This is a genomic window from Erwinia rhapontici (assembly GCF_012271765.1).
GTDB classification, from domain to species: domain Bacteria; phylum Pseudomonadota; class Gammaproteobacteria; order Enterobacterales; family Enterobacteriaceae; genus Erwinia; species Erwinia rhapontici.
Genome location: NZ_VRKO01000014.1, coordinates 288,358 through 346,028, shown reverse-complemented (window position 1 = coordinate 346,028; position 57,671 = coordinate 288,358). Strand labels below are relative to the sequence as shown.

Genomic DNA, 57,671 nt, shown 5'->3' with positions numbered 1-57,671 from the left:
AGCTCCACCAGCGGGCGGTTCTGGATACGTATAAACAGCCAGGCTCCACCGATCGCCAGCAACATAATCGCCAGCGTGTAGCGGAACAATGGAGAGAAATCGCCCTGATGGATCTCGGTCAGGGGGACGCGCACCCAGATATCCGGCGACAACCAGGTTTTCAGCCACACCACCGGGGAGTTCTTATTGACCTCCACACGGACATCGGTCGGGCCACCCAACTGCTGCGCCATCTGTTGGCTGAGAAACTGATAGTGCTGCGCCCAGCGTAATCCGCTCTCTTCCGCCGCTGCATTGGTATACAGCGAGATGCCGAGTTCACGGTAGATTTCACGGCGAAATGCCGGAGGCACTTCCAGCTGCGTGCCATCTTCCAACTGCAAACGGTCGGTCATCAACATACGAACTTCATAGGCCAGCACTTTGTTGAACTGTTGCAGACTGGGCAAAATTGCAAAGTTCAGCACCACCAGATAAGTCGTTACCAGGCTGACGAACAGCAGGGTAACGATCAATAACAGTGTGCGGGCAAATGAACTACGGGGAGAGAAGCGGAATCGCCTCATGCTTTACTGCCGTCCGGCACGAAGACATAGCCCAGGCCCCAAACGGTCTGGATGTAGCGTGGATGAGCCGGATCTTCTTCCACCATACGGCGCAAACGGGAGATCTGTACGTCGATAGAACGCTCCATCGCACTGTACTCACGACCACGGGCCAGGTTCATCAGTTTATCGCGCGACAGCGGCTCACGCGGGTGGCTTACCAGCGCTTTCAGCACGGCGAACTCGCCGCTGGTCAGTGGCATCGGCTCATCTTCACGGAACATCTCGCGGGTACCGAGGTTCAACTTGAATTTACCGAAAGCAATCACCGCTTCTTCCTGAGAAGGCGCACCCGGTAGTTCATTCGCCTGACGACGCAGCACCGCACGGATACGGGCCAGCAGTTCACGTGGGTTGAACGGTTTTGGAATATAGTCATCCGCACCGATTTCGAGGCCCACGATACGATCCACTTCCTCGCCTTTGGCGGTGACCATAATAATCGGCATGGGGTTGCTCTGGCTGCGCAGACGGCGGCAAATCGACAAGCCATCTTCGCCAGGTAACATCAGGTCCAGCACCATCAGGTGGAATGATTCACGCGTCAGCAGGCGATCCATCTGCTCAGCATTGGCCACACTACGCACCTGGAAGCCCTGCTCGGTCAGATAACGCTCCAGCAGTGCACGCAAACGCATGTCATCATCTACCACCAGGATTTTGTAATTTTCTTGCATTTCGTTACTCCCAAAGGCGCTATTGCCTGAGCCTGTATTTTTAAAAAAGATGCCTGAATGTAACAGTCAATAATGGTTTATATTGTAGCCGAAATTGTTACAAAGCATATTAAACAGCAGCTTATCTGTAATCTGGGTCAAAAAAACCAGGGGATGAACGGTTTTTTCCAGCGTATTTATCATGACAAACAAGCAGTAACGTTGCGGCATAATTCGGAACAATGAATTTGCATCCCGTCACACAGCACAACAAAATAGTCTGCATATCACGATGACGATGGCTGAATGATGAAAACCAAACTGATTACCCGCGAAGGCTACAACCTGCTGAAGCAGGAGCTGGACTTCCTGTGGCGTGAAGAGCGCCCGGAAGTGACGAAGAAGGTCACCTGGGCGGCCAGCCTTGGCGATCGCAGTGAAAATGCCGACTATCAGTACAACAAAAAACGCCTGCGTGAAATTGACCGCCGGATACGCTATCTGACCAAGTGCCTGGAACAGTTGCGTATTGTCGACTATTCCCCACAGCAGGATGGCAAAGTGTTTTTCGGTGCCTGGGTTGAGGTGGAAAACGATGATGGCGATCTGAAGCATTTCCGCATTGTCGGCTATGACGAGATCTTCGGTCGCAATGACTATATCTCTATCGACTCGCCGATGGCGCGTGCATTGCTGAAGAAAGAGATCGGGGATGCCGCCATCGTCCACACCCCAGTGGGTGAAGCACTGTGGTACGTCAATGCGATCAGCTACGTCAAAGAATCCTAAACTCGCCGTTGCAGCCATGCTGACAGTCTGATGACTGGCATTATGCTGCTGCAATCCGTATAACTGTTGCCAATTTCTTAAGCTAAAAAGTGTCCCAACAATGATGAATAATTCACTGAGCCGCCTGATTGCAAGTGAGCTAAAGGCCAGACCAGAACAGGTTGAAGCCGCTGTTCGCCTGCTGGACGAAGGAAATACCGTGCCGTTTATCGCACGTTATCGTAAGGAAGTGACCGGCGGGTTAGATGATACCCAACTGCGTCAGCTGGAGACCCGACTGGGTTACCTGCGCGAGCTTGCCGACCGCCGCCAGTCCATTCTGAAATCCATTGCCGACCAGGGAAAACTGACCGATGAGCTGGCAGCGGCAATCAACGCCACCCTGAGTAAAACCGAGCTCGAAGACCTCTATCTGCCTTACAAACAGAAGCGCCGCACGCGCGGTCAGATCGCGATAGAAGCCGGTCTGCAACCCCTGGCAGACACGTTATGGCAGGAGCCGTCTCACGATCCTGAACAACTGGCCGCTGGCTACATTGATGCCGACAAAGGTGTTGCTGACACCAAAGCGGCGCTGGATGGTGCACGCTACATCCTGATGGAACGTTTCGCAGAAGATGCCGGACTGCTGGCAAAAGTGCGTGACTACCTGTGGAAAAATGCACACCTGGTCGCACGTGTGATCGATGGAAAAGAAGAGGAAGGCGCAAAATTCCGTGACTACTTCGATCATCATGAAGCGTTATCCACCGTACCTTCCCACCGTGCGCTGGCCATGTTCCGTGGGCGTAACGAAGGTATCTTACAGCTGGCGCTGAATGCTGATCCGCAGTTTGATGAACCACCGCGCGAAAGCCACGGTGAGCAGATCATCACAGACCATCTGAATCTGCGCCTGAACAATGCGCCAGCGGATACCTGGCGTAAAGCCGTAGTCAGCTGGACCTGGCGCATCAAGGTGCTGCTGCACCTCGAAACCGAACTGATGGGCACCGTGCGTGAACGCGCGGAAGACGAAGCGATTAATGTCTTCGCCCGCAATCTGCACGATCTGTTGATGGCGGCGCCGGCGGGGATGCGCGCCACGATGGGTCTCGATCCTGGCCTGCGTACCGGGGTCAAAGTCGCCGTAGTGGATGCGACCGGGAAGCTGGTCGCGACAGACACCATCTATCCTCACACCGGGCAGACTGCGAAAGCCGCAGCGGCCGTCGCAGCACTCTGTACCAAACATCAGGTTGAACTGGTCGCCATCGGCAACGGTACGGCATCTCGTGAAACCGAGCGTTTCTACCTTGAGGTGCAAAAGCAGTTCCCGCAGGTCCAGGGCGAGAAAGTCATCGTCAGCGAAGCGGGAGCCTCGGTCTATTCCGCTTCCGAACTGGCGGCACTGGAGTTCCCTGGCCTGGATGTCTCGCTGCGTGGCGCGGTTTCCATCGCCCGTCGCTTACAGGATCCGCTCTCCGAACTGGTAAAAATCGACCCGAAATCCATTGGTGTCGGCCAGTACCAGCATGACGTCAGCCAGAGCCAGTTAGCGAGAAAACTGGATGCGGTGGTGGAAGACTGCGTGAACGGCGTGGGTGTCGATCTGAATACCGCCTCTGTGCCGCTGCTAACGCGCGTGGCAGGGCTGAGCAAGATGATCGCCCAGAACATTGTCACCTGGCGTGATGAGAACGGCCGTTTCCAGAACCGTCAGCAGTTACTGAAAGTCGGTCGTCTGGGGCCGAAAGCCTTTGAACAGTGCGCCGGATTCCTTCGCATCACTCAGGGCGATAACCCACTGGATGCCTCTACCGTGCACCCGGAAGCTTATCCGGTCGTGCAGCGTATTCTCGCCGCCACCGAGCAGGCTCTTAACGACCTGATGGGTAACCCGACTGAGCTGCGTAATCTGAAAGCCGTTGATTTTACCGATGAGCGTTTCGGCGTGCCGACCGTGAGTGACATCATCAAAGAACTGGAAAAACCGGGTCGCGATCCACGTCCTGAGTTTAAAACCGCACAGTTCGCTGACGGCGTCGACACCATGAATGACCTGCTCCCGGGGATGGTGCTTGAAGGCTCGGTGACTAACGTCACCAACTTCGGCGCCTTCGTCGATATCGGCGTCCATCAGGATGGTCTGGTGCATATCTCCTCACTGGCCGATAAATTTGTCGATGACCCACACAAAGTGGTGAAAGCCGGTGATGTGGTCAAGGTGAAGGTGATGGAAGTGGATTTACAGCGTAAGCGTATTGCGCTGACCATGCGCCTTGACGAGCAGCCAGGCGAAACCAACGCGCGACGCGGTGGCGGCAACAAATCGCCGGACCGTGACAACGCGCGCCCGGCAAAAGCCAACAACAAGCGCCCTGCCGCCCAGCCTGCGGGCAACAGCGCGATGGGCGATGCGCTGGCTGCCGCCTTTGGCAAAAAAAGCTAATCCCCCCGGCGGGCCTGATGGCCCGCTCTTTTTTCCTAACCTCCGCGTCTGCCCTGCGATTAAGTTGCTCCATATCAATGTGAGCAAGAATCACTCTCATTAAAATTATCAGTGTCTATTTAAGCAGGCACCGCCAATGCAAATGATCCCACAGCACGCCTACCGAATCGTCGGTTTTTCGTCATCCATCAATCCGGTATTTCGCCAGAAACTCATGGCGCTGGGCCTGTTGCCCGGCATCACCTTTCGGCTGATCCGTATCGCTCCACTGGGCGATCCCCTGCATATTGAAACCCGCCACGTCAGCCTAATGTTGCGCAAAAAGGATCTTGCATTACTCCAACTGGAAGCCATGCAGTCAGCCGGAGAGGTCGCATGAAAACCACGACTATCGCACTGACCGGGAACCCTAACGTAGGCAAAACTACCTTGTTTAACCAGCTCACCGGATCGCGCCAGCGGGTCGGTAACTGGGCCGGTGTGACCGTCGAGCGCAAAGAAGGGCAGTTCACCACAGAAGAGCATCAGGTGCAGTTGGTTGATCTGCCAGGCTGCTACTCACTCACCACGCTCTCGGCACAGGCATCGCTGGATGAACAGATTGCCTGTCAGTATCTCCTGAGCGGTGATGCCGACCTGGTGGTTAACGTGGTGGATGCCAGCAACCTTGAACGCAATCTTTATCTGACCTTGCAGCTGCTGGAGATGGGGCAGCCCTGCATCGTGGCATTGAACATGCTGGATATTGTTGAAAGCCAGCAAACAGAGTTAGACCTCCCGGCGCTGGAAGAGGCGCTGGGCTGTCCGGTGATACCGCTGGTTTCCACTCGCGGGCGCGGCATTAATCGCCTGAAAGAGACCATCGACCGTTATTCACGCCAGCCCACCCCGCTTGCTGTCCCCTATTCGCAGCCGCTGCAACAAGCGTTGCGTGAACTGGTCGCTGCCATGCCCGCCACCACGCCAGAAGGGCAGAAACGCTGGCTGGCCCTGCATATGCTGGAAGGGGATATCTGGAGCCAGCAGCAGATGCCCGCAGCCCAGGCGTTACTGCCAGGCATCCATGAACGTCTGGGGGAGGATGCCGCTCAGTCCATTGCCAGTAGCCGTTATCAGACTCTCGAATCACTCTGCCACAAGGTCATCCGTGCCGCCGGAAGCCGTAGCCTGTTCAGCCAGCGCCTGGATCGCCTGACCATGAACCGCTGGCTGGGCCTGCCGTTGTTTCTGCTGGTGATGTATATGATGTTCTTCCTCGCCATCAACCTTGGTGGCGCACTACAACCGCTTTTCGACCTCGGATCAGCGGCGATATTTATTCAGGGTACGCAGTGGCTGGGCGCTACGCTGCACCTACCGTTATGGCTGACGCTTTTCCTGGCGCAGGGCATCGGCGGTGGGATCAATACCGTCATGCCGCTGATACCGCAGATCGGCATGATGTACCTGTTCCTCTCTCTGCTGGAAGATTCCGGTTATATGGCGCGTGCCGCCTTTGTGATGGATCGGTTGATGCAGGCGCTTGGTCTGCCCGGTAAATCCTTTGTGCCGCTGATTGTTGGCTTTGGCTGCAATGTGCCCTCGGTAATGGGAGCACGCACGCTGGACGCCCCACGGGAGCGGTTGATCACCGTACTGATGGCGCCGTTTATCTCCTGCGGAGCGCGGCTGGCGATTTTCGCGGTCTTTGCGGCGGCCTTTTTCGGTCAGCGTGGTGCACTGGTCGTTTTCAGCCTCTATCTGTTGGGGATTTGCGCGGCCATCGTCACTGGCCTGCTGCTTAAGCATACGCTGATGCGCGGTAACGCCAGTCCCTTTGTAATGGAGCTACCACTGTGGCACGTTCCTCACGCCAAAAGTCTGCTGTTGCAAACCTGGCAGCGTCTGCGGGGGTTTGTCCTGCGGGCCGGGAAAGTGATTGTGCTGGTCAGTATGCTTATCGGTGCGCTAAACAGTTTTTCGTTTAGCGGCAAGCCGGTGAGTCATCTGAACGACTCCGCGCTGGCCAGCGTCAGCCAGACATTGACACCACTGCTGGCACCGATCGGTGTTCACGATGATAACTGGCAGGCTACCGTCGGTCTGCTGACCGGAGCGATGGCAAAAGAAGTGGTGGTCGGCACGCTGAATACCCTCTACACCGCCGAAGCGCTGCAACAGCAGGCATTCGACCCTGAGCAGTTCAGTCTTCGCACGCAGCTGAGTGACGCGCTGATTGAGACATGGCAAGGCATCAAAGCCACTTTCAGCCTCAGCGTTCTCGCCAACCCCATTGAGGCCAGTAAAGGCGATGCGGAAATGGCCAGCGGCGCAATGGGTACGATGCACAGCAAGTTCGCCAGCGATGCTGCCGCCTACAGCTACCTGATTTTTGTGCTGCTGTACGTGCCCTGCGTTTCAGTAATGGGTGCCATTGCCCGTGAAAGCAGTAACCGCTGGATGCTGTTCTCGATCCTGTGGGGGCTGGATCTGGCTTACTCGCTGGCCACCCTGTTTTATCAGGTTGCCAGTTTCCACCAGCATCCAGGCAGCAGCAGTCTGATTATTGCCACTGTCCTGCTGTTCAATGCCCTGCTGCTGGGCGCGCTACGCCGCGTGCGCATCACCCCGGCCCAGATCCCGGTTAAACAGGTCAGTACCGGCTGCCAGAACTGCGCCAAAAACGGTCGTTGCCACTGATGCAGGTTGCGATTTTGTGACCAGCGTCTACAGTGAAAAATAACGTCTGAATTTTTCACCCGCGGTGGCAATTCGAATAATAATGGATATTATCAATAACTTAATAGATAAGATCTACGATTACACTTTCCCGCCATCCTGCTTACAGCGGCTGCATACGCTGATTGCTGATGCGCGGGAGCGTATTCAACAGTCGCGTAAACCACACTGGGATGAAAAAGACGTGGTGCTGATCACCTACGCCGATCAGTTTCATGAAGAGAACACGCCCACCCTGACGACCTTCTCTCGTTTCTGGCAACAGCACCTGCAATCCAGCTTTAATCTGGTTCATCTGCTGCCTTTTTTCCCCTGGTCCTCCGACGATGGTTTCTCCGTCATTGACTATCACCAGGTGGACCCCAAATGTGGCGACTGGCAGGACGTCACCGCCCTGCGCCAGCATACCCGGCTGATGTTTGATTTTGTCTGCAACCACATGTCATCTGAAAGCGCCTGGTTTCGCCACTATCTGGCGCAGGACCCCGGCTGGGACGATTTCTTTATCAGCATGCCGCCCACCACCGATTTAAGCGCAGTCACCCGCCCGCGCACCTCACCCCTTCTCACGCCTTTTGCGATGGCCGACGGTGAAACCCGTTTTATCTGGACCACCTTCAGCGCCGATCAGATCGACCTGAACTTCACTAACCCGGAAGTGCTGATCGCGATGGTGAACGTGGTACTGGATTATCTGCAAAAAGGTGCCGATTACCTGCGCCTGGATGCGGTGGGCTATATGTGGAAAACGCCGGGAACGTCCTGTATTCATCTGGAAAAAACCCACCAGCTGGTCAAGCTGTTTCGCGCTATTGCCAACGAAGTGGCACCAGGCACGGTGGTGTTAACGGAAACCAACGTTCCGCACAAAGATAACATCAGCTATTTTGGTAATGGTCGTGATGAGGCGCAGATGGTGTATCAGTTTTCACTGCCGCCGCTGGTGCTGCACGCAATCCATTATGGATCGTCACGTGCCCTTCGCCAGTGGGCCGCCTCCCTCGATGGCGGCAGCGGCAGCACCACATTCTTCAATTTCCTCGCGTCACATGACGGCATCGGCCTGAACCCCTTACGCGGCATTCTGCCGGAAACCGAGATCGTCTCGCTGGTACGCGATCTGGCGATGGAAGGAGCGCTGATCTCCTATAAAAATAACCCTGATGGCAGCACCAGCCCGTATGAAATCAATGTCACCTACATGGATGCCCTGAATCAGAAAGCGGATGATGACGATACGCGCCTGCGACGTTTCCTGCTGGCCCATGCGCTGCTGCTGGCCTTTCCTGGCGTACCGGCCATCTACGTGCAAAGTATTCTCGGCTCACGTAACGATGTTGAAGGCGTAAAAACTGCCGGGTACAACCGGGCAATCAACCGCCAGAAATATGCCGTCAGCGATATCGAACAGGCGTTAATGGAAAAGGATTCACTGCGACAACGAGTCTACTATGCCCTCAGCCAGCTCATTCAGCTGCGTATCCAGCAGACGGCCTTCCATCCGGATAATCCCATGAGCATCATCGACAGTGACAATTCACTGCTGGTGATGAAACGCCAGGCAAGAGAAGAACAGGAATCCCTGTGGTGCGTGTTTAACCTGAGCAATAAAGCGGTGAGTATGATGCTGCCAGAGGCGCGCTGGTATCGGGATATTGCCAGTGGCGATCGTATTGATGGTGCGCAGGCGATGCTGCTGGAAGCGTGGGAATTCCGCTGGCTGAAAGCCTGAAACTGCCCACCGATGGCGGGCAGGGACTATCGCTTACTTATAGACGTCAGCCAATGCGTGATCGCGGTTCCCCTGCTGGGCTGCGATGATCACATAGTATTTACCGCCTTTCTCATCGGCTTTTTTCGATAAGCGGGCGTTGGCATCCATCGGATCGGTGGTGGAGTTTGTCGTCACCGTACCGATTTTTTCCAGCTTCATCTCCTGCGCTTTTTCGCGGGTGATCTGCTCGGCTGCACTGGCATTAAATGCCGCCAGGGTCGTCAACATCAGGGCAGAGATAGTGATCAGCTTTTTCATACAATTTCCTCTCCTTAGGTCAATATTTCCAGTTATCAATGGCAGTAAAAAATCGTGCCGTGACCATTATCGACCGCGATGTGCAAACCGACAACGCAGTGAATTGTTGCAATACGTAACGCCACTCTGCCTCCCCCGCTCAGTTGCCCAGAGATGGCGCTCCTCAGGGCCTGACGTTCTCACTGAAATCGATAATCTGCTGACAAAAATCGGCCGGATGCGAGATAAAAGGCGCATGGGCCGCTTTCTCAATAATATGGCTGGTACTGGCTGGCCAGGCATCATCAAGCAGCGGGACAATTTTTCGTGGTACTAAGCCATCCAGCGCCCCATACAGGCGTAAAAATGGTATGGACAGCGCGGCGAGCGCCTGGCGCACGTCTGCCGTCTTGAGAATTTCCAGCCCGCCGTTCAGGACCTCAACCGCAGGTACCGGTCGCTCAAACACCACGCTTTTCAATGCCCGGGCATCCTGGCGAGCGCTGTCCGTCCCCAGGGTTTGTAACGCGAGAAACCGCTCCACGGTGCGCTGGAAATCCTCACTCAACTGGTGCTGAAATGAGGTCAGCGTTTCCGGTTTTATGCCGGGCCAATCGGTTTCCGCACTGAAACGCGGTGAGGATGCCACGCTGACCAGACCACGCACCCGCTGCGGCGCATTCAGCGCCACCTGGCTGGCAACCAGGCCACCCAGCGACCAGCCCAGCCAGATGGCCTGCTCAGGGGCCTGCGCCAGCACAGCTGCCGCCATCTCATCGAGCGTCATTGCCGGGAATCCCTGGCTGTGACCATAACCGGGAAGATCCACCAGATGCAGACAAAAATGTGCGCTGAGCCGCTCGCTAATGCAATGCCACACCCCGGCGTTCAACCCCCATCCGTGCAGCAGCACAAGATGGCGATCGCCCTGTCCAATAGTCTCCCAGTGAAGCACCGTCATCGGTTATCGTCCTGTATTTAAATTACGAGGTCGCCATGCTACCAATGCCAGCAGGCTGTTGGCTATGTCTGATGCCGCTCAGCCTTGCACAGCACGGCTTGTGCACCGTTTGTTTACGCCACCTTCTGGCGATGCGCGGTGGTTGCCCACGCTGTGGACTGCCCAGCGGCGAAACAACCCGTGAATGCGGCCGCTGCCTGCACAGCCCACCTCCCTGGCAGTGGCTGGTGTTCGTCACGCCCTGGCAACCACCGCTCAGCCAGCTCGTAAACCGGCTAAAGTTTTATCGCACCACCGCACTTGCGGTAATGCTGGCCCGGTTGATACTGCTATGCTGGTTAATGCAACGGCGTGAAAGCGGGCTGCATCGTCCGGATGTATTGCTGACGGTCCCACTGCATCATCGCCGGGCGTGGCAACGCGGCTATAATCAGTTAGAGGATATGGCTCACTGTCTGGCACGCTGGACGCAATGTCGTTATTTACCCCGAGCCATCACACGTATACGTGCGGGGCGTATTCAGCACCGTCTGGGCGCTCTGGCGCGGCGTAAAAACTTACGCGGCGCGTTTACACTTGAAATTGATGTGCGCGGGCTGCATATCACCTTATTAGATGATGTGGTCACCACGGGCAGTACCGTCGCAGAGATAAGCCGCATTCTGCTGGCCAGGGGTGCTGCCAGCGTACAGATCTGGTGCCTGTGCCGAACCTTGTAGAGCGTCGGTGATGGGCGTATTATAACCAATGAAATTAGTTAACTATTGAGCAATCGCCATGATCCTAATTACCGACTCTGCACAAGAGCACTTCGCAAAACTGCTGTCAAAGCAGGAAGATGGCACCCAAATTCGTGTATTCGTGATTAATCCGGGTACACCGACTGCCGAGTGCGGTGTTTCCTACTGCCCACCCGATGCAGTAGAAGCAACGGATACTGAACTGAAGTTTCCCCTGCTGTCAGCCTATGTTGATGCCCTCAGCGCACCCTATCTGGAAGACGCTGAAATCGACTTTGTGACCGATAACCTGGGTTCACAGCTGACGCTGAAAGCACCGAACGCCAAAATGCGTAAAGTTAACGAAGATGCCCCGTTAATTGAGCGTGTTGAGTACCTGTTGCAGGCCCAGATCAACCCACAGCTGGCGAGCCACGGCGGTAAAGTTTCCCTGATGGAAATCACCGACGAAGGTTTCGCTATTCTGCAATTTGGCGGCGGCTGTAACGGCTGTTCCATGGTCGATGTGACCCTGAAAGAAGGCATCGAGAAAGAGATGCTGGCGGCGTTCCCTGAACTGAAAGGCGTACGCGACCTGACAGAACACGAACGCGGTGAGCATTCGTTCTACTGATGACCTGGGGCCGGATATCCGGCCCCTTCTCTTTTCTTTCCCCGCGATTTCACGCCCCCGGTTTAATTTTCCCCCGACTGCCTGTTTAATTTTCCCTGGCGTGATTGACGCTGGATTTTTCAGCTTACACGTGTACACTGAAACCTGTTTTCGCAACCTACAGGTCATCATGTTGAACAATATTGGCAGAAGAGTCGTGATCACAGGTATGGGCTTAATCAGCCCGCTCGGTAATGGCGTAGACGGTAGCTGGCAACGGCTGATCGCCGGTCAGTCCGGGATTCGTCATCTTCCTGAAGAGGCCTATGGCGATACGGCCATCCGCGTGGGTGGGCAGGTTCCCTCCATCGAACAAGACCCGCAGCACGGTTTTGATATTGCTGCGCTTATTCCGGTGAAAGAGCAGCGTAAAGCGGACCGCTTTATTCATCTGGCGCTGGCAGCGGCCGAAGAAGCCATCACGCAGGCCGGCTTACATAATCTATCGGAAACCGCACGTCTGCGCACCGCCACCATTATTGCCACCGGCATTGGCGGTTTTCATGCCATCAGCAATGCGGTCAAAACCGTGGCAGAAAAAGGCAGCCGTAAACTGTCCCCGTTTACCATTCCGTCGTTTATCGCCAATCTCGCGGCGTCACACGTGGCGATCAAATATGGCTTCAAGGGCATGCTGGGAACACCCGTTTCCGCTTGCGCGGCCAGCATTCAAAGTATCGGTGACGGTTTCCGCGCCATCCGTTTTGATGATGCGGATATCGCCGTGGTGGGTGGCTGTGAATCTTGCATCAATCCGGTTTCACTCGGGGGCTTCCAGGCTGCCCGCGCGCTCTCAACAGCCTTTAACGACCATCCTGAGCAGGCTTCGCGCCCGTTCGACCAGGCACGTGATGGTTTTGTGATGGGAGAAGGTGCCGGGATGCTGGTACTGGAGGAATTGACCCGTGCTCAGGCGCGTGGCGCCACAATCCTTGGTGAAGTGGTCGGTTATGGCACCACCTCGGATGCTTACCACATCACTTCCGGGCCGGAAGATGGCGAAGGCGCTGCGCGTGCGATGACCATTGCGCTCCAGCAGGCAGGGATAACAGGGCGCGATATCGATTATATCAACGCGCACTCTACCTCGACGCCGGTCGGCGATCTTGCCGAAATCAATGCGCTGCGTCGGGTACTGGGTGAAGGCGCTCACACGGCGATCTCCTCAACCAAATCCGCCACCGGGCATCTGCTGGGCGCCGCCGGGGCTGTGGGGGCGATCTTCTCACTGATGGCAATGCGTCAGCAGATTGCGCCACCTTCGCTGAATATCACACAGCTGGACAGTGCTGCTGAAGGGCTGAACATCGTTAAAAACAGTGCGCAGCAGATGACCATCCGCAGCGTGCTGGTTAACGGTTTCGGTTTTGGTGGTGTAAACGGTTCGGTGATTTTTAAAGCCTTTACGCCGTAAGCGCCGGGCGGACCGCAAGAGAAACGGGTCGGGCATGCCCGACCCCTACGTGATGCGGCAATAGTTGATACGGCGAGGCATGCCTCGCACGATTATTACGGGGCTTTACGTCGTTTATCGATATCCTTAATTAAGCGATTAACGCGATCATCGGCAAACATGGCCTCCAGCGTGACGCTCAGTTTACGCCGCCAGTTGGGATACTGATCGGTGGTGCCCGGTACATTCACCGGATCGGCCATATTCAGCCAGTCCTCTGGTTGCAGCCCCAGCAGTGCGCTGTTGCTGTCGGCAATAAAACGCTGTAATCCACGATTGAGCACCGTTGTCATCGCCAGCCTGTCCGCCCGTTTACCACAGCTTTTTGGCACACAGTGATGACGATGCAATGCCTCCAGCAATGCCTGTTTCTGGCGGACGCGATGCTCAAACAACCCTTTGAGGACCAGCTTGTCAGGATAAATACCCAGCGTTTCACCCAGAGTCAGATCCCCGGCACTCCAGAAGCCACGCAGCGTCGGCAGGTCATGGGTCGTCGCACTCGCCATAGACTGGCGTGGCCAAACGGAGGGTGCCCGGTAACGATCCCCACTCTCCTGCTCGAAGTAGAGAACCTTCCACGAATAGATACCACTGTCGCGCAGTTTACTGACAATTTCCGTCGGTACAGTACCAAGATCCTCACCGATCACCATGCACTGATGGCGCTGACTTTCCAACGCGAGGATTGCCATTAAGTCATCCACCGGATAGTGGACATAGGCACCGAAGTTGGCCGTTTCACCGTAAGGGATCCACCACAGGCGCAACAGCGACATCACATGATCGATGCGCAGTGCGCCGCAGCTCGCCATATTCGCCCGCAGCAGGTCGATAAACGGTTGGTAGCCACGCGCCGCCATCACGTGCGGGTCCATCGGCGGCAATCCCCAGTTTTGCCCCAGCGGGCCGAGGATATCCGGCGGCGCGCCAACGGAAGCTTTCAACCGGTAGAGTTCACGATCGCACCAGGTTTCGGCGCCGCCTTCCGCCACGCCCACGGCTAAATCCCGGTAAAGCCCCACTGGCATCTGGTGCTGCTGGCAACACTGCCAGCACGCATCAAACTGACGATTCGCCAGCCATTGCAGCCATGACCAGAAACGCACTTCATCCTGCTGCTCACGGCAAAACTGCTGCACCGCCTCGCTATCGCCCTGCTGTACATTTTCAGGCCATACCGGCCAGCCCCAGCGAGCAGGATCGTCCTTCAGCATAGCGCAGTACAGGGCATCAAAGGCGGCCTGGTTTAACAGGCTTTCTCCCCCGGCGTTGATAAAGGCCTCAAAGTGCTGCACGCTGGCGTCCTGCGCATCACGTGCGGTGAACTGCGACCAGGCATGACGTAGCCCCTGAATTTTTAATGCCCCCACCCGCGCATAATCCACCCAGTCAGCATCGCGTGCAGTGTGTAACGCCGTCTGGGTGCTCTTTTTCTGCCACCAGCGCTGAGCGGCCTTGCTGTGCTGGAAATCCGGCACGGCAGCCACATCGATATACATCACGTTGAGCCAGCGCCGTGACGACGGGCTGTACGGACTGGCATTTTCAGGCAGGGAAGGATAAAGCGCGTGAATCGGATTGAGACCAATAAATGCACCGCCGCGTGTGGCGATTTCGCTGACCATGTGCTTCAAATCGCCGAAGTCACCGATGCCCCAGTTCTGGGCCGATCGCAGCGTATAGAGCTGCACGCAGGCGCCCCACAGTTTGTCGCCGCGCTTTAACTCTGCAGGCTCATAGCAGCGTTTTGGTGCCACAATAATCCGGCACGGCCACTGTTTTTTCCCCTGCGTGAGCAACAGATGATGATAACCTTCTGGCAGATTCGCCGGCAGCGTCAGCACCTCTCCACCAGACACAGACCCCTGGTGGGTTTTCCCCTGCTCACTGTCAAATTGCCACTGATAATTCCCTTTTCCCCCCACCTGAAGCTGTTGAGTCCGTTTTTTCAGCAGCACACGACAGGGTGGCAATGGTGCATTTCCCCTATCAGGAACGGCGGCCATTGCCTCAAGCAGCTTTTCGCGCGTCCCGGCGCTCACCGCTTCCGGCTGCCCGCGTGCATTAATATATTTCGAAGCAATACCCGCCGCCGTAGCGGCCTGCTCACGCTTTTTTAAGTCCATCGCCTCTCCCGGGCCGTTTTGCCTGCCAGATACGCTGCTGGTAATCCCGAATCGAACGATCGGAGCTGAACATCCCGGTGCGGGCCGTATTCAGAATAGCCGCTTTCGTCCAGGCCTCCTGGTCACGGTACAGCGCTTCCACCTTCAGCTGTGCTTCGCAGTAACTGGCGAAGTCGGCCAGCACCAGCCACGGATCGCCCCCTTTGCCCAGGCTGTGCAGCATCATGTCGAACGCGTGTTTATCGCCATCACTGAAAAATCCTTTCTCCAGCTCTTTCAACAGGCTATCAAGATGTTTATCTTTTTTGCGTAACTTCAGCGGCTGATAGCCACTGGCTTTCAGCGCCTTGACCTGGTCCACCGTATTGCCAAAGATAAAGATATTCTCTTCACCCACCTGTTCAGCGATTTCAACGTTGGCCCCGTCGAGCGTACCTACGGTCAGCGCACCATTCAGCGCCAGCTTCATATTGCCTGTACCGGAGGCTTCATATCCGGCAGTGGAGATCTGTTCTGACAGATCGGCTGCCGGGATCATCAACTCAGCCGCCGTAATGCGATAATCCGGAATGAACACCACCTTCAGCTTGTCGCCCACCAGCGGATCGTTGTTGATCTTCTCCGCCACCTTATTAATGGCATAAATAATATTCTTCGCCAGGTAGTAACCCGGTGCGGCTTTGGCGCCAAACAGGAACACACGCGGCACCACATCCAGTTTCGGGTCGTCGCGCAGCCGTTTATAGAGAGAGAGGATATGCATCAGGCCAAGATGCTGGCGTTTGTACTCATGCAGGCGTTTGATCTGTACATCGAACAAGGCATCCGGGTTCACCACAATGCCAGTGCGCTGCACAATGTACTCAGCCAGGCGCAGCTTGTTGGCGCGTTTAATCTGTCGATACTGTTTGCGGAATGCTTTATTGTCGGCAAAGGCTTCCAGCCCTTTCAGCGCCTCCAGATTGTTCGCCCACTCAACGTTAAGCGTGTCATCGATCAACGCCGCCAGCGCCGGATTACACTGCTTCAGCCAGCGACGCGGCGTGATGCCATTGGTAACGTTATGGAATTTCTCCGGCCACAGCAGGTGATATTCCGGGAACAGGTCTTTCACCACCAGTTCAGAGTGCAGCGCAGCCACACCATTCACAGCAAAACCGCTGACCACGCAAAGATTGGCCATGCGCACCTGTTTATCGTGCACCACCGCCAGTTTCGCCCAAACGGCTTCATCCCCTGGCCACTGTTTCTCGACCACCTTTTTAAAGCGTCGGTTGATCTCTTTAATCAACGTGAAATGGCGTGGCAGCAGGCTGCGTACCAGCCGTTCATCCCAGCGCTCCAGCGCTTCCGGCATCAGGGTGTGGTTAGTGTAGGCGAAGGTCTGACGGGTGATGGCCCAGGCATCGTCCCAGCTTAACTGGTGCTCATCCAGCAGCACACGCAGCATCTCGGGAATGGCGATGGTCGGGTGGGTATCATTAAGCTGAATCACCTCATAGTCCGGCAACGTATGCACGCTGCGCCCGGCAAGGTGATGGCGACGCAGAATGTCGGCCACCGAACAGGCACACTGGAAGTATTGCTGCATCAGGCGCAGGCGCTTTCCTTCCTGATGGTTATCGTTGGGGTACAGCACTTTGGTCAGCTTCGCCGCATCAATACCCTGCTGCTCGGCCGCGAGAAACTTACCGTCATTAAACAGCGTGAGGTCGAACGGATGAGCATGGGAGGCCTGCCACAGACGCAGTGGCTGTACAACGCCGTTACGGTAGCCGGTCACCGGCAGATCCCAGGCTTCGCCGCGCAGAGTAAACGCCGGATGCCACGCCAGCTGGCCATCGGCATTTTTGATTACCGTCCCGCCGATGCCGACATTCACATCCAGCGCCGCATTGTGGCGAAACCATGGATAACGCTCACGCTGCCAGTCATCCGGTGCTTCAATCTGCTGACCGTCGTCAAACGACTGGCGGAATAAACCGTATTGATAATTTAGCCCATAACCCGTAGCCGGCTGCCCCACCGTGGCCATCGAATCCAGATAGCAGGCGGCCAGCCGCCCCAGCCCACCATTACCCAGAGCAGGATCAACTTCTTCTTCCAGCAGTTCACTGAGATCGCGCTGATGCTCTGCCAGTGCCGCTTTAACCTCGTCATACCAGCCCAGATTCAGCAGATTATTCCCGGTCAGGCGGCCAATCAGAAACTCCATGGAAATATAGTTAACGTGGCGCTGCTTTTTCACGGATTTCGTCACCGGCTTTGCCGCCAGCAGTTCTGCCAGCGCACCGCTGATCGCCTGCCACCACTGGTGGGCAGTCATGTCTGCGGCACGTGTATAACCAAGATGCTGCCACTGACGCGTCAACGCCGCATTAAAGCGCGCCTTATTGAATTTCTGTTGCGACATATAATCCCTCTTAAACAGGTGGGCAAAATGTGACTGAAGGCACCTTACAGTTAAGACGGCAAAACGAAAAAAAGCTCACCGCAGAATGCGATGAGCGAAAAAAAAGCAAGTAAACAACTAGAGGGAGACAACTAACCGGGCTGGGCTGCCCGGATAAAGCGCGCGGCAATAGGGTGCAGAACAGGCTGCACGCCCAGAATGGGAATAAGAGGTGAAAAAAAGAGACTGATCTGAGTATGAGTGAATTCGTTAAACGTGCCAGTAGCGGGCGACCTTTTTTTAGATCGCCCCGGCCGGGCTAGCAGAGTTCCAGATGAACTTCGTGCTGTTCGATCGTTTTCATGACACTCGGTGGCGGTGCCTGGTCGGTAAACAGGTAATCGATCAACCCCATATTGCCCAGGTTAACCATCGCGTTGCGGCCAAATTTAGAGTGGTCTGCCACCAGCATCACACAGCGGGAATTCTCGATTATCGCGCGCTTGGTGCGCACTTCATGGTAGTCGAAGTCCAGCAGGGAGCCGTCCATATCGATACCGCTAATCCCCAGAATGCCGTAATCGAGGCGGAACTGAGAAATATAATCGAGCGTCGCTTCGCCCATAATGCCGCCATCACGGGTACGCACTTCGCCCCCGGCCAGGATCAGGCGAAAATCGGGTTTCGCCATCAGCAACACCGCAACGTTCAGGTTATTAGTGACGATACGCAGATTACTGTGGTTCATGAGCGCATGCGCCACCGCTTCCGGAGTGGTGCCGATATCAATAAACAGCGAGGCGCCATCGGGGATCTGGCTGGCAACACGCTGAGCAATACGCGCTTTCTCTGCCGACCACATCATCTTACGGTCTTGCCAGGCGGTGTTTTCCGAACTGGAGGGTAACGCGGCACCGCCGTGATGGCGCTGAATTTTGTTTTGCTCGGCCAGATCGTTTAAGTCGCGACGAATGGTCTGCGGGCTGACATCAAAGTGCTCTACCAGCTCTTCGGTACTGACATATCCCTGACGGCGCACCAGCTCAATGATGGCGTCATGTCGTTGTGTCTGCTTCACGCTGTTCTCCTTTTAGCTTTTTTTATGACGCGTATCGACAAAGGCCATCGCCAGCCCAACCAGCAGCCCGGTAACGTGCGCTGCATTGGCAATCGACAAACCAAACCAACCGAAATACCCCACCAGCAGCCACAAAACCGCAAAGGCCATCAATCCGCGTTGCAGAAAGATCCCGCGCTCAGGGCTGCGCTCACCGCTCAGCCAGGAATAGCCCATCAGGGCGTAGACCACACCGGAAAGCCCACCAAACAGCACACCGCTGAACTTCGCCTGCATCCAGCCGCTGAGCAGCGCGGATATCAGCATAATCACGAACAGCTTGCCGCTGCCGAGCCGCTTTTCCAGCGTGCCGCCAAGATACCAAAACCACATCAGGTTAAACAGAATATGCAGCAGCGAGAAATGCAGTAAGGCATGTGAGAACCAGCGCCACAGTTCAAAGTGCTGGTCTGCATCAGGCCAGGAGAGCAGGCGCATCACGGCGCCATCACCGAGCACCTGCATCAGGATAAAGACCAGCACGCAGGCTGCCATCACCGTCAGCGTGAGGACGCCAGCACGTTCACGCAGATTATCCAGCAGTGAAACATGCTGATAGTGAATGCCGCTGTCTGTCGTGCCCGAGGTCCAGCTGGCCGCCTGATAGCGCGCGTGGTTAGGGTCACGAATAAACTGGTTGAGTTCGTTTTCGACCACTGTCAGCTGCGATTCATCATCCAGCCACAGGGTGTAACCATTATCGTGCTCAACGCGCAACGTCACGCCGCGCGTCGCCATGTAATCGACAAACGCCTGCGCCGGGCGCAGATGAGTAAAATGGGTGATGCGCATAGAGAAGCGACTTCCTTTCAGTCAGACCAGACAAACCGAGAGTATAACGATTTCCCCTTACCGGTTGCAGGGGAAAGCGCGAGCGGTGACAAGAGAGGCGTCAGAGTGCGTCGACCTGCTGCGGGAAAGCGGCACGCCAGGCGTCAAATCCGCCATCAATACTGTAAGCCGCCGTGAACCCCTGACTGAGCAGGAATTGCGCTGCACCTTTACTGCTGTTGCCGTGGTAGCACATCACCAGCACCGGGGTCGTTAACGCCGCCTGGGAGATAAAAGCAGGCAGTGAATCGTTAGTCAGATGAAAAGCGCCGCTGGCATGGGCAGCAGCAAAACTCTGAGGGTCGCGAATATCAACCAGCAACGCATTCTCTTCAGAGAGTTTCTGCTGCGCCTGCTGTACGTTGATGCACTCAAATTGTTCCATGGTGGGTTCTCGTCAAAAGCTAAAAAAGTGACCAAATTACCCCCATTGTAGCCTGAAGGCGGCGCACAATAACCCGGGAGTTAGCAGGGAGATAAACTTTTTCTTGCAGCAAATATGTTACCTGCATCACGCATAATTGTTTTTATTAGGTTAACGCTAGCATCAATGTTGGTTTCCGATTAGTATAATGCTCGAAAACGAACATTAGTGAAAGATTCCGAACATCGGAGGAGATGACGTGGAAACCAAAGACCTGATCGTAATCGGCGGCGGTATTAACGGTGCTGGCATTGCGGCTGATGCTGCCGGGCGCGGCCTGTCAGTATTGATGCTGGAGGCGCAAGATCTCGCCTGCGCCACCTCTTCTGCCAGTTCAAAACTTATCCACGGTGGCCTGCGTTACCTGGAGCACTATGAATTCCGCCTGGTAAGTGAAGCGCTTGCCGAACGTGAAGTGCTGCTGAAAATGGCACCACACATCGCTTTCCCTATGCGTTTCCGTCTGCCGCACCGCCCGCACCTGCGTCCAGCCTGGATGATCCGCGTGGGTCTGTTTATGTACGACCACCTGGGTAAACGTACCAGCCTGCCGGGCAGTAAGGGTTTGCGTTTTGGCTCAGACTCGGTGCTGAAGCCGGAAATCGTGCGCGGTTTCGAATATTCTGACTGCTGGGTGGATGATGCCCGCCTGGTGGTACTTAACGCGCAGGAAATTGAGAAGCGTGGCGGTGAAGTTCGCACCCGTACTCGCGTGACGTGCGCCTGGCGTGAAAACGGCCTGTGGATCGTGGAAGCTGAAGATATCGACAGTGGCAAAACCTTTACCTGGCGCGCCAAAGGCCTGGTGAATGCTGCCGGTCCGTGGGTTAAACAGCTGTTTGATGACAGCCTGAAGCTGAAGTCGCCGTATGGCATCCGCCTGATCAAAGGCAGCCATATCGTGGTACCACGTGTACACACCCAGAAGCAGGCTTATATTCTGCAAAACGAAGATAACCGTATTGTCTTCGTCATTCCGTGGATGGATGAATTCTCAATTATCGGCACCACCGACGTTGAGTACAAAGGCGATCCGCAGAATGTGAAAATCGACGATAACGAAATCGACTACCTGCTGAAAGTGTTTAATGCCCACTTCAAGAAAGATCTGGGCCGTGACGATATCGTCTGGACTTACTCCGGCGTGCGTCCGCTGTGTGACGACGAGTCAGATTCTCCGCAGGCGATTACCCGCGATTACACGCTGGATGTGCATGATGATGCCGGCCAGGCACCGCTGCTTTCCGTGTTCGGCGGTAAGCTGACCACCTATCGTAAGCTGGCAGAGCACGCGATGGAGAAACTGAGCAAGTACTACCCAAGTATCGGTGCGGCATGGACCAAAAGCTGTGTACTACCGGGTGGCAACTTTGCCGGAACACGTGAAGATTATGCCGCGACCCTGCGTCGCCGCTTCCCGTTTATTACCGAGGCGATGGCACGCCACTACGCGCGAACTTACGGCAGTAATACAGAACTGCTGCTGAAAGACGCGACCTCTCTTGAGGATCTGGGTGAGCTGTTTGGTCACCACTTCTATGAAGCGGAACTGCGTTACCTGGTTGAGCACGAATGGGTACGCGTGACCGACGATGCTATCTGGCGTCGTACCAAAGAAGGGATGTGGTTGAACGATGAGCAGCAGGCGCGAGTGACCGCGTGGCTGACCGAACACGGTAAGAAACCGGCCGCGCTGTCGCTGGCATCGTAATATCAGCGGGTCGGGCATGCCCGACCCCTACGTTATGGCGGGGCGAAGCGGGTTGGCATGCCCGGCCCGTACATGATTCGTAGGGGCGAGGCATGCCTCGCCCTTTCCGGCTCTGATTACAATCTTATCGGTTTAATCCCCCAGATCTCATCCGCATACTCCTGAATGGTCCTGTCCGACGAGAAATACCCCATATTGGCAATGTTGTGTACCGCACAGCGCGTCCACTCTTCCTGATTACGATACAGCTTATCGACCTTATCCTGAGTATCCACGTAGCTGCGATAATCGGCCAGCAGCTGGTAGTGGTCCCCAAGATTAACCAGTGAATCAAAGATATTGCGATAACGCCCAGGCTCCTGAGGGCTGAATACTCCGGTGGCGATCTGTATCAGGACCTGATGCAGTTCGGCATCCTCCTCATAGAAAGTGTGGGAGTTATAGCCACTGTTGCGCAGCGCTTCGACCTGCGGTGTGGTGTTACCGAAGATAAAGATATTCTCTTCACCCACGTGATCCAACATCTCGACGTTTGCTCCGTCCAGCGTACCAATCGTCAGTGCGCCGTTGAGTGCAAATTTCATATTACTGGTGCCGGACGCTTCGGTGCCCGCCAGTGAAATCTGCTCGGAGAGATCGGCCGCCGGAATAATGATCTGCGCCAGACTCACGCCGTAGTTAGGAATAAACACCACCTTCAGTTTATTTTTCACCTGCGGATCGTTGTTGATCACCTTCGCCACATCGTTGATCAAATGAATGATGTGTTTTGCGGTGTAATACGCTGAGGCGGCTTTCCCGGCGAAGATATTGACCCTGGGCACCCAATCGGCCGTCGGATCGGCTTTGATGCGGTTATAGCGGGTGATGACGTGCAAAACATTCAGCAACTGGCGTTTGTACTCGTGGATACGCTTAATCTGCACATCAAACATCGCACGCGGATCGATCACCACATCCATTTTTTGGCTGATGTAAGCCGCCAGACGTTTTTTATTTTTCAGTTTGGCATTCGCCACCTGCTCAATAAAGTTCGGATAGTCAATATGCTGTTTCAGCTCATCCAACTGGCTCAGTTCGGTACGCCAGGTACGACCAATCGTCTCATCCAGCACATCGGAGAGCGCCGGGTTCGCCAGTGCCAGCCAGCGACGCGGCGTCACGCCGTTAGTTTTGTTGCAAAAACGGCCAGGGAACAGTTTGGCAAAGTCAGCAAACAACGACTGAACCATCAGATTCGAGTGCAGCTCAGAGACGCCATTCACTTTATGACTGACCACCACCGCCAGCCAGGCCATACGAATACGGCGACCGTTGTTCTCATCAATAATGGAAATACGCGACAGCAGCTCCCAGTCATCCGGGTAATATTCCTGGATGGTTTTCAGGAAGTAGTCATTGATGTCGAAGATAATTTGCAGATGACGCGGCAAAATTTTACCGATCATATCCACCGGCCAGGTCTCCAGCGCTTCCTGCATCAGCGTGTGGTTGGTGTAGGAGAACACCTGGCAGGTGACTTCAAACGCGTCATCCCAGGTAAATTTGTTCTCATCGATCAGCACGCGCATCAGTTCCGGGATCGCCAGCACCGGGTGGGTATCATTAAGATGCAGGGCAATTTTATCGGCCAGGTTATCAAAGGTCTGGTGCATCGCCCAGTGACGATGAAGGATATCCTGAACCGTGGCTGACACCAGGAAGTACTCCTGCCGCAGACGCAATTCACGCCCGGAATAGGTCGAGTCATCGGGATAGAGCACGCGCGACACATTTTCCGAATGGTTTTTATCTTCCACCGCCGCAAAGTAATCGCCCTGGTTAAACTTCCCGAGATTGATTTCATTACTGGCCTGCGCGCCCCATAGCCGCAGGGTATTGGTGGCATCCGTATCGTAACCCGGGATAATTTGATCGTAGGCGGTGGCCAGCACCTCTTCGGTCTCTACCCAGCGTGCGCGGCTGCCTTCCTGCTGAATACGGCCACCGAAACGCACCTTGTAGCGGGTGTTAAAACGCTGGAATTCCCAGGGATTCCCATATTCCAGCCAGTAATCCGGTGACTCCGCCTGGCGACCATCAACGATATTCTGTTTGAACATGCCGTACTCGTAGCGGATGCCGTAGCCGCGTCCCGGCAGACCGAGCGTGGCAAGGGAATCCAGAAAACAGGCAGCAAGACGACCGAGGCCGCCGTTACCCAACCCCGGATCGCTCTCTTCTTCAATCAGCTCCTCAAGGTCGAAGCCCATCTCTTCCAGCGCCGATTTTGCATCGTCGTAGATGCCCATCGCCAGCAGCGCATTGGACAGCGTGCGCCCCACCAGAAACTCCATCGACAGGTAATACACCTGACGCACATCCTGAGACAACTGGGCACGGTTCGATCGCAGCCAGCGCTCGACCATACGATCGCGCACGGCCAGCAAGGTGGCGTTCAGCCACTCGTGCTTATTAGCAATAGACGGGTCTTTGCCAATGGTGAACATCAGCTTATAGGCAATTGAGTGCTTGAGTGCATCGACACTGAGCGTCGGTGAGGCATAGGAGAACGGTGCGTTCATATCAAATTTCCCATTTTCTGGTTACAACAAACGTTGATAGAGATCGCGGTAGGCCACTGCAGCCACCTGCCAGCTAAAATCCATCCCCATTGCCTGACGCTGAACATAGCGCCACAACGAAGGACGGGACCAGAGAACAAAAGCACGTCGAATTGCACGTAATAACGACCAGGCATTACTGTCTTCAAAACTAAAACCGCTGGCGATACCGTCAGCCAGATTTTCCAGTGAGCTGTCATTCACCGTATCTGCCAGCCCTCCGGTACGCCGCACCAGCGGCAGCGTGCCGTATTTCAATCCGTAGAGCTGTGTCAGACCACAGGGCTCAAAACGGCTCGGCACCATAATCACATCAGCGCCACCAATAATGCGGTGCGAGAAGGCTTCGTGATAGCCGATTTGCACGCCCACCTGGCCTGGATACTCGGCAGCCGCAGCAAGGAACCCCTGTTGCAGTTCTGCATCCCCTGCACCCAGTAACACCAGCTGACCGCCCTGCTCCAGCAGCCCCGGCAGAGCTTCCAGCACCAGATCCAGCCCTTTCTGCTTCGTTAAACGGCTGACCACAGCAAAGACCGGCGCTTTGTCGTCGATCTTTAATCCCATGGTGATCTGCAACTGCCGTTTGTTCTCCAGCTTGGCATCCAGCACATCACGGTTATAGCGCGCATTCAGTAGCAGATCCTGCTCCGGATCCCAGATAGCCGGATCAACACCGTTGAGTATCCCGGTCAGCCGCCCTTCCAGCTGGCGCTGTTTCAGCAAGTCTTCCATACCGTAACCAAACTCAGGCAGCGTGATTTCACGTGCGTAAGTCGGGCTGACGGCCGTGATATGATCGGCATAGAACAGCCCGGCCTTAAGGAATGAGATCTGCCCGTAGAACTCCAGCCCGTGCATATTGAAGAAGGAAGGCGGAAGCTGAAGCAGATCCAGATGCCGCGCTTCAAACAACCCCTGATACGCCAGATTGTGGACCGTAAACACCGATTTTGCCGGGCGACCACGCGCCGCAAGATAGGCACAGGCCAGCCCCGCGTGCCAGTCATGGGCATGCACCACATCCGGTCGCCACCAGTTATCCAGCCCACACGCCAGCTCACAGCCAATCCATCCCAGCAGCGCAAAGCGCAGATGGTTATCGGCGTAGGCGTACTGCGACTCATCGTGATACGGACTGCCGGGCCGATCGTACAGGCCGGGAGCATCGATCAGATAAATGCCGACGCCATCAAAATGACCAAAGTGTAGCTCCACATCACCGGCAAATGTTTGCAGCTTCGCCACCACCTGAGTCGGTGTAATGGCTTTCTTCAGCGCCGGAAAGGCCGGCAACAACACCCTTGTATCCGTGCCTTCTGCGATTTGCGCCGCCGGTAATGCCCCAATAACATCAGCAAGTCCGCCGGTTTTCAGCAGCGGGAAAATTTCTGAACAGACGTGTAGCACCTGCATTATCGGCTCCTTTTTATCCTTCATACTTGAAGCTGCCTCTGTGTTGGCTGCGTTCACTCACCCGAATCACTTACCTGAGTAAGCTCATCGGGACTCGTTCTCTTGCCGCCTGGATGCAACTTCAATTATTTTGGATTACGTGTGTGCTATCGCCAGCCAAGCTTCGCCAGCATGGTCCTGGTGACAAGAACGATCCCTTCTTCCGATCGGTGGAAACGCCGGGCATCATCATCCGGATTTTCGCCAATCACCGTTCCTTCTGGCAGTACGCAGGCACGGTCTATCACACAACGTCGCAGACGGCAGGAACGTCCCACCTCTACATCCGGCAGTAATACCGATGACTCAATATTGCAGAAGGAGTTAATTCGAACCCGGGAGAACAGCACCGAGTTCACTACCACTGAACCAGAGATAATGCAGCCCCCTGACACCAGCGAATTCATTGTCATCCCGTGACTACCGGAGCGATCCTGCACAAACTTCGCCGGCGGCAACGGTTCCATATGGGTGCGGATCGGCCAGGTACTGTCATACATATCCAGTTCTGGCATCACAGAAGCGAGGTCAAGATTGGCTTTCCAGTAGGCTTCCAGCGTGCCGACATCGCGCCAGTAAGGTTCTGCCGTCTCATCATGCTGAACGCAGGAGAGACTGAAAGAGTGCGCCAGAGCTTCACCACTGGCGACAATTTTCGGCAGCAAATCTTTACCGAAATCATGGCTCGACTCCGGTAACGCCTGATCGACTTCCAGCAGGCCGAAAAGATATTCGGCATCAAAAACATAGATACCCATGCTGGCTAACGCCCGGCTGCTGTCGCCAGGCATTGAGGGTGGGTTCTCCGGTTTCTCAAGGAACTCAACCACCTTGTTATCATCATCCACCTTCATCACGCCGAAGGAACTGGCTTCCTCCAGCGGCACCGGCAGACAGGCAATGGTGCAGCGCGCACCGTTTTCTACGTGATCGATCAGCATGCGCGAGTAGTCCATCTTGTAGATGTGGTCCCCGGCCAGGATCACGATGTACTGCGCACGGTAGCGACGAATGATATCGAGGTTCTGCGTTACCGCATCGGCGGTGCCGCGATACCAGTGGTCGGTGGAAAGGCGTTGCTGCGCAGGCAGCAGATCGACGAACTCGTTCATCTCTTCATTGAGGAAGGACCAGCCGCGCTGGATATGCTGTACCAACGTGTGCGACTGATACTGGGTGATCACCGCAATACGTCGAATGCCGGAGTTCAGACAGTTGGAAAGCGCAAAATCGATAATGCGAAACTTGCCGCCGAAGTGAACGGCCGGTTTCGCACGCTTGGCGGTCAGGTCTTTCAGACGCGTACCGCGTCCACCCGCAAGGATCAGCGCAACAGTTTGTGTAGGGAGTTGCCTTGCCAGCATTACAGGGTCGTTCTTATCTAATTTGACCATGTCTGATTCCTATTATGATTGTTCCTGGAACACGCACACACCGTGGGCGGCTCCATGCCAGACCGTTGACAGAATCGGGTTATCATCCCCGGCAAAGGGAGGAATGGCATGCCATTTCCCTTCAGGTAACACCAGGTCATACACTTCTTCGGTGGCGTTGATCGTCAGTAACCAGTGCTGTGAAAGCCTGATCTGCAAACGATGCGCCCCCTGCTCCCACTGCTCAGTGGTCAACGGCTGTCCCTGGTCGTTCAGCCACTCCACATTGCCATCACCGTCCTGCCACCAGCGATCCTGCTGCAACGCCGGAATACGGCGGCGCAGATGGATCAGTGCGGCAGTGAAAGCAAACAGTCCGCGATCGTGCTGCTGCCAGTTGAACCATGTCAGCGGATTGTCCTGGCAGTAAGCATTATTGTTGCCGTGCTGGCTGTGCCCGTGTTCGTCCCCGGCCAGTAACATCGGCGTCCCCTGCGCCAGCAGCAGCGTGGCCAACAGGGCATGCACGCTACGACGGCGGTGTTCCATAATCAGTAACGGCGCCTGTAATCCTTCCACGCCGTGGTTATGGCTGAAGTTATTGTTGCTGCCATCACGGTTATCTTCGCCGTTCGCTTCGTTATGTTTATGTTCATAACTGACCACATCTCGCAGGGTAAAACCGTCGTGGGCAGTGATAAGGTTGATACTGCTGGAGGGCCGTCGGCCGCCACGATCGAAGATATCGCTCGACCCGGCAAAACGCCGTGCAAAGTCGCCGTTGGACAACTCGCCATGCAGCCAGTAACGCCGCGTAGCATCGCGAAAATGGTCATTCCATTCGGCGAACGGTGGAGGAAAATTGCCGACCTGATAACCCCCGATGCCGATATCCCAGGGTTCGGCAATCAGCTTGCAGCCTGACAGCACAGGATCGGCTGCAATCGCCTGAAACAATGGCGCATCCTGATGATAGTCCGGCGTGCGCCCCAGTACGGTGGCCAGGTCAAAGCGGAAGCCATCGACATGGCACTCTTCTACCCAGTAGCGCAGGCAGTCGAGCATCCACGCCATCACCTGCGGGTGGCTGAGATTCTGCGTGTTGCCACAGCCGGTCCAGTTCTGATATTCCCCCTGCCCGTCCAGCCAGTAGTAGCTCTGATTATCGACGCCGCGCATCGACAGCGTGGGGCCAGTCTCCTCCAGCTCTGCGCTGTGGTTAAACACCACATCAAGAATCACTTCTATGCCAGCCTGATGCAGCGCCTTCACAGCCTGCTGGAACTCCTGACGCGGATGCAGCTGGTGCTGGCCGGAGGCGTAGCGCGCTTCCAGCGCGTAGCAGGCCAGCGGGTTGTAGCCCCAGTAATTACTCAATCCCATCCGCAGTAAGCGCGGTTCACTGGCGAAGCAGGCCACTGGCAACAGCTCCAGACTGGTGATCCCCAGTCGCTGAAAGTAGTCGATCATCACCGGATGCCCCAGCGCCGCGTAAGTGCCGCGTATCGCTTCCGGGATATCCGGATGCAGCTTTGTCAGACCACGTACGTGGGCCTCATAAATCACGGTACTGCCCCAGGGCACGCGCGGTGGCGCATCCTCGTCCCAGTCAAAATCATCGGCCAGCACCACACTTTTCGGTGCCAGCGGCCCGCTATCAAGGGGATCCGGCTGCTGCACCCCACACTGGAAACAAGGGTCGTCCGTGACTTCACCCAGCACTTCGTGTGCGCAGGGGTCGAGCAACAGCTTCGCCGGATTAAAACGTTGCCCCTGCTGCGGCTGCCACGGACCATGCACGCGATAACCATAACGCTGGCCCGGTTTACCGCCGGGGAGGTAGCCGTGCCAGATGTCGCCACTCCGTGAAGGAAGATCCACACGCGTCTCCGTGCCACTGGCATCAAACAGACAAAGCTCCACGCGTTCAGCATGCTGCGAGAACAGGGTAAAGTTCACCCCTTTGCCGTCATAGTGGGCACCGCGCGGTGCTGGAAGTCCCTCACGGAGTGATGTCATTCTGCCTCCCGTACCAGCCACAGCGTCGAGAGCGCAGGCAGCGTCAGACTGAGAGAGTGACTGCGGTTATGGCTGCCCCAGTCATCGGTGCTGACCGTTCCCAGGTTGCCGTTGTTACCGCCGTGATAATGGCCGGAGTCGGTGTTTAGCACTTCGCGCCAGCGCCCGGCACCCGACACGCCAAAGCGATAGCTTTCACGCTGCACCGGGGTAAAGTTACTGGCGACGATTAGTTCATTGCCATCGCGATCGCGGCGCACAAAGACAAACACCGAGTTATCAAAGTCATCCACCACCAGCCATTCAAACCCGGCCGGGTCGAAATCGAGTTGATGCAGCGGCGTCTGTGCCTGGTAGGTATGATTCAGGTCGCGCACCAGACGCTGCACGCCGTTATGCCAGTTGTCTTCCCCTTCCAGCAGATGCCAGTCCAGGCTGGTATCGTGGTTCCACTCTTTGCCCTGAGCGAACTCATTACCCATAAACAACAGCTTTTTACCCGGGAAGCCAAACATCCAGCCGTAATAGGCACGCAGGTTGGCGAACTTCTGCCAGGTGTCACCCGGCATGCGGTCCAGAATCGACTTCTTGCCGTGAACCACTTCATCGTGGGACAGCGGCAGCACGAAGTTTTCGGTGTAGTTGTAAAGCATACCGAACGTCATCAGATTGTGATGATGGCGGCGGTAGATCGGATCGAGCTTCATGTAGTCGAGGGTGTCGTGCATCCAGCCAAGGTTCCATTTAAACCAAAAGCCCAGACCGCCCATTTCCGGCGGTCGTGACACGCCATCAAAGTCCGTTGACTCCTCCGCCACGGTAATCGAACCGGGGGCAGCATGGCCCAGCGTTCGGTTGGTGTAGCGCAGGAAAGAGATCGCCTCGAAATTCTCACGCCCGCCAACATGATTCGGCACCCATTCGCCTTCGGCGCGGCTGTAGTCGCGGTAAATCATGGATGCCACCGCATCCACCCGCAGGCCATCAATGCCGAAACGCTCGATCCAGTACAGTGCATTCCCCGCCAGATAATTACTCACCTCACGGCGACCAAAGTTATAGATCAGCGTGTTCCAGTCCTGGTGAAAGCCTTCGCGCGGGTCGCCATGTTCATACAGCTCCGTGCCATCAAACTTCACCAGACCAAAATCATCCGATGGAAAGTGGCCGGGAACCCAGTCCAGCAGCACGTTCAGCCCGGCATTGTGGGCCGCCGTAATAAAGGCACGGAAATCATCGCGAGTGCCGAAACGGCGCGTTGGGGCATACATTCCCAGTGGCTGATAACCCCAGCTCCCGTCGAATGGATGCTCATTGATGGGCAATAGCTCCAGATGGGTAAAGCCCATCTCTTTGGCATAAGGCACCAGTTGTTCTGCCAGCTCTTTGTAACTCAACCAGAAGTGGTTATCCGTGTGGCGGCGCCAGGAGCCGAGGTGCACTTCATAAATCGAGATCGGTGCGTCAAAACCGTTCGCACGCTGGCGCTCCGGTGACAGAGTGGTTTTCTCTGGAATACCGCAAATCATAGAGGCCGTTTGCGGACGCATCTGCGCCTCAAACGCGTAAGGGTCGGCTTTCAGGCGCAGTTGTCCCTGATGGTCGATAATCTCGAACTTATAAAGCTGCCCCTGCGTGGCGCCCGGGATAAACAACTCCCAGATACCAATTTCACGCCGCAGGCGCATCGGATGCCGACGTCCATCCCAAAAGTTAAATTCACCGACCACAGAGATGCGCTGAGCATTCGGCGCCCAGACGGCAAAGCGGGTGCCAATCACACCGTCAATCACATCGCCATGCGCACCCAGGGTTTCATAAGGCCGCAGATGGGTCCCTTCCGCCAGCAGCCAGCTGTCCATTTCCGGCAGCAGTGGACCAAAGCGGTAAGCATCGTCGATTAAATTTTGCTGGCCGTGCCAGGTGACGGCCAGTTGATAGCGAAACGGAGTTTTACGTTTGGGGATCACCCCCTGAAAAAAACCGCGAGAATCGAGGCACACCAGCTGCACACATTTATTGCCCGTACTGGTTTCAATCACCCAGACTTCGCTGGCGTCCGGTAACAGAGCACGCACTTCAAGACCCTTGTCGGTCTTGTGCATGCCCAGTAAAGAAAAGGGGTCAGCAAAATGACCAGAGACTAAAGCGTTAATCACACGACGATCCATAAGCTCTGACATGACTTTCTTCCCGTGATGATCGGCAGTCGACTGGCGGAATCCCCGATTCGGGTATCGCCAATGCACTGCTCTTCATTGAGCCCAAAACACACTGACCGGCAGAGGTAACCTTCCACTGGGTAAAAACCGCCGCAGCGTGCAATAAAATAACGAAGTGAAAAAAAATAATGTTTTAGGAACTGTGGCTTTTTAAGCATAGCCAGGGGAAAACAATAGCCATGGATGAAAGCGTAAAAATATTTCTTTCAGATCAAAGTTTATTGCTTTAAAGGCGTGAGACAGGAACGTCAGACCCTTCTTAGACCTGCCAGGGTTCAAGCCCCGGGCAAGGGGAAGTGACTGAATTCTGGCGCGGAGAATCGCCAGTTAACACAAAGGAAGGTGCACGTAATAACAGTGAAAAATGATGATGCAAATCGAAACAGGGTGACATCCCCCCTGCCAGCGGCAGAGGGGAAATGACCCGAATTAACCCACCAGCAGACGCAACATACGACGTAGCGGTTCTGCCGCGCCCCACAGCAGCTGGTCGCCAACGGTAAAGGCGGAAAGATAATCCGGCCCCATGTTCAGCTTACGCAGGCGACCTACCGGGGTGTTCAACGTGCCGGTAACGGCGGCTGGCGTCAATTCACGCATGGAGATATCACGGTCGTTAGGGACCACTTTCACCCACTCGTTATGTGCGGCCAGCATCTGTTCGATTTCAGCCAACGGCACATCTTTTTTCAACTTCAGAGTAAACGCCTGGCTGTGGCAGCGCAGCGCACCAACGCGCACGCACAGACCGTCAACCGGGATGACGCTGCTGGTACGCAGGATTTTGTTGGTTTCCGCCTGGCCTTTCCATTCCTCGCGCGTCTGACCGTTATCCAGCTGTTTGTCGATCCACGGGATCAAGCTGCCTGCCAGCGGTACGCCGAAATTATCAGTTGGTAACACGCCAGTGCGGCTCAACTCGGTGACTTTACGCTCAATGTCGAGGATGGCAGAAGCCGGGTCCTGCAACTCTTTCGCCACGTGGTTGTGCAGCATGCCCATCTGGGTCAGCAGTTCACGCATGTGGCGCGCACCGCCGCCGGAAGCCGCCTGGTAGGTCGCCACGGATGCCCACTCCACCAGGTTATTTTCAAACAGACCGCCCAGTGACATCAGCATCAGGCTCACGGTGCAGTTACCGCCAACGAAGGTTTTTATTCCGTTGTTCAGGCCGTCGTGGATCACCTTGTGGTTGACCGGGTCGAGAATAATAATCGCGTCATCTTTCATACGCAGCGTGGATGCCGCATCAATCCAGTAGCCGTTCCAGCCGGCTGCGCGCAGCTTAGGATAAATATCGCTGGTGTAGTCGCCGCCCTGGCAGGTGATGATAATATCCAGCGCTTTCAGCGCTTCAATATCAAAGGCATCCTGCAACGTGCCCGCAGACTGGCCGCCGAACGCTGGCGCCGCCTGGCCGTGCTGAGACGTCGAGAAGAATACCGGGCGAATCACATCAAAATCGCGCTCTTCGCTCATGCGCTGCATGAGTACCGAGCCCACCATCCCACGCCAACCTACCAATCCTACAGATTTCATCATTACCTTTATCCCGGGCTACTTTACTTGCCATTTTCGCCCCCGGCAGTGCTCGCAATCCTCACGTACTTCAGTACGCTACGGTTGCTGTACGCTGGCGGTAAGCAAACTGGCTGCGACAGTGGCGCCTGACCTGTTAGAGTTAAAATATTAGATTGCTAAACCTTACAAGTTGCAGGAAAAGTGGCAAGTGAATTAAATCGATTAGACGGTTTTTTTTAGCAGCTCTGCTTATAAGAGGCGAACATTGATTAATAAAGAGAACAACAACGATGACTGAAATGATCTCGGCCACGATATTATTGTTGCTGATAATGGATCCATTGGGCAATTTGCCGATTTTTATGTCGGTTTTGAAGCATCTGGAGCCGAAACGTCGACGGATGGTGCTCATTCGCGAAATGCTGATCGCGCTACTGATCATGCTGCTGTTTCTGTTTGCGGGCGAAAAAATTCTCGCGTTCCTGAATCTGCGTACCGAAACGGTATCGATCTCCGGCGGTATTATTCTGTTTCTGATCGCCATCAAGATGATTTTCCCTTCGCAGGAAAGCAGCAGTAGCGGGTTGTCAGCAGGTGAAGAGCCGTTCCTGGTGCCACTGGCAATCCCCCTGGTGGCAGGGCCCTCTCTGCTGGCAACCCTGATGCTGCTGTCACACCAGTATCCACAGAATATGGGCCATCTTGTCGGTGCACTGCTGATTGCGTGGGGGCTGACGGTGGTGATTTTACTGCTATCGGGGCTGTTTTTACGACTGCTGGGAGATAAAGGGGTCAATGCGCTGGAGCGTCTGATGGGGTTGATTCTGATTATGCTGGCAACGCAGATGTTTCTGGATGGGATACGCGTTTATCTGAAACTGTAATCCTTACATGGCGTTAAGGTCGAGGCATGCCTCGACCCTACGACACAGGTGTTAATACGCAGGAGCGAGGCACGCTTCAATCCTGCCAACATCGTATTAATACCTAGGGGCGAGGCACACCTCGCCCTTGCTGACTACGACAACAATTCGAACGCAATCATACCGATAATTGCCCCAACGGTGCCGAGTATGGTTTCCATCAGCGTCCAGGTCTTCAGCGTCTGCCCTTCGGTTGCCCCCGTAAAGCGGCCAAACAGCCAGAAACCGGCATCATTGACGTGGCTACAGATAATTGAACCTCCGGCAATACAGATCGACAGCGCGGCCATCTGCGCACCGGAATAATGCAGCGGTTCAATCACGGGCATAATCAGGCCCACCGCCGTTAAACAGGCCACCGTTGCCGACCCCTGAATAATGCGCACGGCACCGGCCAGCACGAAGCAGGCCAACGCCACCGGCAAACCGGCCCCGGTCAGCGCATTACCCAGCGCCGGACCCACACCGGAATCCACCAGTACCTGTTTGAACACGCCCCCGGCACCAATCACCAACAGGATAATCCCCGCAGGCTGTAACGCCGCACCGCAAATCTCCATCACGCGCTCTTTATCCATGCCCTGACGGTATGCCAGACCATAAATCGCCACCAGGCAGGCGAGCAGGATGGCGGTAAACGGATGACCGATAAACTCCAGCCACTCGTACAGCGTAGAGCCAGGCGTGGTAAAGCGGGCGCCAACAGTTTTCAGCCCCACCAGCAGCAGGGGAAACAGGATCAGCGACAGACTGAAGCCAAACGAGGGCAGTTTGCTCTCATCAAATTCAGGATGATCGCCTTCCGCGGGGATACCAAAAGTCACATGCTGGCTGATGAAACGGCCAAACAGCGGTCCGGCAATCAGCATTCCCGGAATGGCGGCACACAGGCCCAACAGAATCATCCAACCGAAATCAGCATGCATCTGCGAAGCCAGCAGCATCGGCGCTGGCCCGGGCAGCAGAAACGCCGCCGCAGCGGCCACCCCGGCAAACAGCGGGATAACCAGCTTCACCAGGTTATCGCCGGTACGGCGCGCAACCGCAAAGGCAATGCTGATTAACAGCACCACGGCCACCTCAAAGAACAGCGGCAGGGCACAAATCAGCCCGGCAATCCCCATCGCATAATGGGCACGGCTTTCACCAAAGGTTTTCAACATACGGATGGCGATCTGATCGACCGCGCCCGTTTCATGCAGAATTTTGCCAAACATCGCGCCCAGCGCAACCACGATGGCGAGGAAGCCGAGCGTACCGCCCATGCCCTTTTCCATCGTGGTGGCAATTTTATCCAGCGGCATCCCGGAGAACAGACCTGCGCCAATAGACACTAACATCAGCGCCACAAAGGCGTGCATCCTTGCCTTCATCACTAAAAACAGCAGCAGCAAAACCGAGCCCGCCGCCGTTAACACCAGTGTTGCAGTACTCATTACACCCTACTTATTTTTTTCTGTCGCACCGTCAATGGTTTTGAGTGTTGCCGCAACAACGTCATCAAGTGACTGATTAATATCGACGACCAGCACATCATCTTCATCGCTGCCCGGCTCTTCCAGCGTGGCAAATTGTGTCACCAGCATCTGCGGTTTGAAGAAGTGCCCCTTGCGTGCACGCAAACGCGACTCAATGGTATCGAAGTCACCCTTCAGATAGACGAATGAGAGGTTGCTGTTACCTTTGCGCAGAATATCGCGATAACTTTTTTTCAGTGCCGAACAAACAATCAGTGACACATCGTTGGTGCGCTGCATGGCGAATGCCGCATCGTTGATCGACTCCAGCCACGGACGACGATCGTCATCATTCAGTGGATGGCCTTCAGACATTTTTTCAATGTTGGCGCGTGGGTGCAGAAAATCACCATCGAGGAAGGCCGCCTTCAGTTGATGCGCAACGGCATTGGCAACGGCAGATTTGCCGCTTCCGGATACACCCATCAGTACGAAGACGTGATTAGGCGATGAATGAGTGGTCATTGTTTTGGCTCCGGCAGAGAGGTAGCAGATGTGTTCGGTTATTTGTTATCGGTAACATTGTCTGGATGTGCAGTGAGTATGGCAACAGCCACGGCGGAAAAAGCTGGTAAATGTGAGGTGGTTCAAAAAAATGACAGATTCAGACGGAGAGAGGCACAAAGGGGTAAGTCGATGGAGGCGTAGGGGTCGGGCAGGCCCGACCTGTATTAAATACTCCCGCCCGCCAGAATCGTAAAGCCGACATCCACCGGTGCCGTATCCACGTTTTCACCGCGAATACGCGCCAGCAACAGCGCTGCAGATTCATGCCCCATACGCTCACGCGGCGTCTGCACCGTCGCCAGCGACGGGTTAACCACATGAGCAATATCGTGGCCGTGGAAACCGGCAATCGCCATCTGTTGCGGCACTTGCAGCCCCTGACGCTGGCACTCAAACATTGCACCGACCGCCAGGTCGTCATTGGTACAAAACAGGCTGTCAGTCTGCGGATAGCGCTTCTGCGCTTCGCACATCAGCATCGCACCGGCGGAAAACGACGATGCCGCTTCCATCATCACGCAGCGAGGCTCCAGCCCGGCTTCCTGCATCGCCAGGCGATAGCCCTGCTCTTTTTGCAGGGTGCGTTCATCCAGGCGTGCGCCGAGATACACCGTATGACGATGGCCTTTTTGCAAAATGGCATGGGTCATCTGGCGGGCCGCTTCGACATTATCAAACCCGACCGCCATATCGAGGCACGGCGAGATGCAGTCCATCATCTCAATCACCGGGATGCCGGCGGTTTCAATCATGCGCAGGCTGGCAGCAGTATGGGTGCGTTCGGTGAGGATCAGGCCATCAATGTTCCAGCCCAGCAGCGAGCGCAGCTGTAGCTCTTCTTTTTCAGCGCTGTAGCCAAAATGCCCCAGCAGCGTCTGGTAACCCGCTGCATCGGTCACCGCTTCAATGCCGCGCAATACATCGGCAAAGACCTGGTTAGTCAATGAGGGAAGTAATACGCCAATCGCCCGACTGGTGGCATTAGAGAGCATATCGGGGGCGCGATTAGGGATATAACCCAGCTCATCCAGCGCGGCAGCGATCTTGCCCTGCAACGCGGCAGAAACCTGATCGGGATGACGCAGATAGCGGCTAACGGTCATTTTAGTGATGCCTACGCGATCGGCAACATCCTGTAGTACCGGTCTTTTTTTCTTCATCTGGCTTCAACGAATAGGAACGAGTTGAGCTGAGTGTAACAAAGATAGGGATAAAAAAGAGGAAGGGTGCGGTAAACCGCACCCAAAATGTGACAGGGAGAACACTTAGACCGGTGGCAGGTCGAACAACAGGATTTCGGCATCGCTGCTGGCAACAATCGCCAGGGATTTTTCATCCCAGATGGCAAACGCGTCAGACGTTGTTGCCGCTTCACCGTTGACGGTAACCGCCCCTTTCACCACCTGGATCCAGATACGACGACCCTCTTCCACCTCTACGCTACCCTGCTCAGCGGATTTCAGCGCCCAACGGGACAGCGTCATATCCTGGAACACCTTCAGCGAACCCTCACGGGCATCCGGTGACAGCACCAGCTGGCGTCCCTGCACATCGTCGAAGCGGCGCTGCGCGTAACGTGGCTCAAGACCGGTTTTTTCCGGGATGATCCAGATCTGGTACAGATGCAGCGGTACATCTTTGCTGGCGTTGTACTCAGAGTGACGGACCCCGGTACCGGCGCTCATAATCTGGAATTCACCCGCCGGGATCTGCTCTTTGTTGCCCATGCTGTCTTTGTGTTCAACCGTACCGGACAGCACGTAAGTCAGGATTTCCATATCTTTATGAGGATGCGTACCAAATCCCTGACCACCATCAATCACATCTTCGTTAATCACTCGCAGTGCCGAGAAGCCCATAAAATTGGCATCGTAGTAATCGGCAAAAGAGAAGGTGTGGTAACTGTCCAGCCAGCCATGATTTGCATGACCACGATCTTGTGCTTTGCGTAAGTAAATCATATTCAATTCTCCTCAACGTTTTGACACAGTCTGGACCTGTAGCGCTGTGGATGATAGCGGATAAAATTGTCTTCTCTGTTCAAAATATTCGATATAAATGCGCAGAAAGAAACAGGAGAATTGCAGATGTGCGGCGGAAGACAGGCAAAAAAAAAGCCAGCACCCGAGCTGGCTAAGAAATACTGAAGCAATGTGAGCAATGTCGTGCCTTCTCAGTCTGTGCCAGAGGCCTTCCTGAAAACGCATGACAATAATAATCATTATCATTCGCACTTGTAAAGCCATTTTCTGATTATTTTTTGCTTGATATGGCGATAAAAAACCCTGATTTTAAAGAGGATTATACAATCTACGGAGAGGGAAAATGAGTGAGATTATTGTTCGACATGTGCTTGCGGAAGATGCCACTGCCATTTATCAGTTGTACAGCCAGCCGGAAACCTATGCCGATACACTACAGCTCCCCCATCCCTCGCTAAAAAAGTGGCAGGAACGCATCGCCTCTGTGCCGGATGGCATGCAAATGCTGGTGGCCTGCAGGGGTGATGAAGTGGCTGGCCAGGTCACGCTGGAGGTCAACAATCGCGCCCGCCGCCGTCATACCGCCACGTTTGGCCTCGGGGTCGATGTCCGTTATCGCGGCCAGGGTGTGGCGAAAGCGATGATGCGTACGATCATCGATCTCTGTGATAACTGGCTGAACGTTGAGCGTATCGAACTCACGGTCTTTGCCGACAACCATGCCGCTATCGCGTTGTATGAACAATTTGGTTTTGAAACTGAAGGCTGCGCCCGGCGTTATGCATTACGCAATGGCCAGCAGGTTGATGCCCTCTACATGGCGCGCTTCCGGTCATAACTGGCGTGGTGCCAAAGCGAGCACTATCTTGCGGGGATGAGCCCAGTATGAGCCCTCCCCTGCATCATCAAATCCTGATCGTTTTCATTTTACCGCGACGCTCAATCTTGAGCACTAATTGCCCTGCCGGAGTGTCCGCCAGGGCAATACGGAGTTGATGAAGGCCTTCAGGCAGGACTTTACTGCCGTTAACTTCCACCAGCACATCCCCATTTTGCAGACCAAAGCGGGCCAGTGCGGTCGGGGAATGAGAAAAGAACTCAACCCGATGTGCGTAATAACGAACGGAAAGGATGCGCTGCGGTTCAGGCTCGTCGCGAGTAAAGTGTTGCTCCCGATAACAAAACAGCATTTTTTTCGGCATGAAAAGATAGCTATCAAAGCGGGCCAGAAAGTTCATCCCCAGACCATATGCTCCCTGTTTGTTCTCACGTACCAGCAGCTTACCCAGCGGCATCTGATTAAAACTTAAGCCTGTCAGTGAATACCCAACACTTACCGCCTGGCCAGTTAGCCCCAGAACGGGCTGATTGATGCCTGTCAGCACCGCGCTTTCAGGACGTTCGCGGCTTGCTTTAATCAGCTCATCACCGATGTAACTGTAATAAACGCCGGTATCAACCCGCATATGGACCGGGCGATTGTGATAGTCCAGCAACAATTCAGGCCCGGAATCATAGGCATCGCGGTAGGGAACACACACCGGGTAATCCAGCGTGCCGGGCGCTTGCTGCCAGACGCTGAGCTGCCCCTGTTGATTATCAACCTGCCACGCAAACTGGCGAAAAATATCCTGGCCTAAAATCCCGTCAATTTTCACACCGGTCACCTGAGTAAAGGCACTGAGATCCATCCCCAGCCACGGGGCACTGGCGGGCAACACGCGATCGCCAATAGCCAATGCCATCGGCTGCCAAAGCAGGAGTGCATCTGCAGGCAGCGGCCCACCCGGCGTCTGAAGACCTGCCGCCAGGATAGCCCGTTGCAACGCCGACACCTGGTCAACGGGGAGCCGATGCGTCAGCTCACTCGCCAGCGCATTATCAATCACCAGCGTACTGATGCCCGTATCCAGCAGGAAATGGTACTGCTTGCCGCTGATGGCCACCGGCACAATCAGAACATCGGGCCGCACGGGGCTCGTTAACACGGCCTGTGGGGCGGAGACAGGAATGCGGTCGGCCAGAGCCGATAATGATCCCGACAGCAGCGCAGCGGAAAAAATGATGGTCAGTGCAGAGTACTTCATAACCTTCCTTGTAGTGGATGCCCCATGTTCCAGTATTGGGGGCCCTGTGACGTTTACGTTTCTTCAATCTACGTTAAAAAGAGGACAAAACGAGATTTAAGCGTGCTAATTGTCGAGAAAAAGCAAAAAACACTGGATTGAACCCAACTCACTCATCCCCCTGTCACACTCACATTTGACACCTTTTTTTGAGGTTTTTTTGAGGTGATTCGTGCGTATTGTTAATGAAATGTAAGTGATAAGGTGGTCTGGAGCCATTTCCTCTGACGACCAACCCTACATAAATCAACAATAAAGGCAGTTTAATCATGAGCTTAAATATTAATCAGCAGTTTCACGGTAACGTCTATGTGGTCACGGGCAGCACTCAGGGACTGGGCGCTGCCGTTGCAAGATTACTGGCAGAACGCGGCGCGCGCGGGCTGATTCTTTGTGGCCGAAACCGCAAGGCCGGGGCGGCTCAAGAAGAGGCGTTACGGGCACTCGGCTGTGAAGCCTGGTTTGTCGCCGCCGATATCAGTGACCCACAAGCCTGCGAACAGGTGATTGCCGAAGCGGCAACGCGCTTCGGTACGCTGCATGGTCTGGTGAACTGTGCCGGAATGTCCGATCGTGGCACCATCCTCAATACGACCCCCGAACTTTTTGACGCCATCTTTGCCGTCAACGTCCGTGCGCCATTCTTTCTGATGCAGGCGGCGATCAAACTGATGATTGCCAACAAGGTGGAAGGCAGCATCGTCAATATTATCACCATGACCTCTCACGGCGGCCAGAGCTTCCTCACCACCTATGCCGCCTCAAAAGGCGCACTGGTTACGCTGACGAAAAACGTTGCTTTCAGCGCCATGCGCAACCGCATTCGCGTTAACGGCCTGAATATTGGCTGGATGGATACACCACACGAAGATGACATCCAGAAGCAGTATCACCAGGCGAGCGACGACTGGCTGGAAAAAGCCGAACGCGAGCAGCCCTTTGGCCGACTGTTGAAGCCCCGGGAAGTGGCCCGTGGCGTGGCATTTTTACTCTCTGAAGAGTCCGGGATGATGACCGGTGCCGTCATCGACTTTGATCAGAACGTGGTGGGCTGCGGTGATGATGGTGCACCACAGCCTCAGCAGATACTGGCCCTGTAAGGAGCGACCGATTATGAACGCAATCTATCTCAATGAAGCACAGCTTTCGCTGGATGATTTCGCCACCGTATCACAGCAGACCCTGCATCAACAGGATTACCCGCTGGCGCACGGCGCACAACGGAATGTTTTGATTTATCAGGCTGAGTCGCTGATCAATGCCGCCCGTGACGATCGCCAGTCGGTGCTCAGTGAACTGCATCGGGCGCTCTCATCCGGGCCTGGCGTATTTGTTGTTAAAGGGCTGTACCGCGATCTGGCGGCCGTCGACCACAGCAGTCAGTTGTTTGAGGAGATCCTGCGTGATGAGGCGGCCTCCGGCGGCGGCGGCGATCATTTTGCCAGGGCGGGCAGCAATGGACGCATCTGGAATGCCCTGCAAAAAGTGGCAGAACGCGATGCCGATGCCTTTATCGATTACTACGGAAATCCCCTGCTGGCGCTGATCTGCGAAAGCTGGGTCGGGCCGGGCTATGAGATCACCGCACAGGTGAATCAGGTACGGCCGGGCGGTAAAGCACAGCAGCCACACCGCGATTATCATCTGGGTTTCCAGAGTAATGAGGTTGTGGCCCGCTTCCCGCTGCCTTTACAGACCCTGTCGCAGTATCTCACCCTGCAAGGCGCGGTAGCGCATACGGATATGCCGCTGGAATCTGGCCCAACCCAGTTGCTGCCCTTTTCCCATCAGTATGAGGGCGGGTATCTGGCCTGGCGCCAGCCCAAATTTATTGAATACTTCCAGCAGCATGCGATTCAGCTACCGCTGCAAAAAGGCGACGGGCTGTTCTTCAACCCGGCGCTGTTCCATGCGGCAGGTAATAACACCACGGCAGATCATATCCGCACGGCCAACCTGCTCCAGGTCTCTTCCAGCTTTGGCAAAACCATGGAGAAGGTCAACCACGTCAAAGTACTGCTGAGCCTCTATCCCGCTCTGCGTCAGCGCCAGCTGGAGACAGAACAGCGTCATGCGGTGATTGCCGCTGCGGCAGAGGGCTATTCGTTCCCGACCAATCTGGATACCGATCCACCGCTGGGCGGACTGGTGCCACAGACGCAGCAGGCGCTGCTGTTGCAGGCATTACAGGAGGGATGGTCGGAAGTGCACTTTGATCAGCAGTTAAGCGAGCACGTGCAGAAACGTCAGGCGTGATTTTCCGCGGGCCGACCTGTTGTTTCCTGGTCGGCCCGCATCACATCAATACCCCGCGGTTAAATCATCAATGGTGCGCGGATCTGACGCACCGTAACGCATCCCGTCCGGCCCCAGCATAATGCTCTGCGTGCTGCCCATGGCAGACATCACCTTCACATTCTGCCCCTTCTGGCTCAACAGTTTCAGTGTATCCGGGCTGAAGCCTTTCTCTACACGTAGCTGATCCGGTAACCATTGATGATGGAAGCGCGGCGCGTTGGTGGCTTCGGCGACGTTCATTCCGAAATCAATGCTGTTCACGACCATTTGCAGCACAGTAGTGATGATGCGGCTCCCGCCCGGACTGCCCGTTACCAGCCAGGTTTTCCCGTCTTTAGCGATAATGGTCGGCGACATGGAAGAGAGCGGGCGCTTGTAAGGCTGTACCGCATTGGCTTCACCGCCCACCAGCCCGTAAACGTTTGGCGTTCCCGGTTTCGCGGAGAAGTCGTCCATCTCATTATTCAGCAGAATGCCGCTGTTACCGGCGACAATTCCGCTGCCGAAATTGGTGTTCAACGTGTAGGTAACCGCTACCGCATTGCCGTCTTTATCCACCACCGAGAAGTGCGTGGTCTGATTGCTTTCATACGGGGCCAGCTTACCGGGTTTAATCTCCGCGGAAGGGCGCGCTTTGGCGACATCAATCTGCTGCGCCAGCGATTTAGCATACGCTTTGCTGGTCAGCGCCTGCCACGGCACCTTGACGAAATCCGGATCGCCCAGATATTCCGAGCGATCGGCATAGGCATATTTTTCTGCTTCCGCCATCACCTGAATGGCATCTGCGCTGCCAAATCCCATCTTCGCCAGGTCAAAGTTTTCCAGAATATTGAGGATCTGCACAATATGAATGCCGCCTGATGAGGGTGGCGGCATCGAGAAGACTTCATAGCCACGGTAGGTGCCGCTGATCGGCTTGCGCTCGATCGCACGGTAGTTCGCCAGGTCCGTTTTGCTGATAAGCCCACCGTGCTGCTGCATCTCGCCTGCGATCTCATCGGCAATTTTGCCTTTATAGAAGGCATCCGGTCCCTGCTGTGCAATCAGTTCGAGGCTGCGTGCCAGATTGCGTTGCACCAGCTTTTCGCCTTTGAGATAAGGCGTACCGTCGGCTTTAAAGAAGATGGCTTTACTGTTCGCATGCCCTACCAGCACCTCTTTACCGTAAACGTTCAGGTCATCCGCCAGCGAGTCGTTCACCACGATGCCTTTACGTGCCAGCTCAAGTGCCGGTTTGATTAAGGTACTCAGCGGCAGCGTGCCATATTTCTGACTGGCCAGTGAAAATCCTGCCACCGTTCCCGGCACGCCGGAGGCAAGATGGGAAGTCAGTGATTTTTTGCTGTCGGCGTTGCCCGCCGCATCCAGGAACATATCGCGGCTGGCGTGTACCGGAGCCATCTCGCGAAAATCAATCGAGGTGGTATTACCGGACGCGGTGCGCAACAGCATAAAACCCCCGCCGCCGAGATTCCCTGCCTGTGGATGCGTCACCGCCAGCGCATAACCCACGGCGATAGCCGCATCCACCGCATTTCCGCCCTGTTCGAGGATTTTCACCCCAACCTCTGTCGCCGTTGCATCCACCGAAGCGACCATACCGTGCTGCGCTTTCACCGGATGGAAGGTGTCCGCCCCAACCCCGTAAGAAACAGGCGGCGCAGTGGGAGCAGCACCTGCCCCCTGCCACACCAGTAACCCGGCTAACAGCGACCACGACAGGCGCTTCAGAGTAGCTTGTGTCATCATTGTTACATCCTTTAATTATATTTACGTTATGTTTGCCTTTGATAAATATGCACAAAAATGGATGAAAGGCGAATTTTAACGCAAATCAGGAACACTCCTGGCGTGCAGGGCTTGTGGCTGAAGTAGACTTAAGGCAGTAACACGGAGGAATAAAAATGAAAATGAAATGGTTAGTTATCTTTGCCGCCATTTTGCCGTTAACCGGTATGGCGAACATGCTGAGCAACAACAGCAATAACAGCAACCCACAACAGCCGGGCTACAATCCCAGCACGCAGCGTTTGCAGCAAAATATGCAGAACCAGCAGTCGCAGCAGAAGCTGAAACTCCAGCAGGATCAACAGCGTCAGCAGCAGGATTTGCAGCGGAAAATGCAGGAGCAGCGTGACAGTGCGGCCCAGCGCACCAAAGAGGGTCAGGTGAAACAGCTGCCACAGAATTGACGCTCAGGGCGAGGCATGCCTCGCCCCTACATAAATCCCATCAGTTCACACGATTCGTAGGGGGTCAGATATGCCTCGCACCTACATAAAACCGTACAGCGCGATGCCCAATCAATCACACGATTCGTAGGGGTCAGATATGCCTCGCACCAACATAAAACCGTACAGCGCGATGCCCCATCAGTCACACGATTCGTAGGGGTCGGGCATGCCCGACCCGCTATTCAGCGGAAATCCGGTCCAATCACATCAATGCGGTCGGTGCAGATCGCATCCACGCCCCACTGCAACAGCTCACGCGCCCGATCCGGGTTATTGACCGTATACACCAGAATACGCAGCCCGGCCTGTTTCAGCAGTGCAACGCGCGCCTTATCCAGCAGCTTATGATTCAGGTGAATCGACACGCAGTCCAACGTGGTGGTCAGTGTCTGCCAGTTGTCATCCCACTCATCCAGCAGCAGCCCGCGTGGCAACTCCGGCGCCGCCTGTTGTGCCGCTTCCAGCGCCTGATACGAGAACGATGACAGCAGCGGCATCACCTGCCCTTGCCACATCACCCTTGCCGCCAGCGCCAGCACCCGCCCGGTTTCTGCATCCAGACCAGTGGTAGGTTTAATTTCGATATTCGCCATCAGACGATGCTGGCGGCAGCGTGCCGCGACATCAGCCAGCAGCGGCAGGCGCTCATCGGTGAATGCACTACCAAACCAGCTACCGGCATCCAACTGGACCAGCTTGTCCCACGGCAACAGCCCTGCCACACCCCAGCCGTTGCTGGTGCGGTCAAGGGTGTCATCATGCAGCAGGAAAATTTCACCGTCCTGCGACAGTTTGGCATCAAACTCAATCATCCGGTGTCCCAGCTGCGCACCGATATCGATAGCGGCCAGGGTATTTTCCGGCGCCAGTTTCCCGCCGCCGCGATGGGCAACAATGGGCGGGTATGGCCAGGTCTTATTCATTAGTCGATCCGTTGTCCATTAGGGTCAAAGAAGTGCAATGACTGCGGCGGCAGATGCAGCCACAGCGTACTGCCCATCTCCGGTCGCACCGAATGCGGCAGGCGCACCACCAGCTTATTATTGCCCCAGCGGCCGTGTGCCAGGTTATCCGCTCCCAGCATTTCCAACGTATCCACCACCAGTGGAATGCCGCCATCCTGCCGGGAGGAGAGTTCAATATGCTCCGGACGAACGCCCATCGTCAATGCGCGATCGGCCCATTTTGCCTTCGGTACGTTCAGGGGAAGCGCCATACTGTCGCTGAGATTAAAACGTGAGCCGTCAGCATTCACCTGCCCTTCCAACAGGTTCATCGCCGGGGAACCAATAAAGCTGGCGACAAAACGCGTGGCCGGGCGCTCATAAATTTCCACCGGCGTACCGAGCTGTTCCAGCACGCCTTTATTCATCACCATCACCCGCTGCGCCAGCGTCATCGCTTCTACCTGGTCATGGGTCACGTACAGACTGGTGGTGTTCAGACGACGATGCAGCTGCTGCAGCTCCAGACGCATCTGCACACGCAGCCGGGCATCCAGGTTAGACAACGGTTCATCAAACAGAAATACCGCTGGTTCCCGCACAATGGCGCGCCCCATCGCCACACGCTGGCGCTGCCCACCGGACAGCTCACGCGGGCGGCGTTTCAGCAGTGCCTCCAGCTCCAGGCTGCGTGCCGCCTCCAGCACGCGCTGGCGGATCTGTTCTTTGCCCATACCGCGAATTTTCAGGCCCCAGGCCATATTCTCTTCCACGCTCATATGCGGGTAGAGTGCATAGTTTTGGAATACCATCGCGATACCGCGATCTTTTGGCTCCTCTTCGGTCACACGGCGGGTATCAATATAGATATCTCCGCTGGTCACCCGTTCCAGCCCGGCCACCATGCGCAGCAGCGTCGATTTTCCACAGCCGCTTGGCCCGACCATCACCATAAACTCACCGTCGCGGATTGAGACATCCAGCGGCTGAATAATCGGGTTTATCCCATCGTAGGATTTCGTTACTGCCTGAAGTCTTACACCTGCCATCGTTATTTCTCACTCTCAACCAGACCGCGAACAAAGGCGCGCTGCATCACTAAAACAATCACTACCGGTGGGATCAGCGTGAGGATCATCGCCGCCATCACCAGGTTCCATTGGGTTGCCGCATCACCGGTGGCAATCATGCTGCGGATACCCGCGACTGCCGTCCCCAGTTTGCTGTCGCTGACAATCAGCAACGGCCACATGTACTGGTTCCAGCCGTAGATAAAGGTGATGACGAACAGCGCTGCCAGATTGGTTTTCGACAGCGGCAGTACGATGTCCCAGAAGAAGCGCATCGGGCTGGCACCATCAATACGTGCAGCCTCCATCAGTTCATCAGGCAGCGTCATAAAGAACTGACGGAACAGGAACGTGGCGGTGGCTGACGCCATCAGCGGCAGGGTTAACCCGCTATAGCTGTCGAGCATATTGAGGTCGGCTATCACATCCACCGTCGGGAAAATACGCACCTCAACCGGCAGCATCAGGGTGATAAAAATCATCCAGAAAAACAGGTTACGCAGCGGGAAGCGGAACCACACCAGCGCAAACGCCGACAGCATGGAGACGGTGATTTTTCCGGTGGTGATCGCCAGCGCCATGATCAGGCTGTTAAACAGCATGGTGCTGAAGGGCGCGCTGTTTTGCCCTACGCCGTGGGTCCAGATACGGGAAATGTTATCCCACAAGTGCGTACCCGGGATGAGCGGCATCGGCACCTGAAACACCTGTTCCGTACTGAGAGTGGCGGCAATAAACGCCACATACAGCGGGAACAGCACGGTGAGGATACCGAGGCCCAGCAGGGTATGGCTGAAAATATCCAGCCCGCGTCGGTTTTCGATCATTGGTAGCGCACCTTCTTCTCGACATAGCGGAACTGAATCACCGTCAGAATAATCACCAACACCATCAGCACTACGGACTGCGCAGATGACGAGGAGAGATCCAGACCGGCAAAGCCTTCACGGTAAATTTTATAAATCAGCGTCGTCGTCGCCTGTACCGGGCCACCGCCCGTGGCGGCATCAATCACCGGGAAGGTATCGAAGAAGGCGTACACCAGATTCACGACCACCAGGAAGAAGCCCACCGGGGCGATCAGCGGCAACGACAGGCTGAAGAAACGCCGCACCGGGCCTGCGCCGTCAATCGCGGCCGCCTCTACCAGGGATTTAGGAATAGACTGCAACGCGGCAAAGAAGAACAGGAAGTTGTAGCTCATTTGCTGCCAGATCGAGGCCAAAACGACCAGGAACATCGCCTGGCCGCTATTTTGCGCATGGTTCCAGCTGTAACCCAGCAGCCCTAAGAAATGGGTAATCAGACCGAGGCCCGGGCTGAACAGAAACATCCACAGCACCGCCGCTACCGCAGGAGCCACCGCATAAGGCAGCAGCATCAGCGTCTGATAAAAGCGTTTAAGGCGCAGCACGTAGTCGACCAGCGCGGCAAATAACAGTGACACCACCAGACCAATCACGGTGACCAGACCGCTGAACACCAGCGTGGTCCAGAAGGAATCAAGGTAGTAGCTGTCGCCAAACAGGCGAATAAAGTTTTCCAGCCCGACAAACGTGCTGGAGATGCCGAAAGGATCGACGTTTTGGACCGAGTACCACAGGGCTTCGCCCGCGGGCCAGAGGAAAAAAATAATCGTGATTAACAGCTGTGGCAGCACCAGCAGGTAGGGCAGTGCTTTAGCGCGAAATACGGGACGGGGTTGGGACATAAAGGTTTATCTCGTGCGAAAAACGTCACAGGGGCCGACCGCTGTTCTGGTCGGCCCTGATGGGCGGATCGGGGATCCACCCCTACATGCGTCTACGTTATTTGGTCTGTTGTTCGAAACGACGCAGCAGTTGATTACCACGTTCAACGGCGCTATCCAGTGCCGCCTGCGGGGTTTTCTTGCCCGTCCAGACGCTTTCCAGCTCCTCATCCACCACGGTACGGATCTGCGGCATATTGCCCAGACGCATCCCTTTGGTGAACGGCAGTGGATCTTTGTTCAGCATCTGACGCGTCGCAATGTCTGCACCCGGATTCTTGTCATAGAAACCCTGCTGTTTGGTCAGCTCATACGCGGCCGTGGTGATCGGCAGGTAACCGGTTTTCTGGTGCCATTCAGCAGCAATTTCTGGTTTCGCCAGGAACTGCATGAACTTGGCGACGCCTTTGTAGGTTTCTGCATCTTTGTTTTTCATGACCCACAGGCTGGCCCCACCGATGATGGCGTTCTGTGGCGCGTTCGGCACGGTTGCATCGTACGGCATCATGCCTACGCCGTAGTTGAACTTGGCGTGGCTACGGATATCCGCCAGCGAGCCGGAAGAGGCGGTGGTGATGGCACAGTCGCCGTTATAGAACTTGGCGGTGGATTCATCTTTACGGCCGAAGTAGGTGAAATCACCCTTCTTATTCATCTCTTCCAACAGGGCAATGTGGCGAACCTGCGTCGGTTTGTTGAATTCCAGTACCGCGTCAGTGCCGTCAAAACCGTTGTTTTTGGTGGCAACGGGCAGACCATGCCAGGCGCTGAAGTTCTCAATCTGGATCCAGCCCTGCCAGCCGCTGGCGTAACCACAGGTCATGCCCGCTTTACGCAGTGCTTCCGTATATTTCGCCAGATCCTGCCAGGTTTTTGGCGGCTGCTCTGGGTCAAGGCCGGCTTTTTTAAAGGCGTCTTTGTTGTAGTACAGCACCGGGGTAGAGCTGTTAAAAGGCTGGGAGATCAGCTGGCCTTTGGAATCGCTGTAATAGCCCGCCACGGCGGGCACAAACTGCTTCGGATCCATCGCAATGCCCGCGTTTTTAAACACTTCATTGACCGGAACAATCGCTTTCGATGCCATCATCGTGGCCGTACCGACTTCGTACACCTGCAAAATCGCTGGGGCTTTGCCAGAACGAATGGCAGCAATACCCGCTGACATGCTCTGCTCGTAGTTACCTTTGTAGGTTGGCACGATTTTATAGTCAGGGTTTTCTGCGTTAAAGCGGGTGGCCAGCGAGTTAACTTCTTCACCCAGCGCACCTTCCATTGAGTGCCAGAATGGGATCTCAGTGGCGGCCAGCGCATTGGCGCTAAGAGTCAGTCCCAGTACCACGCTAAGTGCGGTATGACGAAAGGCGATTGATGACATGTCGGTTTCCTGTACCCGGTGTTGTAAGGCGCGTTATCGCGCATTCTTTGAGTCGGGAGGTAACATGACATGCGAAAATGACAGAAAAATAACGAAGTTATGACAGTGAGGTGACAGCGAGGTGACGGTCGGGGATGCATTATTGATATCGGGCGAGGCATGCCTCGCCCCAACGGATAACGTAGGGGTCGGGCATGCCCGCCCTGTTTTACTGGCATGCCCGCCCCGGACATTAACCGCCTAAATACGCACTACGTACCGCTTCATTGGCCAACAACGCAGCCCCGGTATCTTCCAGCACCACATGACCGTTTTCGAGCACGTAGCCCCGGTCGGCCAGCTTCAGCGCCTGGTTGGCATTCTGTTCAACGAGGAAAATCGTCATGCCTTCCTGACGCAGCTGTTCGATGGTGTCGAAAATCTGCTGGATAATGATCGGGGCCAGGCCCAGCGATGGCTCGTCCAGCAGCAACAGACGCGGCTGGCTCATCAGCGCACGGCCAATGGCCAGCATCTGCTGTTCACCGCCAGACATGGTGCCGGCACGCTGTACACGGCGCTCATAAAGACGGGGGAACAGCTCATACACACGTTTGATGCGCTGCTGATACTGCTGACGCTCGGCAAAGAAACCGCCCATTGCCAGATTCTCATCCACCGTCATACGCGAGAAGACGCGACGCCCTTCCGGCACAATGGCAATCGCCTCACGCATAATACGCGCCGTCTGCCAGTCGGTAATGTCTTTACCGTCGAAGGTAATTGACCCCTCGGTGGCACGCGGTTCCCCGCACAGCGTCCCGAGAATGGTGGTTTTACCCGCACCGTTCGCACCAATCAGGGTGACAATTTCGCCCTGATTAATATGCAGACTGACATTGTGCAACGCCTGTATTTTGCCGTAATGCGCACTGATATTATTCAGGGAAAGCATAGCCTGACTCATATTATGCTTCTCCCAGATAAGCACGGATCACGTCCGGGTTATTACGGATCTCATCCGGCGTACCGTTAGCCAGCGGCGTTCCCTGGTTGACCACGTAAATACGATCAGAAATACCCATTACCAGTTTCATATCATGTTCAATCAACAGTACCGAAACGTTGTGCTGGTTGCGCAGTTCCGCAATCAGCTCATCCAGTTCGTGAGTTTCTTTCGGGTTCAGGCCGGCAGCCGGTTCATCCAGCATCAGGATTTCCGGACGCGTCACCATGCAGCGGGCGATCTCAAGACGGCGTTGCTGCCCGTAAGCGAGGTTACCCGCCTGGCGGTTAGCCAGCGCCAGCAACCCGACGCGGTCCAGCCAGGTCGCTGCGCGGTCAAGCGCTTCGCTTTCCGCTTTACGGAAGGCCGGCGTTTTCAACAGACCAGAAAACACACCGCTTTTCAGATGCTGATGCTGGGCAACCAGCAGGTTTTCAATGACCGTCATTTCGCGGAACAGGCGCACATGCTGGAAGGTACGGACAATCCCCATGCGTGCGATTTTCTGCCCAGGCAGACCCGCAAGCTGCTTGTCCCCCAGCGTGATAGAGCCACCCGTCGGGCGATAGAACCCCGTCAGGCAGTTAAACACTGTGGTTTTACCGGCGCCATTCGGGCCGATAAGCGAGACGATTTCCTGCGGGCGCAGCTCCAGTTCCACATTATTGACGGCCAGCAAACCACCAAAACGCATCATCAGGCCATTAACGGCTAACAGAGGCTGAGTCATGCCTGGTCTCCTTTTTCTGCCGTTTTCAACTTCAGATGCGGGCGCTTCATCGGCAACAGTCCCTGTGGACGCCAGATCATCATCAATACCATTAAGCCACCGAGCACCAGCATGCTGTACTCGTTAAGATCGCGCATCAGTTCACGTGACACCACCAGCAGGATCGCGGCAAGAATCACGGCAAACTGCGATCCCATGCCGCCCAGTACCACGATCGCCAGCACAAACGCCGACTCGGCAAAGGTGAAGGATTCCGGGCTGACAAAGCCCTGACGGGCGGCAAACAGGCAGCCAGCGAAACCGGCAAAGGCCGCACTGATGGTGAAGGCGGTCAGCTTGATGCGCGTTGGGCTGAGGCCCAGCGAGCGGCAGGCAATCTCATCTTCACGCAGGGCTTCCCACGCGCGCCCCAGTGGCATACGCAGCAGACGGTTGATCACAAACAGCGTGATCACCACCAGCAGCAGCGCCACCATATACAGGAAGATAATACGGTCGCTCGGGTCATACTTCAGGCCGAAGAAGTTATGGAACGTATCCCAACCGCCGTCACGTGCGCTGCGGTTAAACTCCAGCCCAAAAAGAGAAGGTTTCGGGATCTGGCTGATGCCGTTCGGGCCACCGGTAATCTCTGTATTGTTCAGCAGCAGAATACGCACGATTTCACCGAAACCGAGGGTAACAATCGCCAGATAGTCACCGCGCAGACGCAGTACCGGGAAGCCCAGCAGCAGACCAAACGCCGCAGCGACCAGACCTGCCAGCGGCAGGCTCTCCCAGAACCCCAGGCCATAGTAGTGGTTGAGCAGCGCAAAGGTGTAAGCACCGATGGCATAAAAACCGCCATAACCCAGCACCAGCAACCCCGACAGCCCCACCACCACGTTCAGACCAAGGCCCAACATGACGTAAATCAGCGTCAGGGTGGCGATATCCACCGTGCCGCGTGACACCAGGAACGGCCACACGGCGGCGGCAACAATTAAAGCCAGCAGAAACAGTTTTTGCTTCGGGGTTGAACCATCAATCCCCGGCAGGACCAGCGACGGACCGGAGACTTTTTTCAGGCTGCTCTGCACCAGCGGGCGCAGCAGCTGGAACAAAAACACCACACCACAGCCCAGCGCAATCCAGTTCCAGCGCACGTTGCCCGCGTTATTAACCACCAGTTTGGTGCCATCAAGATCCAGCCGCATGCCCATAAAGAATGCCGCCAACACCAACAGCATCAGCGATGAGACAAGGGCGTTAAGCAGGTTGAGCTTTTTCATACTTTCTCAACCTCCGGACGACCCAGAATACCGGTAGGCATCACCAGCAGCACCACAATCAGCAGCGCGAACGACACCACATCTTTATATTCCGTGCTGAGGTAGGCCGAGGTCAGGGCTTCTGCAATCCCCAGAATCAGACCACCAATCATCGCACCAGGAATACTCCCGATGCCACCCAGTACGGCAGCGGTGAAGGCTTTCATCCCGGCCATAAAACCGATATAAGGGCTGATCACGCCGTAGAACTGGCCCAGCAGCACGCCGGCCACCGCCGCCATTGCCGCACCAATCACGAAGGTCAGTGAGATCACCCGGTCGGTGTTAATGCCCAGCAGGCTGGCCATTTTCAGATCTTCAGCACAGGCGCGACAGGCACGGCCCATACGTGAGTAGCGGATAAATATCGTCAGCGCCAGCATGGCGAGGAACGTCACGCTCCAGATCACGATCTGCATAGTGGAAATGGTCGCGGCAAAGCCATTGCTTTCGCCAATCGTCCACTGTCCGGTCACCAGACTTGGCAGCGCGAGATCGCGCGAGCCCTGGGTCAGGCTGACGTAGTTTTGTAAGAAGATTGACATCCCGATGGCGGAGATCAGGGCAATCAATCGCTTCGACGATCGCACTGGCTTATACGCCACGCGCTCAATGCTCCAGCCATAACAGGAGGCGATCACCACGGCGACAACGAAGCCGCTGCCAATCAGCAGCCAGCTGGCATCAATCCCCATCATCATCAATGCGGCGATGACGATGAACGAGACGTAGCTGCCGATCATATACACTTCGCCGTGGGCAAAGTTAATCATGCCGATGATGCCGTACACCATGGTGTAACCAATGGCGATCAGCGCATAGGTGCTGCCCAACGTCACACCGTTGAACATTTGCTGCAAGAAATAGAGAAACTGCTCGGACATACCTTAATACCTTACGAATCCACCTGCACAGCGGGTGCAGGTGGATGAAAACGACAAAGGGCCGGGCATGCCCGGCCCCTACGGGGATGCGCTGAGCTACCCCAAGGATCCCCGTTATTCCGGGGATTCACCGGGTTACCCCACGGATCTGCATTATTCCGTAGGGGCCAGGCACGCCTGACCCGCAGCCTGGTTTATTTCACGGCAGTGGAAGAGCCGTCAGCGTGCCACTTGAATACACCAAACTCGAAGCCTTTCAGATCGCCCTTCTCATCCCAGTTGAGGTCACCCATCACCGTTGGTACTGCTGCGCCTTCTTTCAGGTTTTTCACGATAGCTTCCGGCTCTGCGCTCTTGCTGCGCTCCATACCGGCGGCCAGTGACTGCAAGGCAGCGTAGGTTGTCCAGACGAATGGACCTGTAGAGTCTTCTTTTTTCGCTTTCAGCGCATCAACGATAGGTTTGTTGGCAGGCACCTGGTCATAACGTTTTGGCAGCGTCACCAGCATCCCTTCGGAAGCCGCACCCGCGATGTTCGACAGGGAAGCGTTACCCACACCTTCCGGGCCCATAAACTGGGTTTTCAGACCGGCCGCACGTGCCTGGCGCAGGATCTGACCCATTTCCGGGTGGTAACCGCCAAAATAGACGAAGTCGACGTTGTCTTTCTTCAAACGCGCCACCAGCGTAGAGAAATCTTTGTCGCCTGCGGTCACACCTTCAAACAGCACCACGTTGCCGCCCGCTTTTTTCAGGCTGTCCTGTACGGAACGCGCCAGGCCTTCACCGTACTGCTGCTTATCGTGAACCACGGCAATACGCTGCGGTTTAATCTCGCTCAGGATGTATTTTGCGGCGGTCGGACCCTGGTCAGAGTCAAGACCGGTCGTACGCATAATCAGCTTATAGCCACGGCTGGTCAGGTCTGGTGCGGTTGCTGCCGGGGTAATCATCAGCACGCCTTCATCTTCATAGATATCAGAAGCAGGCTGGGTAGAAGAAGAGCACAGGTGGCCGATGACGTAACGGATACCGTCGTTAATCACTTTGTTGGCGACTGCAACCGCCTGCTTAGGATCGCAAACGTCGTCATACTTCACTGCGACCAGTTTGTCGCCGTTAACACCGCCTTTAGCGTTGATATCGGCAATGGCCTGCTGCGCACCTGTCCACTGCATGTCGCCATACTGGGCCACCGGGCCGGACATCGCACCCACGATGGCCACTTTGATGTCTTTTGCCATTGCTGCATGGCTCATTGCCAGGGCAACACAGCCCGCCAGGAACGCACTACCTTTACTCATTTTCATCCGAACTACCCCATCTGTTGTGGTTACTATTTATTATGTGCCATGTAATCAGCGATAAACGCTTAACTAAGAACGAGTTAGAGTGATTACCGGCATTTTTTATGAATAAGGCTTTAAATTTCAGGTTATTAAACAGGAATATTCTGCTGTAAATCAACTGACATATTCAGTAAATAGCGGGAGCCACAGGACAATTCACTAACACGAACGGTGGCATTTTAGCCGAATACCCAGGAGTTTATGCTGGCTGATAAATCATCAACAATGATTTACTCGGCATATAGGACAGAGACTCAACACATCGCCTCGTTTTTTTACGCAAAAACTAACACGTTATAGTATGGTCAACTTCGCTACAATATGCCTTTCTCACGTACGGGTTATTCCGATGAAACTGACTATCATCCGCCTGCAACAGTGCTCAGAGCAGGATCGCAGTGATTTAAAAAAAATCTGGCCACAGGCTGATATCGACGCTCTGGAAGCGCAGTTGGATGATCAATTCCGACTCTATGCTGCGCGCTTTAACGATCGGCTGCTGGCGGCGGTCAGAGTGGAAGTGCGCACAGGTCAGGGGAAGCTGTCGCAGTTGGAGGTGCGGGAGGTAACACGCAGGCGCGGTGTCGGGCTGTATCTGCTGGAAGAGGTAGTGGCACAAAACCCAGAGGTGGCCCACTGGTCGGTCTGCATCGACGGAACGTCGGCACCTGAAGTGATAGCCGCCTTTATGCAGGCGGGCGGATTTAAGCAGCAGAACGGTGAATGGTTGAAATAAAAAAGGGCTGACCTCAAAGAATGTCAGCCCTTATAGCGACCACATGCCGGTCGCTCTGCTGTCATGGTATTGACTATGCTTCAATCGCCAGACGCAGTTTCTTCATGGCGTTCTTTTCAAGCTGACGCACACGCTCTGCGGAAACGCCGTACTGATCGGCCAGCTCCTGCAGGGTGGTTTTGTTGTCATCGTCCAGCCAGCGGGCGCGGATAATATGCTGACTGCGTTCGTCCAGCCCCAGCATCGCATCACTCAGCTTATCCGCCGCGTGATCGTCCCAGTTATCTTCCTCAATACCATTCGCAAAGTCGGAAGACTTATCCTGCAGGTAGAGCATCGGCGCCATTGAACGCCCTTCGCCTTCGTCGTCCGGCGTTGGGTCAAAGGTCATGTCCTGCGCGGCCATGCGCGATTCCATTTCCAGCACGTCTTTGCTGCTGACGCCCAGTTCACGCGCCACCATTTCGACTTCTTCCTGGTTGAACCAGCCCAAACGCTGCTTAGCTTTACGCAGGTTAAAGAACAGCTTACGTTGTGCTTTGGTGGTGGCAACTTTCACAATACGCCAGTTACGCAGAACGTATTCATGAATTTCGGCTTTGATCCAATGCACAGCAAAGGACACCAGGCGCACCCCCACTTCCGGGTTAAAACGGCGCACAGCTTTCATCAGGCCGATGTTACCTTCCTGGATCAAGTCTGCCTGCGGCAGGCCATAACCAGAATAGTTACGAGCAACATGAACGACAAAGCGCAGGTGAGACAGGATCAGCGTTTTAGCTGCTTCCAGATCGCCCTGGTAATGCAGCTGTTCAGCCAACGCTTTTTCCTCTTCTGCCGTCAGCATAGGCCAGGCATTAGCTGCCCGGATGTACGCATCCAGGTTGCCTAAGGGAGCAATAGCTAAAGTTTGCATTTCTTTGGTCATTCAAATCCTCTCTGTGTTAAGCGTGGTGACAGCGCCAGTCCCTGACGCGCTGACTACACTACGCGAATTGCCGACAAAAATCGAAAGCAATCTGTGCGAAGCTTTGGGTCTAAATCTGCCTACTATGATGCTAAAACCACCCAAAAGTTCAATCAGATTAGTGGAGGTTTTACACATAATATGCGGCGCATGAAAGGAGCAGAATCGCAGGGGGAAGTGACAAGTTGATGAACTTCCTCTGCGGTAAACTCTCACGCAGCAGAGGAAGATTATATCAAAAAAACGTGTAAAGGGGTTACTGAGGCGTAAATCGGCGTAAATGTTGTACCGTTGCCAGCCACGCGGCCACCCAGCCAATCATTGCGGCAATCAGCAGCAGCAGCAGGCTTTCATCCCACGCCAGACCGTGCAACCCGAAGGTGGTGCCAAACACAGAAGCCACCTGGGCCACCACCGACTCAAGCCGCAGCACCAGCACTTCAGACAGCACTAGTGACAACAGTGCACCACAGAAGCCCAACAGTGCGCCGCCGTATAGGAAAGGTCGCAGAATAAAACCATCGGTGGCACCGATCAGCTTTTGCACATTAATGGTGTCACGCCGGGCAAAAATACTGAGACGTACGCTGTTACCAATCACCAGGAACACAGCCACAATCATCAGAATACCAATCATTGATGCAACCTGTCCCACCAGCCCGGTCAGCGCCGCCAGGCGGGCAAACCAGCTGTCATCCATCTTCACTTCATCAATACCCTGCACTTTTGACACGCGGTCACGCAGGCTATCCATGGTGGATGAGTTCTGGAAATTCAGCTTCGGCGTAATGATCGCAACCGCTGGCAGCGGGTTCTGCTCCAGCATGTCCATCGCACCGCCAAAACCAGACCAGTTACGGAATTCGCCCAGCGCCTCTTCGCGTGACAGGTAGTTAACCTTGTCGACGCCCTCTTCTTTTTTCAACTGCGCCACGACATTTTCAGCGGCGTCGTTATCCAGTGTTTTGCTCAGATAAACGGTCAGTTGCGGGGCGGGATACCACTGATCTGCCGCCTGACTCACATTTTTCCAGACCATATAGCAGACACTGGGCAGCGTCAGAGAAATGGCGATGACCATTACTGTCAGCAACGTGGCCAGCGGCTGGCGCCACATGTCAGAGAGTGAGCCATGCATTGCATAACGCCACTGCTCTTGCCATCCGCC

General features: G+C 55.3%; 48 protein-coding genes (2 of these 48 only partly in view). 15 read left to right on the top strand and 33 right to left on the bottom strand.

The window, feature by feature from the left end; all coding sequences use genetic code 11:
* Together envZ and ompR are read right to left on the bottom strand one after the other, a co-directional pair.
* Positions 1–566 carry the beginning of a two-component system sensor histidine kinase EnvZ gene (envZ, locus tag FVB43_RS15185; RefSeq protein WP_133846655.1) on the bottom strand. 784 nt of this gene lie to the left of the window's left edge, so the window shows 566 of its 1,350 coding nt (coding positions 1–566); it begins with the start codon at positions 564–566; its stop codon lies beyond the left edge, outside the window.
* Complete coding sequence (gene ompR / locus FVB43_RS15180; RefSeq protein ID WP_001157751.1) at positions 563–1,282, bottom strand: osmolarity response regulator transcription factor OmpR; 720 nt, start codon at positions 1,280–1,282, stop codon at positions 563–565. Before ompR ends, envZ begins: the two co-directional genes overlap by 4 nt.
* Before the next feature lie 288 nt (positions 1,283–1,570).
* Here ompR and greB point away from each other — a divergent pair, with 288 nt between their 5' ends.
* The 5 genes from greB to FVB43_RS15155 all read left to right on the top strand — a co-directional run bounded on the left by greB (position 1,571) and on the right by FVB43_RS15155 (position 8,931).
* Positions 1,571–2,050, top strand: a complete 480-nt coding sequence (gene greB / locus FVB43_RS15175; protein WP_133846703.1) for a transcription elongation factor GreB — start codon at positions 1,571–1,573, stop codon at positions 2,048–2,050.
* 100 nt (positions 2,051–2,150) lie between these two features.
* Positions 2,151–4,481, top strand: coding sequence for a Tex family protein (locus tag FVB43_RS15170; protein ID WP_133846654.1), 2,331 nt, complete (start codon positions 2,151–2,153; stop codon positions 4,479–4,481).
* Positions 4,482–4,617: 136 nt separating this feature from the next.
* A complete protein-coding gene (gene feoA / locus FVB43_RS15165; RefSeq protein WP_133846653.1) occupies positions 4,618–4,860 on the top strand; it encodes a ferrous iron transporter A in 243 nt (80 codons plus the stop codon).
* The gene (gene feoB, locus FVB43_RS15160; protein ID WP_167864259.1) at positions 4,857–7,160 is read left to right on the top strand and encodes a Fe(2+) transporter permease subunit FeoB; all 2,304 of its coding nucleotides are present in this window, start codon (positions 4,857–4,859) and stop codon (positions 7,158–7,160) included. The genes feoA and feoB overlap by 4 nt, the downstream gene beginning before the upstream one ends.
* 82 nt (positions 7,161–7,242) lie before the next feature.
* Complete coding sequence (locus tag FVB43_RS15155) at positions 7,243–8,931, top strand: alpha-amylase family glycosyl hydrolase (RefSeq protein WP_167864258.1); 1,689 nt, start codon at positions 7,243–7,245, stop codon at positions 8,929–8,931.
* A 33-nt stretch (positions 8,932–8,964) separates the two neighbouring features.
* On the opposite strand, the gene FVB43_RS15150 is transcribed toward FVB43_RS15155, so the two are convergent.
* Entirely contained in the window at positions 8,965–9,231 is a 267-nt protein-coding gene (locus tag FVB43_RS15150; protein ID WP_133846650.1) for a YdgH/BhsA/McbA-like domain containing protein, read from the bottom strand.
* Positions 9,232–9,394: 163 nt separating this feature from the next.
* Positions 9,395–10,171, bottom strand: a complete 777-nt coding sequence (gene bioH / locus FVB43_RS15145; protein WP_133846649.1) for a pimeloyl-ACP methyl ester esterase BioH — start codon at positions 10,169–10,171, stop codon at positions 9,395–9,397.
* 35 nt (positions 10,172–10,206) lie between these two features.
* On the opposite strand from bioH, the gene gntX reads away from it, so the two are divergent.
* From gntX to fabF, 3 genes are all read left to right on the top strand, one after another.
* A complete protein-coding gene (gntX, locus tag FVB43_RS15140; RefSeq protein ID WP_133846648.1) occupies positions 10,207–10,890 on the top strand; it encodes a DNA utilization protein GntX in 684 nt (227 codons plus the stop codon).
* A 58-nt stretch (positions 10,891–10,948) separates the two neighbouring features.
* On the top strand, positions 10,949–11,524 hold the full coding sequence (nfuA, locus tag FVB43_RS15135; RefSeq protein ID WP_133846647.1) for a Fe-S biogenesis protein NfuA: 576 nt from the start codon (positions 10,949–10,951) through the stop codon (positions 11,522–11,524).
* A 169-nt stretch (positions 11,525–11,693) separates the two neighbouring features.
* The gene (fabF, locus tag FVB43_RS15130) at positions 11,694–12,977 is read left to right on the top strand and encodes a beta-ketoacyl-ACP synthase II (RefSeq protein ID WP_133846646.1); all 1,284 of its coding nucleotides are present in this window, start codon (positions 11,694–11,696) and stop codon (positions 12,975–12,977) included.
* 95 nt (positions 12,978–13,072) lie between these two features.
* On the opposite strand, the gene malQ is transcribed toward fabF, so the two are convergent.
* The 5 genes from malQ to glpE all read right to left on the bottom strand — a co-directional run bounded on the left by malQ (position 13,073) and on the right by glpE (position 19,870).
* Positions 13,073–15,145: a 4-alpha-glucanotransferase gene (malQ, locus tag FVB43_RS15125; RefSeq protein ID WP_167864257.1), complete on the bottom strand. Its 2,073-nt coding sequence runs from the start codon at positions 15,143–15,145 to the stop codon at positions 13,073–13,075.
* Positions 15,126–17,558 carry a maltodextrin phosphorylase gene (gene malP / locus FVB43_RS15120; protein ID WP_167864256.1) on the bottom strand — a complete coding sequence of 811 codons (2,433 nt, stop codon included), beginning with the start codon at positions 17,556–17,558 and terminating at the stop codon, positions 15,126–15,128. Before malP ends, malQ begins: the two co-directional genes overlap by 20 nt.
* Positions 17,559–17,856: 298 nt before the next feature.
* The gene (locus FVB43_RS15115) at positions 17,857–18,615 is read right to left on the bottom strand and encodes a DeoR/GlpR family transcriptional regulator (protein WP_133846643.1); all 759 of its coding nucleotides are present in this window, start codon (positions 18,613–18,615) and stop codon (positions 17,857–17,859) included.
* A 12-nt stretch (positions 18,616–18,627) separates the two neighbouring features.
* Positions 18,628–19,446: a rhomboid family intramembrane serine protease GlpG gene (gene glpG / locus FVB43_RS15110; protein WP_133846642.1), complete on the bottom strand. Its 819-nt coding sequence runs from the start codon at positions 19,444–19,446 to the stop codon at positions 18,628–18,630.
* A 100-nt stretch (positions 19,447–19,546) separates the two neighbouring features.
* The gene (gene glpE, locus FVB43_RS15105) at positions 19,547–19,870 is read right to left on the bottom strand and encodes a thiosulfate sulfurtransferase GlpE (protein WP_133846641.1); all 324 of its coding nucleotides are present in this window, start codon (positions 19,868–19,870) and stop codon (positions 19,547–19,549) included.
* 238 nt (positions 19,871–20,108) lie between these two features.
* Between glpE and glpD the strand changes: the two genes are divergently transcribed.
* Positions 20,109–21,620 (top strand): glycerol-3-phosphate dehydrogenase, encoded by a 1,512-nt coding sequence (gene glpD, locus FVB43_RS15100; protein ID WP_167864255.1) that lies wholly within the window; start codon positions 20,109–20,111, stop codon positions 21,618–21,620.
* 116 nt (positions 21,621–21,736) lie between these two features.
* On the opposite strand, the gene glgP is transcribed toward glpD, so the two are convergent.
* The 6 genes from glgP to asd form a co-directional block, all read right to left on the bottom strand.
* The gene (glgP, locus tag FVB43_RS15095) at positions 21,737–24,184 is read right to left on the bottom strand and encodes a glycogen phosphorylase (RefSeq protein ID WP_133846639.1); all 2,448 of its coding nucleotides are present in this window, start codon (positions 24,182–24,184) and stop codon (positions 21,737–21,739) included.
* Between the two features lie 21 nt (positions 24,185–24,205).
* On the bottom strand, positions 24,206–25,639 hold the full coding sequence (gene glgA, locus FVB43_RS15090; RefSeq protein ID WP_133846638.1) for a glycogen synthase GlgA: 1,434 nt from the start codon (positions 25,637–25,639) through the stop codon (positions 24,206–24,208).
* Between the two features lie 146 nt (positions 25,640–25,785).
* A complete protein-coding gene (glgC, locus tag FVB43_RS15085; RefSeq protein WP_133846637.1) occupies positions 25,786–27,072 on the bottom strand; it encodes a glucose-1-phosphate adenylyltransferase in 1,287 nt (428 codons plus the stop codon).
* 12 nt (positions 27,073–27,084) lie between these two features.
* Positions 27,085–29,070, bottom strand: a complete 1,986-nt coding sequence (gene glgX, locus FVB43_RS15080; protein ID WP_133846636.1) for a glycogen debranching protein GlgX — start codon at positions 29,068–29,070, stop codon at positions 27,085–27,087.
* Positions 29,067–31,253, bottom strand: a complete 2,187-nt coding sequence (glgB, locus tag FVB43_RS15075; protein ID WP_133846635.1) for a 1,4-alpha-glucan branching enzyme — start codon at positions 31,251–31,253, stop codon at positions 29,067–29,069. Before glgB ends, glgX begins: the two co-directional genes overlap by 4 nt.
* Positions 31,254–31,721: 468 nt before the next feature.
* On the bottom strand, positions 31,722–32,831 hold the full coding sequence (gene asd / locus FVB43_RS15070; protein ID WP_133846702.1) for an aspartate-semialdehyde dehydrogenase: 1,110 nt from the start codon (positions 32,829–32,831) through the stop codon (positions 31,722–31,724).
* A 272-nt stretch (positions 32,832–33,103) separates the two neighbouring features.
* On the opposite strand from asd, the gene FVB43_RS15065 reads away from it, so the two are divergent.
* Positions 33,104–33,697, top strand: a complete 594-nt coding sequence (locus FVB43_RS15065; protein WP_133846634.1) for a YhgN family NAAT transporter — start codon at positions 33,104–33,106, stop codon at positions 33,695–33,697.
* Between the two features lie 134 nt (positions 33,698–33,831).
* Here FVB43_RS15065 and gntU read toward each other — a convergent pair whose 3' ends face one another.
* From gntU to FVB43_RS15045, 4 genes are all read right to left on the bottom strand, one after another.
* Positions 33,832–35,172, bottom strand: a complete 1,341-nt coding sequence (gntU, locus tag FVB43_RS15060) for a gluconate transporter (RefSeq protein ID WP_133846633.1) — start codon at positions 35,170–35,172, stop codon at positions 33,832–33,834.
* Positions 35,173–35,178: 6 nt separating this feature from the next.
* Positions 35,179–35,718 carry a gluconokinase gene (gene gntK, locus FVB43_RS15055; protein WP_133846632.1) on the bottom strand — a complete coding sequence of 180 codons (540 nt, stop codon included), beginning with the start codon at positions 35,716–35,718 and terminating at the stop codon, positions 35,179–35,181.
* 206 nt (positions 35,719–35,924) lie between these two features.
* Complete coding sequence (gntR, locus tag FVB43_RS15050; protein WP_159337835.1) at positions 35,925–36,920, bottom strand: gluconate operon transcriptional repressor GntR; 996 nt, start codon at positions 36,918–36,920, stop codon at positions 35,925–35,927.
* A gap of 105 nt (positions 36,921–37,025) precedes the next feature.
* On the bottom strand, positions 37,026–37,721 hold the full coding sequence (locus tag FVB43_RS15045; protein ID WP_133846630.1) for a pirin family protein: 696 nt from the start codon (positions 37,719–37,721) through the stop codon (positions 37,026–37,028).
* A 364-nt stretch (positions 37,722–38,085) separates the two neighbouring features.
* Here FVB43_RS15045 and FVB43_RS15040 point away from each other — a divergent pair, with 364 nt between their 5' ends.
* On the top strand, positions 38,086–38,580 hold the full coding sequence (locus FVB43_RS15040) for a GNAT family N-acetyltransferase (RefSeq protein WP_133846628.1): 495 nt from the start codon (positions 38,086–38,088) through the stop codon (positions 38,578–38,580).
* A 67-nt stretch (positions 38,581–38,647) separates the two neighbouring features.
* Here FVB43_RS15040 and FVB43_RS15035 read toward each other — a convergent pair whose 3' ends face one another.
* Complete coding sequence (locus FVB43_RS15035) at positions 38,648–39,829, bottom strand: aspartyl protease family protein (RefSeq protein WP_133846627.1); 1,182 nt, start codon at positions 39,827–39,829, stop codon at positions 38,648–38,650.
* Positions 39,830–40,137: 308 nt separating this feature from the next.
* On the opposite strand from FVB43_RS15035, the gene FVB43_RS15030 reads away from it, so the two are divergent.
* Positions 40,138–40,968, top strand: coding sequence for an SDR family oxidoreductase (locus tag FVB43_RS15030; RefSeq protein ID WP_133846626.1), 831 nt, complete (start codon positions 40,138–40,140; stop codon positions 40,966–40,968).
* 13 nt (positions 40,969–40,981) lie between these two features.
* Positions 40,982–42,124 (top strand): phytanoyl-CoA dioxygenase family protein, encoded by a 1,143-nt coding sequence (locus tag FVB43_RS15025; RefSeq protein ID WP_167864254.1) that lies wholly within the window; start codon positions 40,982–40,984, stop codon positions 42,122–42,124.
* Between the two features lie 45 nt (positions 42,125–42,169).
* Here FVB43_RS15025 and ggt read toward each other — a convergent pair whose 3' ends face one another.
* Positions 42,170–43,918, bottom strand: coding sequence for a gamma-glutamyltransferase (gene ggt / locus FVB43_RS15020; protein WP_133846624.1), 1,749 nt, complete (start codon positions 43,916–43,918; stop codon positions 42,170–42,172).
* A 155-nt stretch (positions 43,919–44,073) separates the two neighbouring features.
* Here ggt and FVB43_RS15015 point away from each other — a divergent pair, with 155 nt between their 5' ends.
* Positions 44,074–44,361: a DUF2756 domain-containing protein gene (locus FVB43_RS15015; RefSeq protein WP_133846623.1), complete on the top strand. Its 288-nt coding sequence runs from the start codon at positions 44,074–44,076 to the stop codon at positions 44,359–44,361.
* A 224-nt stretch (positions 44,362–44,585) separates the two neighbouring features.
* Here FVB43_RS15015 and ugpQ read toward each other — a convergent pair whose 3' ends face one another.
* From ugpQ to FVB43_RS14965, 10 genes are all read right to left on the bottom strand, one after another.
* Positions 44,586–45,326 (bottom strand): glycerophosphodiester phosphodiesterase, encoded by a 741-nt coding sequence (gene ugpQ / locus FVB43_RS15010; protein WP_133846622.1) that lies wholly within the window; start codon positions 45,324–45,326, stop codon positions 44,586–44,588.
* Positions 45,326–46,396: a sn-glycerol-3-phosphate import ATP-binding protein UgpC gene (locus FVB43_RS15005; RefSeq protein ID WP_167864253.1), complete on the bottom strand. Its 1,071-nt coding sequence runs from the start codon at positions 46,394–46,396 to the stop codon at positions 45,326–45,328. Before FVB43_RS15005 ends, ugpQ begins: the two co-directional genes overlap by 1 nt.
* 2 nt (positions 46,397–46,398) lie before the next feature.
* A complete protein-coding gene (gene ugpE / locus FVB43_RS15000; RefSeq protein ID WP_167864252.1) occupies positions 46,399–47,244 on the bottom strand; it encodes a sn-glycerol-3-phosphate ABC transporter permease UgpE in 846 nt (281 codons plus the stop codon).
* Positions 47,241–48,128, bottom strand: coding sequence for a sn-glycerol-3-phosphate ABC transporter permease UgpA (gene ugpA, locus FVB43_RS14995; protein WP_133846619.1), 888 nt, complete (start codon positions 48,126–48,128; stop codon positions 47,241–47,243). Before ugpA ends, ugpE begins: the two co-directional genes overlap by 4 nt.
* A 97-nt stretch (positions 48,129–48,225) precedes the next feature.
* Entirely contained in the window at positions 48,226–49,542 is a 1,317-nt protein-coding gene (gene ugpB, locus FVB43_RS14990; RefSeq protein WP_133846618.1) for a sn-glycerol-3-phosphate ABC transporter substrate-binding protein UgpB, read from the bottom strand.
* Between the two features lie 232 nt (positions 49,543–49,774).
* Positions 49,775–50,488, bottom strand: a complete 714-nt coding sequence (livF, locus tag FVB43_RS14985) for a high-affinity branched-chain amino acid ABC transporter ATP-binding protein LivF (RefSeq protein ID WP_062747708.1) — start codon at positions 50,486–50,488, stop codon at positions 49,775–49,777.
* 1 nt (position 50,489) lies between these two features.
* Positions 50,490–51,257 carry a high-affinity branched-chain amino acid ABC transporter ATP-binding protein LivG gene (gene livG, locus FVB43_RS14980; protein ID WP_133846617.1) on the bottom strand — a complete coding sequence of 256 codons (768 nt, stop codon included), beginning with the start codon at positions 51,255–51,257 and terminating at the stop codon, positions 50,490–50,492.
* A complete protein-coding gene (locus FVB43_RS14975) occupies positions 51,254–52,528 on the bottom strand; it encodes a high-affinity branched-chain amino acid ABC transporter permease LivM (RefSeq protein WP_133846616.1) in 1,275 nt (424 codons plus the stop codon). Before FVB43_RS14975 ends, livG begins: the two co-directional genes overlap by 4 nt.
* Positions 52,525–53,451, bottom strand: a complete 927-nt coding sequence (livH, locus tag FVB43_RS14970; RefSeq protein ID WP_133846615.1) for a high-affinity branched-chain amino acid ABC transporter permease LivH — start codon at positions 53,449–53,451, stop codon at positions 52,525–52,527. Before livH ends, FVB43_RS14975 begins: the two co-directional genes overlap by 4 nt.
* A 194-nt stretch (positions 53,452–53,645) precedes the next feature.
* Positions 53,646–54,761, bottom strand: a complete 1,116-nt coding sequence (locus FVB43_RS14965) for a branched-chain amino acid ABC transporter substrate-binding protein (protein ID WP_133846614.1) — start codon at positions 54,759–54,761, stop codon at positions 53,646–53,648.
* A 388-nt stretch (positions 54,762–55,149) separates the two neighbouring features.
* On the opposite strand from FVB43_RS14965, the gene panM reads away from it, so the two are divergent.
* Positions 55,150–55,536 (top strand): aspartate 1-decarboxylase autocleavage activator PanM, encoded by a 387-nt coding sequence (gene panM, locus FVB43_RS14960; protein WP_167864251.1) that lies wholly within the window; start codon positions 55,150–55,152, stop codon positions 55,534–55,536.
* A 73-nt stretch (positions 55,537–55,609) separates the two neighbouring features.
* Here panM and rpoH read toward each other — a convergent pair whose 3' ends face one another.
* Both rpoH and ftsX read right to left on the bottom strand, forming a co-directional pair.
* Positions 55,610–56,464, bottom strand: coding sequence for an RNA polymerase sigma factor RpoH (rpoH, locus tag FVB43_RS14955; protein WP_133846609.1), 855 nt, complete (start codon positions 56,462–56,464; stop codon positions 55,610–55,612).
* A gap of 295 nt (positions 56,465–56,759) precedes the next feature.
* A protein-coding gene (gene ftsX / locus FVB43_RS14950) for a permease-like cell division protein FtsX (protein WP_133846608.1) crosses the window boundary here: on the bottom strand, positions 56,760–57,671 show its 3' portion. 81 nt of this gene lie beyond the right edge of the window; only the last 912 of its 993 coding nucleotides appear in the window; its start codon lies beyond the right edge, outside the window; the stop codon is at positions 56,760–56,762.

Bases quoted from the DNA above. Each gene is read 5' to 3' on its own strand.
- ompR (WP_001157751.1), bottom strand. From the start codon at position 1,282: ATGCAAGAAAATTACAAAATCCTGGTGGTAGATGATGACATGCGTTTG.
- greB (WP_133846703.1), top strand. From the start codon at position 1,571: ATGAAAACCAAACTGATTACCCGCGAAGGCTACAACCTGCTGAAGCAG.
- FVB43_RS15170 (WP_133846654.1), top strand. From the start codon at position 2,151: ATGATGAATAATTCACTGAGCCGCCTGATTGCAAGTGAGCTAAAGGCC.
- feoA (WP_133846653.1), top strand. From the start codon at position 4,618: ATGCAAATGATCCCACAGCACGCCTACCGAATCGTCGGTTTTTCGTCA.
- feoB (WP_167864259.1), top strand. From the start codon at position 4,857: ATGAAAACCACGACTATCGCACTGACCGGGAACCCTAACGTAGGCAAA.
- FVB43_RS15155 (WP_167864258.1), top strand. From the start codon at position 7,243: ATGGATATTATCAATAACTTAATAGATAAGATCTACGATTACACTTTC.
- FVB43_RS15150 (WP_133846650.1), bottom strand. From the start codon at position 9,231: ATGAAAAAGCTGATCACTATCTCTGCCCTGATGTTGACGACCCTGGCG.
- bioH (WP_133846649.1), bottom strand. From the start codon at position 10,171: ATGACGGTGCTTCACTGGGAGACTATTGGACAGGGCGATCGCCATCTT.
- gntX (WP_133846648.1), top strand. From the start codon at position 10,207: ATGCTACCAATGCCAGCAGGCTGTTGGCTATGTCTGATGCCGCTCAGC.
- nfuA (WP_133846647.1), top strand. From the start codon at position 10,949: ATGATCCTAATTACCGACTCTGCACAAGAGCACTTCGCAAAACTGCTG.
- fabF (WP_133846646.1), top strand. From the start codon at position 11,694: ATGTTGAACAATATTGGCAGAAGAGTCGTGATCACAGGTATGGGCTTA.
- malQ (WP_167864257.1), bottom strand. From the start codon at position 15,145: ATGGACTTAAAAAAGCGTGAGCAGGCCGCTACGGCGGCGGGTATTGCT.
- malP (WP_167864256.1), bottom strand. From the start codon at position 17,558: ATGTCGCAACAGAAATTCAATAAGGCGCGCTTTAATGCGGCGTTGACG.
- glpG (WP_133846642.1), bottom strand. From the start codon at position 19,446: ATGCGCATCACCCATTTTACTCATCTGCGCCCGGCGCAGGCGTTTGTC.
- glpE (WP_133846641.1), bottom strand. From the start codon at position 19,870: ATGGAACAATTTGAGTGCATCAACGTACAGCAGGCGCAGCAGAAACTC.
- glgP (WP_133846639.1), bottom strand. From the start codon at position 24,184: ATGAACGCACCGTTCTCCTATGCCTCACCGACGCTCAGTGTCGATGCA.
- glgA (WP_133846638.1), bottom strand. From the start codon at position 25,639: ATGCAGGTGCTACACGTCTGTTCAGAAATTTTCCCGCTGCTGAAAACC.
- glgC (WP_133846637.1), bottom strand. From the start codon at position 27,072: ATGGTCAAATTAGATAAGAACGACCCTGTAATGCTGGCAAGGCAACTC.
- glgX (WP_133846636.1), bottom strand. From the start codon at position 29,070: ATGACATCACTCCGTGAGGGACTTCCAGCACCGCGCGGTGCCCACTAT.
- glgB (WP_133846635.1), bottom strand. From the start codon at position 31,253: ATGTCAGAGCTTATGGATCGTCGTGTGATTAACGCTTTAGTCTCTGGT.
- asd (WP_133846702.1), bottom strand. From the start codon at position 32,831: ATGAAATCTGTAGGATTGGTAGGTTGGCGTGGGATGGTGGGCTCGGTA.
- FVB43_RS15065 (WP_133846634.1), top strand. From the start codon at position 33,104: ATGACTGAAATGATCTCGGCCACGATATTATTGTTGCTGATAATGGAT.
- gntU (WP_133846633.1), bottom strand. From the start codon at position 35,172: ATGAGTACTGCAACACTGGTGTTAACGGCGGCGGGCTCGGTTTTGCTG.
- gntK (WP_133846632.1), bottom strand. From the start codon at position 35,718: ATGACCACTCATTCATCGCCTAATCACGTCTTCGTACTGATGGGTGTA.
- gntR (WP_159337835.1), bottom strand. From the start codon at position 36,920: ATGAAGAAAAAAAGACCGGTACTACAGGATGTTGCCGATCGCGTAGGC.
- FVB43_RS15045 (WP_133846630.1), bottom strand. From the start codon at position 37,721: ATGATTTACTTACGCAAAGCACAAGATCGTGGTCATGCAAATCATGGC.
- FVB43_RS15040 (WP_133846628.1), top strand. From the start codon at position 38,086: ATGAGTGAGATTATTGTTCGACATGTGCTTGCGGAAGATGCCACTGCC.
- FVB43_RS15035 (WP_133846627.1), bottom strand. From the start codon at position 39,829: ATGAAGTACTCTGCACTGACCATCATTTTTTCCGCTGCGCTGCTGTCG.
- FVB43_RS15030 (WP_133846626.1), top strand. From the start codon at position 40,138: ATGAGCTTAAATATTAATCAGCAGTTTCACGGTAACGTCTATGTGGTC.
- FVB43_RS15025 (WP_167864254.1), top strand. From the start codon at position 40,982: ATGAACGCAATCTATCTCAATGAAGCACAGCTTTCGCTGGATGATTTC.
- ggt (WP_133846624.1), bottom strand. From the start codon at position 43,918: ATGATGACACAAGCTACTCTGAAGCGCCTGTCGTGGTCGCTGTTAGCC.
- FVB43_RS15015 (WP_133846623.1), top strand. From the start codon at position 44,074: ATGAAAATGAAATGGTTAGTTATCTTTGCCGCCATTTTGCCGTTAACC.
- ugpQ (WP_133846622.1), bottom strand. From the start codon at position 45,326: ATGAATAAGACCTGGCCATACCCGCCCATTGTTGCCCATCGCGGCGGC.
- FVB43_RS15005 (WP_167864253.1), bottom strand. From the start codon at position 46,396: ATGGCAGGTGTAAGACTTCAGGCAGTAACGAAATCCTACGATGGGATA.
- ugpE (WP_167864252.1), bottom strand. From the start codon at position 47,244: ATGATCGAAAACCGACGCGGGCTGGATATTTTCAGCCATACCCTGCTG.
- ugpA (WP_133846619.1), bottom strand. From the start codon at position 48,128: ATGTCCCAACCCCGTCCCGTATTTCGCGCTAAAGCACTGCCCTACCTG.
- ugpB (WP_133846618.1), bottom strand. From the start codon at position 49,542: ATGTCATCAATCGCCTTTCGTCATACCGCACTTAGCGTGGTACTGGGA.
- livF (WP_062747708.1), bottom strand. From the start codon at position 50,488: ATGAGTCAGGCTATGCTTTCCCTGAATAATATCAGTGCGCATTACGGC.
- livG (WP_133846617.1), bottom strand. From the start codon at position 51,257: ATGACTCAGCCTCTGTTAGCCGTTAATGGCCTGATGATGCGTTTTGGT.
- FVB43_RS14975 (WP_133846616.1), bottom strand. From the start codon at position 52,528: ATGAAAAAGCTCAACCTGCTTAACGCCCTTGTCTCATCGCTGATGCTG.
- livH (WP_133846615.1), bottom strand. From the start codon at position 53,451: ATGTCCGAGCAGTTTCTCTATTTCTTGCAGCAAATGTTCAACGGTGTG.
- FVB43_RS14965 (WP_133846614.1), bottom strand. From the start codon at position 54,761: ATGAAAATGAGTAAAGGTAGTGCGTTCCTGGCGGGCTGTGTTGCCCTG.
- panM (WP_167864251.1), top strand. From the start codon at position 55,150: ATGAAACTGACTATCATCCGCCTGCAACAGTGCTCAGAGCAGGATCGC.
- rpoH (WP_133846609.1), bottom strand. From the start codon at position 56,464: ATGACCAAAGAAATGCAAACTTTAGCTATTGCTCCCTTAGGCAACCTG.